Source organism: Phytohabitans houttuyneae (assembly GCF_011764425.1).
GTDB classification, from domain to species: Bacteria; Actinomycetota; Actinomycetes; order Mycobacteriales; family Micromonosporaceae; genus Phytohabitans; species Phytohabitans houttuyneae.
This window is the reverse complement of the sequence record NZ_BLPF01000002.1, coordinates 173,015-229,440: the sequence shown is the minus strand read 5'-3', so window position 1 is coordinate 229,440 and position 56,426 is coordinate 173,015. Positions and strand designations below refer to the sequence as shown.

At 70.7% G+C, this 56,426-nt stretch carries 52 protein-coding genes and 4 pseudogenes (1 of these 56 cut by a window edge); 26 read left to right on the top strand and 30 right to left on the bottom strand.

What is annotated here, in order from left to right; translation table 11 throughout:
- Positions 1–27: 27 nt before the first annotated feature.
- Positions 28–726: a CBS domain-containing protein gene (locus tag Phou_RS24605; RefSeq protein ID WP_173059368.1), complete on the bottom strand. Its 699-nt coding sequence runs from the start codon at positions 724–726 to the stop codon at positions 28–30.
- 499 nt (positions 727–1,225) lie between these two features.
- Between Phou_RS24605 and Phou_RS24600 the strand changes: the two genes are divergently transcribed.
- From Phou_RS24600 to Phou_RS24590, 3 genes are all read left to right on the top strand, one after another.
- Complete coding sequence (locus tag Phou_RS24600) at positions 1,226–1,420, top strand: hypothetical protein (RefSeq protein ID WP_246273851.1); 195 nt, start codon at positions 1,226–1,228, stop codon at positions 1,418–1,420.
- Between the two features lie 74 nt (positions 1,421–1,494).
- Entirely contained in the window at positions 1,495–2,988 is a 1,494-nt protein-coding gene (locus Phou_RS24595; RefSeq protein WP_173059365.1) for a bifunctional DedA family/phosphatase PAP2 family protein, read from the top strand.
- A 263-nt stretch (positions 2,989–3,251) separates the two neighbouring features.
- Positions 3,252–4,343 carry a fatty acid desaturase family protein gene (locus Phou_RS24590; protein WP_173059362.1) on the top strand — a complete coding sequence of 364 codons (1,092 nt, stop codon included), beginning with the start codon at positions 3,252–3,254 and terminating at the stop codon, positions 4,341–4,343.
- Here the strand turns inward: Phou_RS24590 and Phou_RS24585 are convergent.
- The 3 genes from Phou_RS24585 to Phou_RS24575 all read right to left on the bottom strand — a co-directional run bounded on the left by Phou_RS24585 (position 4,315) and on the right by Phou_RS24575 (position 7,479).
- A complete protein-coding gene (locus tag Phou_RS24585) occupies positions 4,315–5,919 on the bottom strand; it encodes an alpha/beta fold hydrolase (RefSeq protein WP_173059359.1) in 1,605 nt (534 codons plus the stop codon). The two genes, Phou_RS24590 and Phou_RS24585, sit on opposite strands and share 29 nt — an antisense overlap.
- 120 nt (positions 5,920–6,039) lie before the next feature.
- Positions 6,040–7,056: a permease gene (locus Phou_RS24580; RefSeq protein ID WP_173059356.1), complete on the bottom strand. Its 1,017-nt coding sequence runs from the start codon at positions 7,054–7,056 to the stop codon at positions 6,040–6,042.
- Positions 7,057–7,068: 12 nt separating this feature from the next.
- Positions 7,069–7,479 (bottom strand): ArsR/SmtB family transcription factor, encoded by a 411-nt coding sequence (locus tag Phou_RS24575; RefSeq protein ID WP_173059353.1) that lies wholly within the window; start codon positions 7,477–7,479, stop codon positions 7,069–7,071.
- A gap of 167 nt (positions 7,480–7,646) precedes the next feature.
- Here Phou_RS24575 and Phou_RS24570 point away from each other — a divergent pair, with 167 nt between their 5' ends.
- A complete protein-coding gene (locus Phou_RS24570; RefSeq protein WP_173059350.1) occupies positions 7,647–7,892 on the top strand; it encodes a hypothetical protein in 246 nt (81 codons plus the stop codon).
- A gap of 4 nt (positions 7,893–7,896) precedes the next feature.
- Here Phou_RS24570 and Phou_RS24565 read toward each other — a convergent pair whose 3' ends face one another.
- Genes Phou_RS24565 through Phou_RS24550 form a run of 4 tightly spaced genes read right to left on the bottom strand, consistent with a single transcriptional unit; the run spans position 7,897 to position 14,139 of the window.
- Complete coding sequence (locus tag Phou_RS24565; RefSeq protein ID WP_173059347.1) at positions 7,897–8,412, bottom strand: hypothetical protein; 516 nt, start codon at positions 8,410–8,412, stop codon at positions 7,897–7,899.
- An 11-nt stretch (positions 8,413–8,423) separates the two neighbouring features.
- The gene (locus Phou_RS24560) at positions 8,424–9,356 is read right to left on the bottom strand and encodes a hypothetical protein (RefSeq protein ID WP_173059344.1); all 933 of its coding nucleotides are present in this window, start codon (positions 9,354–9,356) and stop codon (positions 8,424–8,426) included.
- Between the two features lies 1 nt (position 9,357).
- Complete coding sequence (locus Phou_RS24555) at positions 9,358–9,789, bottom strand: hypothetical protein (RefSeq protein ID WP_173059341.1); 432 nt, start codon at positions 9,787–9,789, stop codon at positions 9,358–9,360.
- Positions 9,790–9,828: 39 nt separating this feature from the next.
- The gene (locus Phou_RS24550) at positions 9,829–14,139 is read right to left on the bottom strand and encodes a CHAT domain-containing tetratricopeptide repeat protein (protein ID WP_218579178.1); all 4,311 of its coding nucleotides are present in this window, start codon (positions 14,137–14,139) and stop codon (positions 9,829–9,831) included.
- A 271-nt stretch (positions 14,140–14,410) separates the two neighbouring features.
- Between Phou_RS24550 and Phou_RS24545 the strand changes: the two genes are divergently transcribed.
- Both Phou_RS24545 and Phou_RS24540 read left to right on the top strand, forming a co-directional pair.
- On the top strand, positions 14,411–15,868 hold the full coding sequence (locus tag Phou_RS24545; RefSeq protein ID WP_173059338.1) for a glycosyl hydrolase family 79 C-terminal domain-containing protein: 1,458 nt from the start codon (positions 14,411–14,413) through the stop codon (positions 15,866–15,868).
- A 27-nt stretch (positions 15,869–15,895) separates the two neighbouring features.
- Positions 15,896–17,293: a BNR-4 repeat-containing protein gene (locus Phou_RS24540; protein WP_218579177.1), complete on the top strand. Its 1,398-nt coding sequence runs from the start codon at positions 15,896–15,898 to the stop codon at positions 17,291–17,293.
- A 9-nt stretch (positions 17,294–17,302) separates the two neighbouring features.
- Here Phou_RS24540 and Phou_RS24535 read toward each other — a convergent pair whose 3' ends face one another.
- Complete coding sequence (locus Phou_RS24535) at positions 17,303–17,935, bottom strand: NPCBM/NEW2 domain-containing protein (protein WP_173059335.1); 633 nt, start codon at positions 17,933–17,935, stop codon at positions 17,303–17,305.
- 265 nt (positions 17,936–18,200) lie between these two features.
- Between Phou_RS24535 and Phou_RS24530 the strand changes: the two genes are divergently transcribed.
- From Phou_RS24530 to Phou_RS24520, 3 genes are all read left to right on the top strand, one after another.
- Positions 18,201–18,536 carry a hypothetical protein gene (locus tag Phou_RS24530; protein WP_173059332.1) on the top strand — a complete coding sequence of 112 codons (336 nt, stop codon included), beginning with the start codon at positions 18,201–18,203 and terminating at the stop codon, positions 18,534–18,536.
- A 71-nt stretch (positions 18,537–18,607) separates the two neighbouring features.
- The gene (locus Phou_RS24525; RefSeq protein WP_173059329.1) at positions 18,608–19,477 is read left to right on the top strand and encodes an AraC family transcriptional regulator; all 870 of its coding nucleotides are present in this window, start codon (positions 18,608–18,610) and stop codon (positions 19,475–19,477) included.
- Positions 19,478–19,986: 509 nt separating this feature from the next.
- Positions 19,987–20,967 (top strand): IS30 family transposase, encoded by a 981-nt coding sequence (locus Phou_RS24520; protein WP_443094375.1) that lies wholly within the window; start codon positions 19,987–19,989, stop codon positions 20,965–20,967.
- Positions 20,968–21,290: 323 nt separating this feature from the next.
- Here Phou_RS24520 and Phou_RS24515 read toward each other — a convergent pair whose 3' ends face one another.
- From Phou_RS24515 to Phou_RS24495, 5 genes and pseudogenes are all read right to left on the bottom strand, one after another.
- The gene (locus Phou_RS24515) at positions 21,291–22,013 is read right to left on the bottom strand and encodes an SDR family NAD(P)-dependent oxidoreductase (protein ID WP_218579176.1); all 723 of its coding nucleotides are present in this window, start codon (positions 22,011–22,013) and stop codon (positions 21,291–21,293) included.
- A gap of 101 nt (positions 22,014–22,114) precedes the next feature.
- On the bottom strand, positions 22,115–22,765 hold the full coding sequence (locus Phou_RS24510) for a hypothetical protein (protein WP_173059326.1): 651 nt from the start codon (positions 22,763–22,765) through the stop codon (positions 22,115–22,117).
- A gap of 12 nt (positions 22,766–22,777) precedes the next feature.
- A complete protein-coding gene (locus tag Phou_RS24505; RefSeq protein ID WP_173059323.1) occupies positions 22,778–23,392 on the bottom strand; it encodes a zinc metalloprotease in 615 nt (204 codons plus the stop codon).
- Positions 23,393–23,491: 99 nt separating this feature from the next.
- Complete coding sequence (locus Phou_RS24500; protein ID WP_246274066.1) at positions 23,492–24,262, bottom strand: hypothetical protein; 771 nt, start codon at positions 24,260–24,262, stop codon at positions 23,492–23,494.
- Between the two features lie 124 nt (positions 24,263–24,386).
- Positions 24,387–24,877: pseudogene (locus Phou_RS24495) on the bottom strand (glycoside hydrolase family 11 protein).
- Between the two features lie 338 nt (positions 24,878–25,215).
- Between Phou_RS24495 and Phou_RS24490 the strand changes: the two are divergent.
- Together Phou_RS24490 and Phou_RS52970 are read left to right on the top strand one after the other, a co-directional pair.
- Positions 25,216–25,785 (top strand): uS7 family ribosomal protein, encoded by a 570-nt coding sequence (locus Phou_RS24490; RefSeq protein ID WP_173059320.1) that lies wholly within the window; start codon positions 25,216–25,218, stop codon positions 25,783–25,785.
- 307 nt (positions 25,786–26,092) lie between these two features.
- Positions 26,093–26,509: a carbonic anhydrase gene (locus tag Phou_RS52970; protein WP_246273850.1), complete on the top strand. Its 417-nt coding sequence runs from the start codon at positions 26,093–26,095 to the stop codon at positions 26,507–26,509.
- Between the two features lie 375 nt (positions 26,510–26,884).
- On the opposite strand, the gene Phou_RS24480 is transcribed toward Phou_RS52970, so the two are convergent.
- The 4 genes and pseudogenes from Phou_RS24480 to Phou_RS52960 form a co-directional block, all read right to left on the bottom strand.
- A complete protein-coding gene (locus tag Phou_RS24480) occupies positions 26,885–27,301 on the bottom strand; it encodes a hypothetical protein (RefSeq protein WP_173059314.1) in 417 nt (138 codons plus the stop codon).
- A gap of 61 nt (positions 27,302–27,362) precedes the next feature.
- Positions 27,363–28,049 carry a UCP032817 domain-containing protein gene (locus Phou_RS24475; protein ID WP_173059311.1) on the bottom strand — a complete coding sequence of 229 codons (687 nt, stop codon included), beginning with the start codon at positions 28,047–28,049 and terminating at the stop codon, positions 27,363–27,365.
- A 380-nt stretch (positions 28,050–28,429) separates the two neighbouring features.
- Positions 28,430–28,834 carry a family 1 glycosylhydrolase gene (locus tag Phou_RS52965; RefSeq protein WP_246273849.1) on the bottom strand — a complete coding sequence of 135 codons (405 nt, stop codon included), beginning with the start codon at positions 28,832–28,834 and terminating at the stop codon, positions 28,430–28,432.
- A 146-nt stretch (positions 28,835–28,980) separates the two neighbouring features.
- Positions 28,981–29,310: pseudogene (locus Phou_RS52960) on the bottom strand (family 1 glycosylhydrolase); the annotation flags it as partial.
- A 334-nt stretch (positions 29,311–29,644) separates the two neighbouring features.
- Between Phou_RS52960 and Phou_RS24465 the strand changes: the two are divergent.
- The 3 genes from Phou_RS24465 (at position 29,645) to Phou_RS24455 (ending at position 31,460) form a co-directional block, all read left to right on the top strand.
- Complete coding sequence (locus Phou_RS24465; protein ID WP_173059308.1) at positions 29,645–30,013, top strand: YciI family protein; 369 nt, start codon at positions 29,645–29,647, stop codon at positions 30,011–30,013.
- 130 nt (positions 30,014–30,143) lie between these two features.
- Positions 30,144–30,641, top strand: coding sequence for a sigma-70 family RNA polymerase sigma factor (locus tag Phou_RS24460; protein ID WP_173059305.1), 498 nt, complete (start codon positions 30,144–30,146; stop codon positions 30,639–30,641).
- A 336-nt stretch (positions 30,642–30,977) separates the two neighbouring features.
- On the top strand, positions 30,978–31,460 hold the full coding sequence (locus Phou_RS24455; protein WP_173059302.1) for a hypothetical protein: 483 nt from the start codon (positions 30,978–30,980) through the stop codon (positions 31,458–31,460).
- A gap of 16 nt (positions 31,461–31,476) precedes the next feature.
- Here the strand turns inward: Phou_RS24455 and Phou_RS24450 are convergent, their stop codons facing one another.
- The gene (locus Phou_RS24450; protein ID WP_173059299.1) at positions 31,477–32,463 is read right to left on the bottom strand and encodes a phosphotransferase enzyme family protein; all 987 of its coding nucleotides are present in this window, start codon (positions 32,461–32,463) and stop codon (positions 31,477–31,479) included.
- 236 nt (positions 32,464–32,699) lie between these two features.
- Here Phou_RS24450 and Phou_RS24445 point away from each other — a divergent pair, with 236 nt between their 5' ends.
- Complete coding sequence (locus tag Phou_RS24445; protein WP_173059296.1) at positions 32,700–33,929, top strand: hypothetical protein; 1,230 nt, start codon at positions 32,700–32,702, stop codon at positions 33,927–33,929.
- On the opposite strand, the gene Phou_RS24440 is transcribed toward Phou_RS24445, so the two are convergent.
- The 4 genes from Phou_RS24440 to Phou_RS24425 all read right to left on the bottom strand — a co-directional run bounded on the left by Phou_RS24440 (position 33,926) and on the right by Phou_RS24425 (position 36,974).
- Positions 33,926–34,702, bottom strand: coding sequence for a class I SAM-dependent methyltransferase (locus Phou_RS24440; RefSeq protein WP_173059293.1), 777 nt, complete (start codon positions 34,700–34,702; stop codon positions 33,926–33,928). The two genes, Phou_RS24445 and Phou_RS24440, sit on opposite strands and share 4 nt — an antisense overlap.
- A gap of 12 nt (positions 34,703–34,714) precedes the next feature.
- Positions 34,715–35,470, bottom strand: coding sequence for a hypothetical protein (locus Phou_RS24435; protein WP_218579175.1), 756 nt, complete (start codon positions 35,468–35,470; stop codon positions 34,715–34,717).
- Between the two features lie 119 nt (positions 35,471–35,589).
- On the bottom strand, positions 35,590–36,129 hold the full coding sequence (locus Phou_RS52955) for a sulfotransferase family protein (RefSeq protein WP_246273848.1): 540 nt from the start codon (positions 36,127–36,129) through the stop codon (positions 35,590–35,592).
- A gap of 485 nt (positions 36,130–36,614) precedes the next feature.
- Positions 36,615–36,974, bottom strand: coding sequence for a nuclear transport factor 2 family protein (locus Phou_RS24425; RefSeq protein ID WP_246273847.1), 360 nt, complete (start codon positions 36,972–36,974; stop codon positions 36,615–36,617).
- A gap of 93 nt (positions 36,975–37,067) precedes the next feature.
- On the opposite strand from Phou_RS24425, the gene Phou_RS24420 reads away from it, so the two are divergent.
- Positions 37,068–38,072 carry an RNA polymerase subunit sigma-70 gene (locus Phou_RS24420; protein ID WP_173059287.1) on the top strand — a complete coding sequence of 335 codons (1,005 nt, stop codon included), beginning with the start codon at positions 37,068–37,070 and terminating at the stop codon, positions 38,070–38,072.
- 4 nt (positions 38,073–38,076) lie between these two features.
- Here the strand turns inward: Phou_RS24420 and Phou_RS24415 are convergent, their stop codons facing one another.
- Positions 38,077–38,784, bottom strand: coding sequence for a TetR/AcrR family transcriptional regulator (locus tag Phou_RS24415; protein ID WP_173059284.1), 708 nt, complete (start codon positions 38,782–38,784; stop codon positions 38,077–38,079).
- Between the two features lie 158 nt (positions 38,785–38,942).
- On the opposite strand from Phou_RS24415, the gene Phou_RS24410 reads away from it, so the two are divergent.
- Positions 38,943–39,947 carry an NAD(P)-dependent alcohol dehydrogenase gene (locus tag Phou_RS24410; protein WP_173059281.1) on the top strand — a complete coding sequence of 335 codons (1,005 nt, stop codon included), beginning with the start codon at positions 38,943–38,945 and terminating at the stop codon, positions 39,945–39,947.
- A gap of 114 nt (positions 39,948–40,061) precedes the next feature.
- On the opposite strand, the gene Phou_RS24405 is transcribed toward Phou_RS24410, so the two are convergent.
- Complete coding sequence (locus Phou_RS24405; RefSeq protein ID WP_173059278.1) at positions 40,062–40,484, bottom strand: hypothetical protein; 423 nt, start codon at positions 40,482–40,484, stop codon at positions 40,062–40,064.
- 23 nt (positions 40,485–40,507) lie between these two features.
- Between Phou_RS24405 and Phou_RS24400 the strand changes: the two genes are divergently transcribed.
- The gene (locus Phou_RS24400) at positions 40,508–40,966 is read left to right on the top strand and encodes a helix-turn-helix transcriptional regulator (RefSeq protein WP_173059275.1); all 459 of its coding nucleotides are present in this window, start codon (positions 40,508–40,510) and stop codon (positions 40,964–40,966) included.
- Here Phou_RS24400 and Phou_RS24395 read toward each other — a convergent pair.
- A complete protein-coding gene (locus Phou_RS24395) occupies positions 40,867–42,072 on the bottom strand; it encodes an FG-GAP-like repeat-containing protein (protein WP_173059272.1) in 1,206 nt (401 codons plus the stop codon). The genes Phou_RS24400 and Phou_RS24395 overlap by 100 nt on opposite strands.
- A gap of 288 nt (positions 42,073–42,360) precedes the next feature.
- Entirely contained in the window at positions 42,361–42,795 is a 435-nt protein-coding gene (locus Phou_RS24390) for a MarR family winged helix-turn-helix transcriptional regulator (RefSeq protein WP_173059268.1), read from the bottom strand.
- A 50-nt stretch (positions 42,796–42,845) separates the two neighbouring features.
- On the opposite strand from Phou_RS24390, the pseudogene Phou_RS52950 reads away from it, so the two are divergent.
- From Phou_RS52950 to Phou_RS24375, 4 genes and pseudogenes are all read left to right on the top strand, one after another.
- Positions 42,846–43,064: pseudogene (locus Phou_RS52950) on the top strand (hypothetical protein); the annotation flags it as partial.
- Positions 43,065–43,111: 47 nt separating this feature from the next.
- Complete coding sequence (locus Phou_RS52945; RefSeq protein ID WP_246274112.1) at positions 43,112–43,282, top strand: hypothetical protein; 171 nt, start codon at positions 43,112–43,114, stop codon at positions 43,280–43,282.
- A gap of 89 nt (positions 43,283–43,371) precedes the next feature.
- Positions 43,372–47,059 (top strand): annotated as a pseudogene (locus Phou_RS24380) (S8 family peptidase).
- A gap of 104 nt (positions 47,060–47,163) precedes the next feature.
- Entirely contained in the window at positions 47,164–48,153 is a 990-nt protein-coding gene (locus tag Phou_RS24375; RefSeq protein ID WP_173059262.1) for a helix-turn-helix transcriptional regulator, read from the top strand.
- Positions 48,154–48,166: 13 nt separating this feature from the next.
- On the opposite strand, the gene Phou_RS24370 is transcribed toward Phou_RS24375, so the two are convergent.
- Positions 48,167–49,267 (bottom strand): tetratricopeptide repeat protein, encoded by a 1,101-nt coding sequence (locus Phou_RS24370; protein ID WP_246274065.1) that lies wholly within the window; start codon positions 49,265–49,267, stop codon positions 48,167–48,169.
- Positions 49,264–50,703, bottom strand: a complete 1,440-nt coding sequence (locus Phou_RS52940) for an NB-ARC domain-containing protein (protein ID WP_246273846.1) — start codon at positions 50,701–50,703, stop codon at positions 49,264–49,266. The genes Phou_RS24370 and Phou_RS52940 overlap by 4 nt, the downstream gene beginning before the upstream one ends.
- Before the next feature lie 201 nt (positions 50,704–50,904).
- On the opposite strand from Phou_RS52940, the gene Phou_RS24365 reads away from it, so the two are divergent.
- The 3 genes from Phou_RS24365 to Phou_RS24360 are packed head-to-tail and all read left to right on the top strand — an operon-like array spanning position 50,905 to position 52,569.
- Positions 50,905–51,285, top strand: a complete 381-nt coding sequence (locus Phou_RS24365) for a SigE family RNA polymerase sigma factor (protein ID WP_308784492.1) — start codon at positions 50,905–50,907, stop codon at positions 51,283–51,285.
- Positions 51,286–51,287: 2 nt separating this feature from the next.
- Entirely contained in the window at positions 51,288–51,473 is a 186-nt protein-coding gene (locus Phou_RS55040; RefSeq protein ID WP_308784491.1) for a hypothetical protein, read from the top strand.
- Positions 51,460–52,569, top strand: coding sequence for a hypothetical protein (locus tag Phou_RS24360; protein WP_173059256.1), 1,110 nt, complete (start codon positions 51,460–51,462; stop codon positions 52,567–52,569). The genes Phou_RS55040 and Phou_RS24360 overlap by 14 nt, the downstream gene beginning before the upstream one ends.
- A gap of 118 nt (positions 52,570–52,687) precedes the next feature.
- Here Phou_RS24360 and Phou_RS24355 read toward each other — a convergent pair whose 3' ends face one another.
- Positions 52,688–55,309 (bottom strand): LuxR C-terminal-related transcriptional regulator, encoded by a 2,622-nt coding sequence (locus tag Phou_RS24355; protein ID WP_173059251.1) that lies wholly within the window; start codon positions 55,307–55,309, stop codon positions 52,688–52,690.
- 367 nt (positions 55,310–55,676) lie between these two features.
- Here Phou_RS24355 and Phou_RS24350 point away from each other — a divergent pair, with 367 nt between their 5' ends.
- Positions 55,677–56,426 carry the beginning of a VWD domain-containing protein gene (locus Phou_RS24350; protein ID WP_173059248.1) on the top strand. Its footprint extends 1,086 nt past the window's final position, so 750 of the gene's 1,836 nt are visible here — the first part of the coding sequence; its start codon is at positions 55,677–55,679; the stop codon falls past the right edge of the window.

The following is a 56,426-nucleotide window of genomic DNA, read 5'->3' as shown; positions in this document are numbered from 1 at the left end:
GCTTGCTCCTGCGGAGCCCGACCGAGGTCAGGTCGGGATGGCCGGATACGGCCAGTAGTCCCGCGGGTTGGCGGTGCCGGTGTCGTCGGTGTCGTACGTCAGTCTGTCGTCGACTCTCACCACGCCGGCGACCGCAGCCGTCAGGTTGACCACCAGGTCGGCGACTGTCTTGCGGTCCAGATTTCCGCGTAGGTCCACGACGCCGTCGTGCACGTTCACCGCGACCGTGGACGGCTCGAGGGACATGGTCCGGCCGAGTACGTCGTGGACGATGTCGCGCCTGAGTTCGTCGTCCGAGCGCAGGTGCACCTTCAACAGGTCGGAGCGGGCGATGATTCCAATGAGGACGCCGTCCCCGTCCACGACGGGTAGGTGCCTGACATGCCGGTGATCCATCTGGCGTGCTGCGGCGGCCAGCGAGGTGCCCGGTCCCGTGGTCACCGCGGGTGTGGTCATCAGCCGACGGGCAGGCTGACCTTTGTCGTCGTTCCTTGGCAGGTGGTGCCGGCTGGGGACCCGGCGGCCGGTGTTCTGGCCCGCGAATGCGGTCTTGTAGAGCAGATCGGCTTCGGACACGACACCTATGACTCGCCGGTCCTCGTCGACGACAGGCACCGCGCTGATCCGTCTTTCGGCGAGTAGGCCGACGATGCGGCGGTAGCTCGCGTCGGCGGTTACCGCCACGACGTCGGCAGTCATGACGTCCGCGACCGTCCAGATCCTCATGGCCGTCTCCTTCCAGACGGACCCTGTTCCGGGATACTCGCGCCCTGCCTGTGCCGAAAAGCGCGCTTCAGAGGGCGTCGGTCATCCGAAACCATCCCGGCGTTCCCCCGGTGCCAGTTCCATCTCTTCACCACCGGGTGCCTACGCTCATAGTGCCGCCGCCGAGAAGCCACCCCCTAGGGACCAATGACCTGTCCTGGCAGGCCCTGGTGAAGAGCGCAACGAACGGAGGGGGCGGCACCCGAACCAGCCAGACAAGCCAAGACACCGCGACCGCCTGGACGGAAGGCTCGTCGGTCCGGTCAGCACCGATCATGCAGGGCGACGGCGGACAGACCGCACGTCCTGGTGCCACGGGTAGAACGACTCTGCCTTATCCAACTGACACGGCGCAGGCTGGCAATGGACAGGGGCTGGTCGCGGTAGCCGGACATCGGCCGCCGGGATGGTCTGGGAGCGGAGGATACGCGCTGACTACCGCGGATGAGGAGGAACGGTCATGACCGCCATGCACGTCCGCAGAGCAGAGATCGTTTCGATCCTGCGATCCAGGGGGAAGCTCGCACGAGCCGACTGGTTCGAACGTGAACTGCCCGAGATCGTCGACGTCGGCAAGAACCGCAGCCTGCTCGCAACCCTTGAGATCGATCCAGACGGCTTGAGATGGGTCGACCGCGTTCCCCAGCACGCGTGACCGAAGCGAAACACGAGAGCGGGCGGCACGGGTCCTGCCTGGTGCGGTGCCCGGACGATGGAAGGGCAGCGGTGATGGGGCGCTGGCTCAGCGATGTGATGGCTGCCGTGCCGCCCGTGGTGGCCTACGCGGTGGTTGCGGTTCTGGCCACGGCGGAGTCGCTGTTTCTCGGGCTGGTGCTGCCCGGTGAGCTCGTCCTTGTCCTGGGTGGGTTGCTCGCGTTTCACGGCCGGGTCAGCCTCACCGTGATGTTGGTGCTGGCCGCCGCGGGGTCGGTCGGGGGATATCTGCTCGCGTACGCGATCGGCCGCCGTTACGGACCGGCGCTTCGGACCAGCCGGCTGGGACGCCGTATCGGGCCGACCCGATGGGCTGCGGTGGACAAGGCCCTGGTCAAGCGTGGCGCGCGGGCGATCCTGTTCGGCCGTCTGGTGGGGGTGTTGCGTGCGGTGATGCCGATGGCGGCCGGGATGGCACGGATGCGCTTTCGGACCTTCGCGACGTACGCCGCGGTCGGCGGTCTGATCTGGGGGCCCGGATCTGTACTGATCGGCTATTTCGCCGGGGGTTCGTACCAGAAGGTCGCCGCCGTCACAGGGCCGGCCGGGGTGGTTCTGGTTATCCTCCTCGTGTTGATCGGTGTGGTGACAGCGTCGGCGCGGTGGATCGCCACCCATCCGGAGCGTCTCCGGGCCGCGGTGGACCAGGTGGTCGATCGTCCATACGTTCTCGGCCTGCGCAGGCGTTACCGCCGGGAGCTGGCGTTCATCGCCCGGCGGTTCACTCCGGGCGGTGCGCTTGGCCTGTCACTGACCGTGGGCCTGGTCGTTATCGGGCTCGCGGGATGGGCCTTCGGCCGCATCCTCACGGACGTCCTGCACAAGGACGAGCTCGCCACTCCCGACAGCCCCGTCGCCGCCTGGCTGGCGGAACGTCGCACAGCCTGGCTGACCGGCTTCATGCGTGTTCTCACGGCGTTGGGCAGCGGCCAGGTCGCTGTCGTGCTTCTGGGCATCTCCGTTGTGGTGCTGGCCCGGAAGGGATACCGGTGGCCGACCGCCCTCATGGTGTTCGCCGTCGCGGGTGGCACAAATGTGCTGGTGAACTCGATCAAACTGTTGACGACACAGACCTGGCCGGACATCGCGAACGTGCTGACCGCGGCGCCGGCGTACGCCTTCCCGTCTGGGCACAGTGCGCAGGCAGCGGCCACCTACGGGGTAATCGCCTACCTGCTGGCCGGCCGACTCCGGCGCTGGGGGCATCGGGTCAGCGTGTGGGCGTTGGCGGTCCTGGTCATGATGCTCGTCGGTTTCTCACGCCTGTATCTGGGCGCGCACTGGCTCCCCGACGTCTTTGGTGGCTTTGCTCTGGGGGCGGCCTGGTCCGCCCTGGTGATCACGACCTTCGGCGTCCTGGTGCGCGGAGCCCGAACCCGTGAGAGCACGCCAGCGACGCACCCAGACACGGCGCCGCTGGCCGCGACCCACAGCTCGGGTGACGGTGACGGCGCCGGCTTCGGGACCAAAGCGGTTCAGGGCAAGGCCGGCACGTCGCCGTCCGGCTAGTGCCGGGTCGACGGCCGTCGCGAAGGGTTGTCCGCAGGCATCGTCCCGATGTCGACGCCGGACTGCCAGACCCATCGCGCGGTTGTGAACAAGGTCTAACGGCCCGCGGACTCCGGGACGACAGTCTCTGCCCCGGACGGACGGGCCAGGAGCATCCTGGCAATGCGTGCGCAGGTCCGAACCGGTGACGGATCTCCTGCCAAGAGTGCTGTCGCCCTGGACCCCGGCGATCCTCAGTCGAGTCCGCCAGCAGGGAGGACACCATGTCCAGGTCTGATACGACGGCCACGGCTTTCCACCGAGACCAGCAGCCGCATGCCCGGATTGTCAGCTCGGCGGGCGGCGGATCATATGGTCTGCTGCTGAAGCGGGTAAAGAATGCCGGCCTTCTCGAACGCCGTGGCGGCTACTACACCTGGCGCATCCTCATCACCGCTCTGATGCTGGCCGCTGGCTGGGCCGCCTTCGTGTGGGTGGGCGATTCGTGGTGGCAGATGGTAGTCGCCCTTTTCCTGGCCTTCGTCTTCACGCAGATCGGGTTCATCGGCCACGAGGCCGGGCACCAGCAGATCACCGCCAGCCGCAGAACCAACGACATCATCGGGTTGTTGCACGCTGACCTTGCCGCCGGGCTCAGCTACGGCTGGTGGGTGGACAAGCACAACCGCCACCACGCCCACCCAAACCAAGAGGGCAAGGACCCCGACATCGAGAGCGGCGCGCTGGCCTTCACCGCAACCGACTCGGGCAGTTGGGGACCCGTGGCGCGGGCGCTGTACCGCTACCAGGCGTACTTCTTCTTCCCCTTGCTGTTGCTGGAGGCGGTGAATCTGCACGTCGCCAGCATCCGTGCAGTGGCCGCAGGCCGCGTGGCCCGGCATCGCCGCTGGGAGATAGCCCTGCTGGCCGCACACTTCGTCGGGTACCTCGCGGTGGTTTTCCTGGTGCTGTCGCCGGTCAAGGCCGTGGCATTCATCGCTGTGCAGCAAGGGCTCTTCGGCCTCTACCTCGGCTGCTCCTTCGCACCAAACCACAAGGGCATGGCGATCCTGTCCGCGGACGACCACAGCGACTTCCTGCGTCGCCAAGTGCTTACCTCCCGCAACGTACGCGGCGGATGGCTGGTCGACTACCTCCTCGGCGGGCTCAACTACCAGATCGAGCACCACCTGTTCCCGAGCATGCCCCGACCCAACCTTCGCCGCGCCCAGCCGATCGTCCAGGAGTTCTGCCGGCAGCACGACTTGCCTTACTGCGAGACGGGCCTGATCGACTCGTACGCCCAGGCGTTGCGCCACCTCGACGCGGTCGGCCGCTCCGGCCGGGTCACGGCGACGATCCGTACGTCGCGGTGAGCACAGTGCCGCTCATCAGCTCGGTGTAGCGGGTGGCCTCTTCGAACTGCGGGTTGTGGCCGGAGCGTTCAAACCAGATGAGCTGCTTGCCGGGCGCCTGGAGCTTGTCGTACCAGTCGAGCGCGGGTAGCCGGCGGGCGGACAGCTCGTGCCGGCCTTCCAGGACGTAGACCGGCAGGTCGAGCCGGTCCGCGCCGGTGCGTAGGTCGACGTCCTGCAGCCGCGGGTAGAGGACGCTGAACATGTCGGCCAGGCCTCGCAACGAGTTCCAGCTGTCCAGCAGGCCGTACTCACCGTGGAAGAATCTGTTGGTCATGGTGTTGGGGCGGATCTCAGTTGCCGCCAGGTCGTACGGCTCCAAGTCTTCGTAGAGCAGTCCGATGGTGGCGTGGGCGGTCGCGTCGATCAGCGGGTCATCGTAGGGCGGCGGTCCCCAGGCACGCAGCCGGGCGGCGAGAGAGTCGTCACCGATCCGCTCGGCGTACGCCAGCGACTGCCGGTAGAGGATGCGGTCGGTCTCGGCAACGCTGACCATCTGCCCGGTGCCGACGTAGGCCCAGAAGAGCTCGGGGGCGCGCTGGGCCATCAACACGCCGAGGATGGTGCCCCACGAGTTGCCGACCATGTAGATCTTCTGCTCGTCGAACCTGGTCCGCAGCCAGCGGGTCAGCTCGATCCCGTCGGCCACCATCCGGTCCACCGTGAGCTCGGCGGTCGGGTCGAGGGAGGCGTAGGACATGCCGGTGCCGCGCTGCTCCCACACCGCCACGGTGAACGAGTCCTCCATGCGCTTGTTCCAGCGCACCAGGGCCAGGTCCGAGCCACCAGGCCCTCCGGATAGGTAGAGCAGCACGGGATTGTCGACGTCGCGGCCACGGATCGAAACCCACTGGTCGGTGCCGCCCAGCCGGATCCGTTCATGCGTCGCGACGCTGCCGGGGACGGGCTCGCCGTCGGAGCCGAGCACCGGCGCCACCTGGCCGGGGCGAGCGAGTTGGAACCCCGCCAGGGCCACACCGGCGGCGAGCAGCACCGTCAGTGACATCCGCAGCGCCAGGCCGGCCCGACCGGCGATCCGCCTGGCACGCGACCGCGGCGAGCGAGCCGGTGACGGCCGCCGCCGCCGGGCGTACGCGGCGCCCGCGATCGCTCCCAGCACCGCCGGTGGCACCGTCACGATCGCATAGAACAGGTGGCTGACGACAAACAGCAGAGCGCCGGCGGAGGTACCGAGGTGGACCGGTCCGAAGAGTGCGCCTTCGACGTCGGCGACGGTCGCGCGGGTCACCTCGAACCCGACCAGATGCGCCACCGGAGCAAGCGGCACCGCCCAGCGCGAACGCAGCAGCACACCGGCGGCCACGCCGGCCACCAGCAACCCCGCGAGCAGTACCAGTGCCTGCCCTCGGGTGACCGGCCCGCGCGGCATGCTCGCCGCGGACAGGACGCCCGACAGGACGCCCACCGCGACGGCACCGGTAAGGGGGCGGCCGTAGCCGGCCCACCAGAGCCGCCACCGCCCGGCAGGTACGGCCGGCGCGGCCAGCGGTGCACGGCTGGTCTGCGTGGCAGCCACAACGGCCACCTCCCTCGGTTGCCGATATCCGCAGGCTCGCCCGTGCGGACGTCCCCGGGCCAGGGCCCAATGAACCACTGGTCAGGGGCTACTGGCCCGATCAGCCGGCAACCTGCCGGCTCACAGCCAGATGGGGGCGAGCCAGCCGAGGAGGACGGCGCCGGTGGCCAGGAGCCCTACGACGAGGGTGACGACGCGGCCGCGGGCGACGAGGAACAGGCCGGTGATTGCGCCGATGCTGGTGCCCGCACCGGTAACCAGGAAGGCCAGTGCCGGACCGGCACCCATCCCACCCTCCACGAGTGCCGCGACCAGCGGGAGGGAGCCCTCGGTGTTGAGGTAGACCGGGACGCCGAGCAGCGCCGACAGCGGAACCGCCAGTACCGAGCCGCCGCCCAGGTAGTCGGTCAGCCACGCGGTGGGGACGGCCTCGATGACCAGGTATCCGGTCGCGGCGAATCCGAGAAAGTACAGGGTCAGCCGGCGGGCGGTGACGGTCAGCTCGCGGGCGAACGCGTCCAGCTTCCAACGGGTACGCGCCGGGGTGTTCCGGGCGAGGGTCGCGGTCGTGCCGCTTCCGGCCGCGTTCGCAGTGTCAACCTGGGACGCGCCGCAGGACGTCGCGTCGGAACCGCCAGTGGCGCCGCCCGCGGTTGCTGGCCGCTCGGTGCGCAGCCGGGCCTGGCCGGCCAGCCAGCCGGTGCGTTCGACGGTCGACGTGACCGCGCCGGCAAAAAGCCCGAGCAGGATCGCGGCGACGAAGTAGGTGGTCGCGAACGGTAACCCGAACAGGCCAACGGAGAGCGCGTACTCCTCGGGGCTCGTCAGCGGCGAGGCGACCAGAAACGCGACCACGGGCGCCCAGGGCACTCGCGAAGCCAGCGCACCGAGGACGACCGCCATGGTGCCGCACGAGCAGAACGGCGTCAGCGTCGCCAGCGCCACCGCGCCCAGCACCGCCACGGCGGTGCGCCGGCGCAGCGCCGCCGCCAGCCGCTCCGTATCGACGTAGGTGTTGAGCGCTGCGGCGGCCACGATGCTCAGCACCAGGAAGGGCCAAATGTGGGTTACCGAGGTCCACACGTCGACGAGGACCCGGCCGAGCACACCGGCCACCGTCCCCACCACGTTGTTCATGGCCAGCTCCTTTCATCCGGTCGCCCGGGTCCCACCGGTGTCTGGGCCACGGATCTCGACCGGGGTCGGGCCTGGGGTCTCGACGAGGCACCAGGCGAGGTCGATGAGCCCGACCACGCACGGGTCGCTGACGCGGTACCAGATGCGGTTGCCGTCTCGCCGCGCGGCGACGACACCCTTGTCCGAGAGCCGTTGCAGCTGGTTGGAGACCGCGGAGGGGCGCATGTTGACCGTGTCGGCCAGGTGGGTCACGGTCAGGTCGCCGGCGCGGACCAGGGCGTGTAGAAGCCGTAGCCTGGTGTCGTTGGCCAGCACCTTGAAAAGCTGCTCCAGCCGGCTGGCGTCAGCCGCTCCCATTTGCGACCGGTCGGGCAGGGCCGGCCGGACTACCGCGTCTGCCGCCCCCGTGGTGTTGATGCTCATAAATGCATCATTCCACTGTCTTGTGGAATAGTGTAATGAGAATGGTCACGGACCATCGTCCCGGAAACTTAAGTAGAACGGCCCTGCCGACAGCGCGCACGTTCGCTGGCGGGCATCCTGGTGGGCGTGGTCATGCTGCGCGCCGCGCCATTCGGCAAAGCCACGGTATGGTCGCCGATCGTGGCGAACGCCATCGGACTGGTCTGTACCTGCCAAGCGTCGGCGTCTATGTGGCCGCCTTCTCGGTGCCGTCTCTGGAGACCTGGATTGCGCTGGTGGCCCACACGCTTTGGACGTCGGCTGCGGCGTCAGGCCGGTCGGCGGCGAACGGCCCGATGGCGCGAAAGCCGGCCTCCACCAGGTCCGGGCCGGGCAACCATCCCGGCAAGATCGGCCACACACTGATCGGCTGAGGGACTACCGGCGTGTAGTGCTGTCCAGCCAGTAGTCCAGCCAGCCCGACGTGGACGTGACCACGCGCGACGGGCTTGGCGCGGCGGGCCAGATCTGCAGCAGGTACTCGTCGGCTATCTGGTCCGTGTCGGTCGGCTCCGGCTCCAGGTCCCCGATCTGGCGGCCGTGGTAGCGCAGGCGGTAGTTGCCCGGCCCGGCGGGCAGGTCTGGCAGGTCGAACTCCTCCTCGTGCGCCCACGTCGCCAGGTACAGCGACCGCGCCTCGGCGAGGAAGTCGATCTCCACGATGTCGTCGTAGGACTCGTCCGGCGCGGGCTCGGTCTCGGCGTAGGCCACGGTCAGCCGCACGGCGCCGGTATGCCGTTTGGTCAGCAGCAGCGCGCTTCCCGTCTCGACCCCGATCACGCCGACGCCACCCGCCCCGAGCGACTCCCACTCCGGGCCGTCGTCATGGTCGGCGTCGAACAGCTCGTACTGTCCGTAGTGGACATAGAGCGGCGCCGCAAAGACAGTTCGCAAACGTGCGCTCCTCAGGGCTCGGGCGTCAGCGGGGTGAAGGTCGGCGTCGTGCTGTCCGAGCCGCGCCACAGGTACGTGCTCAGTTCGGCCCCGGCGCCGCGCTCGGCCTCCGGGTTGGCCGGCAGTGGCCAGCGCAGCTGTTGGTAGAGGGCGGCCCGGTGCAGGTCGTACGCGGCCTCCACCAGCTCTCCGAACGCCTGCGCCCGGGCCGGCGTGGCGACCGTGACCGCGACGGTGGCGACGACGAGCCCGACCGGGACCGCCCACCAGGCCAAGGGTGCGAACGCGCAGAACAGCACTCCCCAGGTGGCCGCGCCGACGGCACTGTCGAGCGCGGACCGCGCGGCCCGCAGCTCGGTGCGGGTCGAGTCGGGCAGCAGCAGCCACAGGTGCGGCCAGACCGCGATCGTGTCGAGGCCGTACTTGTCCGCCGGGCGGCGCTCGGCCGCGCGCAGGATGTTTCCGATCGGCGTGGGCATGAAGTAGGCGGGAGCGGCGGGCCGGCGCCGCCGCCGGCGCTCCAGCCGGGCGTACGTGGCGAAGTCGTCGGCGGTGGGATCGGTCGAGTGCAGGCGGGCGTGCGCGCGCTGCCACGCGTCGGTCTCGGCGGCCGCCCGGCGGGCCAGCGTGTCGCACAGCCGCCGCCGCAGCGGGCGGCTCCAGGCCGGCCAGTAGCCTTCGAGCAGGCGCAGGACCGGGGTGGCGGTCCGCTCGACGAGGGCGCCCGACGCGGCCACCCCGAGCAGGGCGATCAGGATGGCGGCGACCTGGACCGGGCTGGTCTGCCCGGTGAACCACGCCTCGCCCGGCAGCCCGTCCAGCCCGCCGCGGTGGTGGGCCCAGGCGAGCAGGCCGCCGAGCCAGAAGACCAGCGCGGGTACCGCGACGGTGGCCCACCGGTCGGCGAGCTTGCCGCCGGCGGCCTCCCAGAAGGCGGTCAGCACGTCAGCCCCGTACCAGCGCGGCGCCGTGGTCCGGGCAGTTCGGGACCCGGGTGCCCACGTCGGGCCGGTACCAGACGTAGTCGCCGGCCGGGCAGACGTAGCGGTCCGCACCGATGGCGCCCGGGTCCCCGGCGGGCCGGCTGATGTCCCGCTGCGGGACCGACTGCTGGTACGGCGGCCGGTACAGCGGCCGGTCGGCGAGCACGCGGCCGAGGAACCACGCGGTGTCCTCGTGCCCCGCGAGCAGTGCCCGCAGCGCGGCGACGGTGGCCGCGGCGTCGGCGGGGCCGGTGAGCAGGTCCGCTATCCGGCGGTCGAACGTGCCGGCTTCGGCGGGGCCGACCAGGTCGCGCAGGTACGGGCGGATCGCCCGCGCCGCCTCCAGCACGCCTTCGTCGCCGGAGTCCGTCGTGCCGGGTTCGCTGTCTCGCATAGCCGTCCATTGTGGCGGAAGGGGGTTTGCCGGCGCCGGTCAGGCGCCGCTGTGTATGTGCGATCCCCAGATCGACGGGGCGTCCGGCCAGCGGCGGCGGAACCGGCGCGCGGCGGCGTGGGTGGCGCCGGCGGCGTCGTCCGCGCTGCCGGCAAGCGAGCCGTAGATGTCGGCTGCGGCGTCCAGGGCGTCCTGGTCGCCGACCGGCCACAGCGTGGCGATCACGTGCCGGTAGCCGGCCAGCTGGAACGCCGAGGCCAGGTGGATCGCCTCGTCGGTGAGCCGGCCGCCGGGGCGGGCGGTCGCGCAGGCCGACAGGAAAGCAAGGCCTGCGCGGTCCAGCCGCAGCCGGGCCACGTCGACCACGGTCAGCGGGCGCTGCTCGTGGTCGGCCAGGAGCAGCCCGCTGGCCGAGGGGTTGACGAGGTCGCTGGAGGCGTGGCAGGCGAAGTGTGCCCACTGCGCGGTGGGCAGTGCGGCGAGCACCGCGCCGCGGGTCGCCTCGGCACCGGTGAGTACCGAGACGCGGTCGGCGAACCGTTGCCGCAGCCAGGCGGTCTCGGCGTCCGCACCGGGCAGGTCGGCGGCGCCGGGCGTGTGCGGCATCGCCACCGCCAGCAGTCGGGCGGCAACGCCGGCATCGGGCTCGTCCACAGTGGATGGCGGGCCGCCGCGCCGGGCGTGGCTCAGCGCGCGGACCGTGGGAGTGTACGAGGAGACCACGCGGTCGAGCACTGTGGCCGGCACCGCGTCGAACCGGGTGCCATGGTGGCCGGCGGCGTGCAGCGGCAGGAAGGACAGCAGCCCGGACACGCACCACCACAGCCTTGGCCACGGCTCGCCGGGCGCGGGTGGTCCGGTGATCCCCAGCCGCTCGAGGACCGGGTCGGCGACGGTGTCCCACAGCCAGCCGAGCGTGCCGGCGAGGCGAGGCTCGGCGCGGTCGAAGACGGCATTGAGGAAGTCGATGACACGCTCGTACACCGTGTCCGGCGTGAGCCCGTCGAGGTGTACCGGCTCCAGCACGCCGCCACCGCTCAGGATCAGGGCGTGCGAGCCGAACTGTGAGACGTTGACGATCACGATGGGGCCGTCCGCCGCGGCCGCTGCCAGCTCGCTTGCCGCCGGCCGGCGCAGGAAGCCACCGAACCCGGGTGTCGCCCTGATCTCGGCGATCACCGCGTCGAACGCCTCGGCCGCCGCCCGCCGGCGGTCCACCGCGCCGGGCGTCCGCTGCTCCTCGCCGCTGTCCAACTCCTCGCGCAGGGCCGTGAAGCGCTCGGCCAGGGCGGGATGCCGCTCGCCGAGCGCGGTGACGTCGGTGCGGGTGTCGAGCGCCTGGCCGAGCAGGATCCCGCGCCCCTGCTCGAACAGTTCCACCGCACGCTCGGCCATCCCGGCGTGGACGCAGCACGCCGCCGCGTCCGCGCCGAACCCGTCGAACTCCTCCAGCAGGTGCTCCTGGTCGCTTCGGGCGAGGCTGCGCGGCGCCACCTGGCCGAGCAGCCCGGCGGCGGCTGAGAACCCGGCGACCGCCTCCGCCCACTGCCCACTTACGGCGGCCGCGCGACCCCACGCACCCCCGCCCGCGGCGCGCATGCGGGGCGAGGCGGCCGCGATCGCGTGCGCCTCACGGCCCGCCGACACCGCGGCGCCGACGTCGGCCGGATCGGCGGTGCGCTGGAACCGCTGCCGCAGTACCACGCTGAGGTTTGTCAGGAAGACGGCCCGGCTGGGATGGTCGGGCGCGGTGGCCGCGACCGCCTCGCGGCCCGCGGCGATCGCGGCGTCGAGGTCGGCCTGGTCGCCGGCGAGGGTGAACCGCGTGTGCAGGGCGCCGCTGTGGTTGGACAGGAACATCGACCGAAGCGGATGCCCCGGCGGGGTGGCGGCGACCGCGTCGTTGCCCGCCCGGATCGCCTCGTCGACGTCGCTGCGACTGCCGGTGCGCTCGGCCCGGGCCAGCAGCGCGCTGGCGAGGCCGATGAGCAGGTTGGCGCGGCCGGGGTAGGTCGGCGCGGTGGCGGCGACCGCCCGGCGGCTGGCGTCGACGGCCTCGTCGATGTCGGCCTCGCCGCCGGCGCGCTCGAACCGGGACCGCAGCGCGAGGCCGAGGTTGCCCAGCCGCTCGGCGCGATCGCCGTGGTCGGGCGGTGTCGCGGCGACCGCCTCCCGGCTGGCCTCGATCGCCTCGTCGAGGTCCGCCTGGCCGCCGAACCGGGAGAACCGCATGCCCAGGGAGGCGCCGAGGTTGGCCAGCACCAGGGCGCGGTAGGGGTGGCCGCCGGGCGCCGCCACCACCGCTTCCCGGCCGGCCTCGATGGCCGCGTCGATCGCGGTGCGGTCGCCGGTGTGCTCAAACCGGGACCGCAGGGCGTTGTCGAGGTTGGTCAGCAGGTAGGCGCGGTGCGGGTCGTCCGGCCGGATCCCGGCAGCGTTCTCCCGGGACAGCCGCACCGCCTCGTCCAGGTCGGCCGGGTCACCGCTCTGCCCGAAGCGGGTGTGCAGCGTGGCGGCGAGGTTCGACAGGATGTGGGTGCGGTCCGGACTGTCCGGTGGCGTCGCGGCCCACGCCCGCCGCACGAGGTCGACGGCTTCGTCCAGGGCGGCGGGATCGCCGGTCCGGTCGAAGCGCACCACCAGAATCCCGCCGAGGCTGGCCAGCCGCCGGGGATGTTCGGGGTGATCGGGCGCGGTGACGTCCACGGCCTCACGCCCGACGGCGGTGGCCTCGTCGATGTCGGCCGGGTCGCCGCTGTGCTCGGACCGCGACCGCAGGGCGCTGGCGAGGCCGGCCAGCGCGAAGTCGTGGTCGGCGTGCCCCGGCGGGGCGGCGGCCCGCGCGTCGCGGCCCGCCGCCACGGCCCGGTCCAGGTAGGCCCGGCTGCCGGTCCGTTCGCTCAACCCGATCAGCGCGATACACAGGTTGCCCAGCAGCCGGCCGCGGTCCGAGCCGGCGGGCGGGGTCGCGGCGACGGCCTCCTCGAGGACGGCGACCGCCTCCTCGATGTCGCCGCGTTCGCTGGTGCGTTCGTACCGGGCGTGCAGGGCGCTGCCGAGCTCGGACAGGCGCGGCGCGCGGTTGGCGCTCTCCGCCGGCGTGGCGTCGACCGCGGCGCGGGCGTGACGGATCGCCGCGTCGAGGTCGGCCGGGTCGCCGCCGAGCGCGAACCTGGCCGTCAGGCTCGTGCTGAGGATGGCCAGCGGGCTGGCCCGGCGCTCGCCTGCGGGTGGGGCGGCGGCCACCAGGTCCTGGCCCACGGCGATGGCCTCGTCCAGGTCGCGGGGGTCGCCGGTGCTCAGGTGGCGGGTCCAGAGGGCGTTGCCGAGGTTCCACAGCGCCACGGTGCGGTCGGGATCTTCGGCGGCCATGACGGCCGCCGCGTCGCGGCTGGCGGTGGCTGCCCCGTCGAGGTCCGCCCGCTCGCCGGTGCGCTCGAACCGGCGCCAGAGGACGAGGCCGAGGGTGTGCAGCCGTTCGCCGTAGCCGGGGTGGTCGGAGGGTGTCGCGGCGGCCGCCTCGCGGCTGGCCGCGGCCGCCTCGTCGAGGTCCGTCCACTCGTCCGTCCGCTCGCACCGGGTCAGCAGCGCGGCGCTCAGGTTGTGCAGCGTCGCCGCCCGGCCGGGGTCGCCGGCGGCGAAGACGCCGACCGCGTCGCGGCTGGCGGTGACCGCGTCGTCGAGGTCCGCCGGGTCGCCGGTGCGCTCGTGCCGGGCCCGCAGCGCCATGCCGAGGGTGCCCAGCACCGTCGCGCGGCTCGGGTGGCCGGGCGGGGCGCCGGCGACCGCCTCTCGCCCGAGGGTGACCGCCTCGTCGATGTCGGCCGGGCCGCCGCCTCGCCGGTACCGCTCCTGCAGCGCCAGGCCGAGGCTGGAGACCACCGTCGGGCGCAGGACGTGGCCGGACGGTGCCGCGTCGAGGGCCCGCCGCAGCAGGTCGACGACCGCCGTGACCGCCTCGGCGCCGTCACTGGGACCGAGGCCGGCCAGCAGGTGCATGGCGCGGACGGTCAGCGCCATGGGATCTTCCCGCCGGTCGGCGTCGAAGTGCGCGCGAACCTGCGACGGGATCGCCGCCGGGTCGGTCCGGTAGACCGGCGCGAAGTAGGCCAGCGACGCCGCCAGGGCCTCCTCGTCCTCGCCGGGGTCGAGGACCTGATAGCGGAACCAGAACAGCCAGCCGGCGGCGTGGGCGACTTCGGGATCGGCGTGCGGGTCCGGCACGCTGGCGAGGAGGTCGGTCACCTCCGCGAGGGCCGCCGGGTCGAGGACCGTGGCCGGATCGCCTCCGGCGTCGAACAGCTCCAGTCGCCGCTTGACCCGCCCGAGCAGGCGTCGCCGCTCTCGCATCGCACACTCCACCGTGGCCGGAATTCGGGCCACCGCGCGCCGGCGCGGCTACTCGCCAGCATCATGCCGCAGCCGCGTGGCGCGTACCAGTCGTTCACCCTTCAGGCGCCGATCGACCCGAGCATCGTCCACATATGTGGACGGCCTCCATAATGGGGGTTCCCTATCCGCATGTTAGGCACTATGTTGTCTGTCGATACGAGCTCGTGTTTACGCCGGCCATCCCACGAGTGGCCGGAGGTGCCCCACCACGGGACCCATGGAGACCACCATGCGTATTCTTCGAGCCGGCTGCGCCGCCGCCGCTGGCCTGGCGATCCTCGCCGGCCTGGGAGGCGCCGCCGCGGCACCGACGCCCGACTCCGCCGCGACCGTCGTCGTCGACACAAGCCAGCCCGGTGGCCGGCTGCCCAGCGACTTCGTCGGGCTTTCCTTCGAGGTCCGCGAGCTCGGCATCGGAAACATCGACGCCCGCCGCGGCAACCTGGCGCAGTTCTTCAGGACGCTCGGCCGCAGCAACGTCCGCTTCTCCGGCAACACTCTCGACCGCGACGCGATCTGGCTCGGTGACGGACAGCAGCTTCCGGATCCGTTGCCCGAGTGGGTCCAGCACATCATCACGCCGGCCGACATCGAGCGCCTCGACGATTTCCTCGCCGCCACCGGGTGGGACACCGCGGTCGGCATCAACCTCGGTCGCTGGGACGCGGAGCGCGCCGCCGACCAGGCCGCGGTGATGTCCCGCGTGCTCGGACGCCGCCTGCTGGCCGCCGAGTGCGGCAACGAGCCGGACCAATGGGTCAGCCGGGGCTACCGGCCCGCCGGATACGCCTACGCCGACTACCGGCGCGACTGGCAGATGTGCGCCGGCGCGGTCGGCCGCATGCCGCTCGCCGGCCCGGACGCCGCGTCGCCCACCTCCGCGTGGGCGGCAAACCTCGCCCGCGACGAGGGCGACCGACTAAAGATGATCATGATTCACCAGTACAGCATGGATCCGACCGGCACCATGGAACGCCTGCTGTCGCCGGCCACCAACGCGGGACAGGCCGGCGCGGCCACGCCCAACCTGACCGTCGCGAAGCAGCTGGGCAAGCCGATCCGCATCGACGAGACAAACTCGGCGTGGGGTGGCGGCATCGACGGCGTCAGCAACCGGCACGGATCCGCGCTGTGGGCGCTGGACTACGCGCTGCAGATGGGCCAGCTCGGCCTCGACGGGATCAACTTCCACGGCGGTCTCGGCGTGTGCAACCAGCCCATCTGGAACGGCAGGTGGCAGCTCTACACACCCATGTGCGCCAGCAGCAAGGCGGAGGAGCTCGCGCAGGTCTACCGGGCGATGCCGATCTTCTACGGCCTCTGGATGGCGCGGCAGATGGGTCCCGGCACGTTCCTGCCCGTCACCGTCACCACCGACCGCAACGTCAACGCGTACGCCGTGCGCGGAGACGACGGCCGCACCCGGATCGCCGTGATCCAGAAGGAGGAGACGACGACCGGCCCGGTCAGCGTCGCCATCTCCGTGGGCGGCCGCGACCGTACCGCGCGGGTCCTCACGATGACCGGCAGCGGCCTGACCGCGGATGACACCGCCGTGCAGGGCGCCCGCGTGGGCACCGACGGTCGCCTCGCGCCCGCTGCCGCCGACCGCCGTCCGGTGCGCGGCGGGACCGTCCACATCGAACTCGCCGCGGGTTCGGCCGCTCTGATCACGCTCGACCGGTGACATCCCCGCCCACACCGAGGAGGTTCGGTGCTTCAGCTCTCTGGTGCTCGCCGCGCGCGGCGCGCCATCACCCTCACCGCGGCCTGCGCCGCGACAGCGCTCATCATGGGGCCGGCACCCGCCGCCGGGCACACGGCCCACGCCCCGGTGGGTAAGACGTGGGTGGCGCCCACGAGCTTCACCACCGTTGCCACGAACGTCGCCGCCCGCAGCGACCGCCGGCCCACAAACGGCGGGGTGTACGACCGGACGGCCGGCAAGACTTTCATCTCCTGGGCGGGACAGTACGAGGACAACTACGTGCAGGCCTACGACCACCGCACCGGTACCTGGACGGCGCCGGTCAAGGTGGCCGACGGCGGCAATGACACGCACAACTACCCGACGTTGATCCAGGCCGACGACGGGCACCTGCTCGCCTTCCGCGGCATGCACAACCGGAAGCTGTGGCTTGCCCGCTCCCCCGCCCCACACTCGATCGAAGGCACGTGGACCGACACCCAGATCCCCGAGGGCCTCGGCGCCACCTACCCGATGGTCTTCAAGACGGCAGACGGGTCGATCTTCGTGTTCGTCCGCGAGACCGCCGGCGACCTCGACAAGCAGTACCCGACCGACTTCCGGCCGATGAAGTACGTGCGCTCGACCGACAACGGCCGCACCTGGCAGAGCTCGGAATCGCTGACCGGCGAGCGGTGGAACATCGCACCGCAGACGCGCGTGGACAACATGAACGAGGTCTACATCGGACAGCTGCGGCACGAGCCGGCCGGCCTCGGCCACCGCGAACGGGTGTCCATCGTGTACACCCTGGCCGGCGGCGGGCCCGAGGGCCACCTGCACGACCGGTACCACAAGAACATCTACCACGCCTACTTCTACCCGCACGACCTGCACTTCCGCTCCGCCACGGGCGAAGACCTGGGCGTCGAGATCGACGACGCCGACCAGGAGGCACATCTCAAGGTCGTCGACACCCCGCTGCAGATGCCCAACCCCCGCTCGCCCGACTACATCCAGCTCGTCGGCTCCACCTTCGGCGGCCACGCGCCGTTCGTGGTGTGGATGCAGCTGGACGCGCAGGCGGTGGTACACAGCTGGACCGCGGTACACACCCCGCTCGGCTGGCAGAAGCGCGAGGTCGCGACCGGCCTGCGGGTGCGCGACATGGAACGCGTCGATCCGCTGACCTGGCGGGTCTACACGACGTCCACCGCGCCGGATGTCACCGCCGTGTCGACCGCCCGGCTGTACGCCGGCCTGCTGTGGCAACCGGAGGCGACCATCGCCGTCCCGCGCCCCGTGCAGCGCATCGAGGTGATCCAGGACTACCGGGACCCGGCCCGGCTCATCCTCTCGGGCGCGAGCAGCGCCCGACCCGCTGACGTCGCCGACGGCGACATCTACGTGGCCGGAGCGAGCTGACCGGTCTGGCTACTCGGACAGTCGCATGTCCACGTAGGTGCCCACCCCGTATGAGCCGTCAACACATTTGCTGACGGTCAGCGCCAAGCGGTCACCGCCGCGTGTGTCGACTCTGATCGGCGCGCTGGCGGCCTGCCCGATGTGGCCGGTAAACAGCACTTCGCCATCGACCGAGACTTCGAACTTCAGTTCCTCCGACGTTGGAGAATCCTCGTCGACACCGGCAAAGCCGCTAAGCTCGGCATACTTTCCGCCAAGCCGATATATGCGAGTGGGTGTTTCGTTGCAATAGACCTTGGCGCTCATACTGTCGGCATCGGTGCTCCAAGCGCCGGTTACCGTCTCGACGGGAAGGGCGGTCAACGGGACTGATCGCGGCCGATTGGTGGGACCGTTGGTGCGTGGCTGCGGGCTGGCCTTGCCAGCGCTGGGCAGGATCGTCGGACCGCCGCCGCCGTCCGGAGACCGCGACGGTGCGCCGGTCGGTGACGACTCTGCGCTAACCGCGGGTTTTGCGGGCTGCCCTTCGGTCGTAGGCATCGGACGTGGGCTCGGCCCCACCGTCGTCGAATTACCCGTGCCCCCGGAGAGAAGTGCGGCCAATGCGAGGGCGGTCGCGACGATACCGGCGATCGCGGCCACGCCTTGCAACCACTGCCGCTCCAGGCCACGTCGTATTCGAGAGGTCCACTGACTACCGCGTGGTGTTTTGTTGGCCCCCTCATCGTGCATGGACCGAGTTTATCCAGGCGCCGCAAATACAATATGGCGCGACTAGCCCAGCGCCTTTTGTCCATGCGGCTTAACCCTTTAGGAAGCGGGCGCGCGGGCCGGTTGCGCTGTGTCGCACCACCGCCTCGCTCCGTGTCGACGGTTACCGCCGGCACGATCAGGGAACGGTACGTCGATGAGCAGCCACCTTGATCCCACGTTGCGCGGCGGCGTCTACCCCTCCGAAGAGGAGATCGACCCGGCCAGCTCCGACGTGGAGCCGGCCAGCGACGCAATCGGACGTGGCCCGGCGCCGACCCTCGCGCCGCGACCGCAGGTCGACACCGCGGGTCGCTCGATCGTGAGCCGGCACCAGGACGGCTCGGTGGAGGTGGTCACCGACTTCGACGGTGACGGCATCGCCGACGTGGTGCAGCTCGACCTGGACGGCGACGGAGTGCCGGACATCACCTACATCGACAGTGACCGCGACGGCCGTCTCGACACGGTGCTGCGTACCCCCGGCCACTGATCGGATCGGACCGTGGCGGTCGGGCGTTGCCGGGGTGGCTTCCGCCAGAGTTGAGGCCGATGGGAGGCCTCATGATCTCGGCACTCAACCGGCTTGTCGATCTGGTCGAGGAGCACCTCGGCGAGGAGTTCGACGTCACCGGCCTGGCCACGGCGCTCGGCACGACCGAGTACCACCTGCGCCGGATGTTCTCGACGCTGGCCGGCATGCCGCTGTCGGAGTACGCGCGCCGGCGCCGCATGACCGTCGCCGCCGCCGACGTCATCCGCGGCCAGGACGATCTGCTGAGCATCGCCGTGCGGCACGGCTACAGCTCGACCGAGGCGTTCGGACGTGCGTTCCGCGCGGTCCACGGCGCCGGTCCCAGCGACGTCCGCCGCGACGGAGGCCCCCTTCGCACACAACCGCAGCTCAGGTTCCGCCTGACCGTCGAAGGGAGCAACCCCATGGACACCCGCATCGTCGACCGCCCCGCGTTCCGGCTGGTCGGGCACGCAGCCCGGGTCCCGCTCATCCACCACGGCGTCAACCCGCACATCCAGCAGCACATCACCGCACTGCCACAGCAGGCCCATCAGCGGTTGAAAGCCCTCAGCGACACCGAACCGGCGGGCCTGCTGCAGATCAGCGACGACGTCGACCCCGACGCCACCGAGGGCAGCGAGCTGACCTACCTGCACGGCGTCGCCATCTCCCGGGACACCCCCACGCCGGACGACCTCGACGCCATCGAGGTGCCGGCCGGCAGGTGGGCGGTCTTCCGCACCGCCGGACCCCACCCGCAGGCCCTGCAGAAGACCTGGGCCGCGACCGCGACCGAGTGGTTTCCCGCCAACCCCTGGCGGCTGCGGCCAGGCCCCTCGATCGTCACCGTCCTCGAACGCGCGGACGACTTCAGCACCGCCACCTGCGAGCTCTGGCTACCCATCGAACCCGCGTAACGGCCCCGCTGGAGACCTTCGGCGTCAGGGGGTGGTAGCCCTTTCAGAAGATCTAATTCGAAACAGATCCGAGCTACCGCGACGTCCGTCGTGGTCCGGACCGTTGCTCCCGCGGCCTCACCCTCCGCGGTCGCCCACCTCAACCGCCGGGCGCGTTGAGATCGTGGTCATTTGCTGCCCCTACGGGGGCAGCCCGACTTTCGGAGTGGAGATTACTTGCCGTGCGACGGCTTCCGGTGTCCTCCCAGCTCACGGTCCGCGCCGCAGTAGCCTCTGATCTCCCTACGCGTGCTTCTGCAGATCATTCGAGGCGGGAACGCGCGAGTCCGTCCGCGGTTCGGCGCCGTCGTCGCGGTCGGTGACGGCCGATCAGGTGCCGGCCGTGCGCTTCGAGATCTTGGTGAGTTAGCCCGCCATTGGCGGTTTCAATCGGTGGTTGCGACACTCTTTGATGATCTTGGTGGGTGGTGTGGTGGCGGCGCGGTTGAGTTTTTGCTGAGCGTGAGCAGATTGCGTTGGGTCGGGCTGGTGGTGAGTCGATCGGGTCGATCGCGCGGCGGTTGGGGCGGCATCGTTCGACGGTGTCGCGGGAGGTTCGTGCGGATGAGCAGTACGGTCAGCGGTATCGAGCCAGCGTGGCTGATTACCGGTGTTATCTGCGGTCGCGGCGGCCGAAGCGGGCCAGGCTGGTCGGGTCGGGTCGGTTGCGGGAGGTGGTGCTGGGGTGGTTGCGGCGGCGTTGGTCACCGCAGCAGATCGCGGCCCGGTTACGGGTGGAGTTCCCGGACGAGCCGGAGATGTGGGTGTCGCACGAGACGATCTACCAGGCGATCTATCTGCAGGCGCGGGGGAACCTACGCGGGGAGTTGGCTCGGCAGGTGGCGTTACGGTCCGGGCGGGCCCGGCGTCGGGCTCGGCCGGTCGATGGTGGGCCGGTCCGCTCGCAGCGGCCCTGGCTGGGGTTGAATATCTCCGCCCGTCCGGCCGAGGCCGGTGATCGGGCGGTGCCCGGGCATTGGGAAGGTGATCTGCTCGAAGGCGGCCGCGGTGCCGGCGGTTCAGCGATCGCGACGCTGGTGGAGCGGCATACCCGGTTCGTGATCCTGGTCGGGTTACCCGACGGCAAGGTCTCCGAGCATGTCATCGCCCAGTTGGCCACCGCGATGAGCTGGCTACCCGAGCGGCTGCGGGCCTCACTGACCTGGGACCAAGGCACGGAGATGGCCCGCCACCTGCAATTCACGACGGCTACCGGCTGCCCGGTCTACTTCTGCGACCCCCGATCACCGTGGCAACGCGGCAGCAACGAGAACACCAACGGCCTACTACGCCAATACTTCCCCAAAGGCCGTACCGACTTCACCACCATCAGCCAAACCGACCTGGACACCGTCGCCGACGAACTCAACAGCCGCCCCCGCCAAACCTTGGCCTGGGCCACCCCCAGTGAGAAGATGGCCCAGCTCCTAGGCGTTGCAACCACCGGTTGACCCCGCCATTTCGACGCTAACTTGCCAAGATCTGCCGGAGCGGGCTCCTGCGTTGAGCTGGGCGACCACGGAGGGTGAGGCGGCTGCTCTATGGGACCTTTGTTGACACCGATCAAGGAACCAGTGTGGTCCAGACCGTTGTTCACCCCCTGCGCTCGCCCAAATCGCCCCGGGCGGTCAACTCCGGCCGATCTGCCTGCTTTCTTGATCGGCAACGGGCATCGGCAACCACCCCGCTCGGTTGTGGACGGAGCGCCCACCTGGCCCCAAAGCTCTTTCTGCGATGGCCACTGACGTTCCGGCGAACCACAGTGGACACCGCCCTAGTCGATGACGGCGCCCGCGGTGAGGTTGATCTCGGTCGCCGTCATCGTCGCGGCCCAGTCGGAGGCGGCGAAGACGGCGACGTTGCCGACCTGCTCGTAGCTCGGGCGCCGCGGGAGCAGCAGCCGGTCCGCTTCTGGGTCGGGCTCGCCGGGCTCCGGCGAGCCCGGCGACAGCAGCCACGCCACCCGCACGCCGCGTGGTCCGAGCTCGGCGGCGAGCTGCCGGCACAGGCCCGCCAGCGCGGCCCAGGCGACGTGGGAGCCGCCGAGGTTGGGGATGGCCTCGCGCCCTCCGCCCATGACCAGGATGACTCCGGTACCGCGTTGGACCATGTGGCGTGCGGCCGCGGTGGCGACGGTCAAGCTCGACGTGATGGCCTTGGCGACCGGCTGCATGACGTCGTCGACCGGCATGTCGAGCAGCGGCGTGCCCTGGACGTCGTCGTTGAAGGTGGCGTTGAAGCAGATGTCGATACCGCCGCTGCTGGCCACGGCGGCGGCGTGCCGTTCGACCGCGTCCCGGTCGAGGACGTCGAGGACGTCGACGTGTGCGACGCCGCCCGCCCCGCGGATGCTGGCGGCGACCTCCTCGAGGCTCGCCCGGGTGCGACCGGTCAGGTGCACGTCCGCGCCCTGGATCGCGAACGCCCGCGCTACAGCGGAACCGACGGAGCCGCTACCGCCGTGGACGATCGCGGTACGGTTCTCCAGCAGCATCATCCATAGACCTTTCGTCGCTTCACGCCGTCGACGCTCGGTCGCGCGCCGCGGCGGGACGCCGGCTTGGCGAGATGCTCCAGGTGTACCACGAAGATCCGGCCTCAAGAGCCGGCGGCCGTGATCCGCTCCGCGAACTGTTCCACAGTGGTCGGTGCGGACCAGGGCGGTGGTAGGTCGGCCGGTTCGGTCTGGATCGCGTACATGCGGTCGTCTTTCGGTCCTTGCAGCCACATGCCGTCCGTGTACGCCATAAAGAGCGGCGCGGTGGCGGGTATGCCGGCGGGGCGGGTCACCCGGACGTCGGCGTCCGGCTCCCAGCCGCTGCGATCCGCCAGTACCATAACGGCTTTTGCCTGGGGGTTGAGGGCGGCGAGGCGGTCCGCCGTCACCGCCACATCCTTGCCGACCGCGACGTGGATCACGGCTTGCGCGGGTGCCTCGCCGGAGAGCACGCGCTCCACCCGCACCTCGAAGGTCGCCCAGACGTCACCGTCGGCGCCGTCCGGACGCTCGACAGTGATGCCCTCGGTCACGTCGACGAGGGTCCCCGTCACGATGAGGTCGGCGCGTCGCACCGCGTCGGCCGGCGAGGCCAGCGGCGTGAACTCCACGTGCCAGTGCCGGCCCGCCTCGTTGACCAGCGCGCGGACGGAGCCGGCCGGGTCCGCGTCCGGCGTGGTGGGCTCCCCGCAGCTGACCACGCCGGTGAGTGCCAGCAGCGCCGCAAGGGCCCCCGCGAGAGTGCGTGGCATGCGCGCCGTCTCCTAGTAGTGCGCGTTGATCGTGGCGATGTCGGACGTGGAGAACCGCCGCTCCGACAGGATGTCGCCAACCGGGCCCTGCTTCATCACGCAGGTATCGCCGTTGTGGTCGACCAGACCGACGCTGTGCCCGATCTCGTGCAGGATGGTCTTCTCGTAGTTCGCCGCCCGCGGACCCCCCTGCGCGACGATCTCCGCGTAGTCAATCTTGATGTCGGCGGTGTCGCAGACGACGTTGCCGCCAACCCGGACCGGCACCTGGCACTGCATCTGCCCGCGTACGCCGGGGGCCAGAGCGGTCGTCTCGATGAACCAGACGTCGACGGTGCTGGCCCCGCGGGCACCCGTGCCGCAGTCGCCGCGGAAGGTCACCGACATGTCCGTCGGCGACGCCAGCCCCGACACCATCATCGAGGTCGCGATCTCGTCGGCGGTGACGAAACCACTGGTGAAGCAGTAGTCGTGGGTCGCGTTGTCGGCCGGCGTCCGCTCCATCGCGGCGTGCGCCGGACCGGGCGCGAACAGCGCGCCGAGAATCACCGCCGCGGCGGGCACGCCCAGCCGCCGCGCCAGCGGGCCGATGGTTCGGCGGGATCCACGCGCGGGATGCCGCGTCATCTGGGTCTCCTTCGGTCGAGGTGGGCCCAGTTTCACGGCGAGCTTTCACAGGTATCGCATCGATCCGTTCACGCACCCCTTCCGCCAGGCGTTCCTTGCTCAACCACGGCAGATGATCGTCGCGTCGTCGGTGGCGACGTCGGCGCGGGCCTCGGCCTCCCTGACCCGCCGGATGATCTCTTCGGGTCCCTCGGCCGCCAGCAGCCGCAGCAGTCCCGCCCAACCGGTGAGCGCGAAGGTGTCCACGAGCCGGCTCGCACCGTTGCTGAGCAGCGCCGCCACCGTCACCTCGTCCGCCGGGCAACTGCCGACGATCGCCTCGTCGACCGCACGCGGGTCATCCTTGGCCACCCAATAGCCGCCGGGGTGGTTGCGGTGGGCCCGCAACTCCCGCAGCAGCCGCCGGTACTCGTCGCTGCCCTCGGCAACGCTCTTCAGCCGGGTCTCGAAGTCGCGGGCGATGACCAGCTCGCGCGCATCGTGGGCCACAAGCGGCTCGCCGCCTCCCGCCCGGCCGACGACCGCCACCGCGTCACCGAGCACCAGGTGCTCGACGAGCCCGCCGGAGAATCGCAGGATCGCCACGGCTGCGTACGGGCTGATCGGGTCGGCGACGTCGCACGTGTCGCGGTGCTCGTCGGTGACCCGCACGATGCTCTCGGCCAGCACCTCGCGCAGGCTCCGGTCCTGGGACAGCGCTCCGAGCACGGCGCCGCCGAGGCGGGTCGCGTACCAGCTCACGCCGTGCCGGCAGACCCTGTCGGCGCCGGCGATGCCGCCAGCGCCGTCGACCAGGACCATTCCGGCCGGTACGGCACCGGCGAAGTCCTCGTTGGGCCGCCCCGGGTGTCCCGCGTCGGTCGCCATCATCACGCGCACGAACGATCATCGCACGCGACCCGGATCATGTCCGGAACTGCTCGGACACCAACCTCGCCACGCTCGCGTCGACGCGTTTTGCCGTACCGGTCCACAAAGGTCTCCAGCAGCACGCTCAATGTGGACGGCTGACCGTGATGTTCGAGGTACCGCTGCTCTGGTAGCCCCATGTGGCCATGATCTGGTAGTCGTGGGTGCCGAGGTCCATCCCGAGGCGGGCCCACGCGTCGAAGTGATTTCCCACGGTGATGGCGCCGCCCACCCGCTTTGCCTGCCGGACGCTCCAGTACTGGCGATACGTGTTGATGCCGGGCACCCCGTGCGCTGCGTCATGTATATGTCGTAGACACCGCCGTCGGTCACGAGCGTGCCCCGGAAGCCCGGACCGCCCGGAGGACGCCAACTGCCCCAGCTCTCGACGATCTTGTACTCGACAAGCGGGTTCTTCGTCCAGCCGTGCAGGGCCAGGTACGCGTTGCCGCTCGGGTTGAAGCTGCCCCAGTAGGCCACGATGCCGCGCCCGCCGGGGTTCCAGCCCTTGCCGGCGAAGAACTCGTAGGTGCCGTTCCACGCGACGCGGTAGTTGCCACCGGGTCCCAGATCCATGGCGACGGTTCCGGGTGAATCGGTCCAGAGGGTGTAGTAGTGGTTGTCGTGCCAGCCGGTCTGGTTCGAGGTGATCGCCGCCTGCGCGCTGCCCGGCATGACCACCGCGGAGGCGGCGGCGACCAGCGCCACGACACAGGCACTGCCAAACAGCCGCCGCAGACGGCGTCCACGGCTCTTCGAACGGACGGGGGCGTCGGACATACGTGCCTCCTCGATCGACCTGACCCTACAGCGAAGTTTATCGATGTCTTGCCCGTCGTGACCATGACGGACGTGTGCCGTTTCGATGAAGCATCGATGCGAGGCTCTCCGCACCCGATTCGTAGGAGGCAGGAGTGTCGTCTTCAAAGGCGCGGCCGTCGTTGTGGGGCCGCCTCACCCGAGCGTTCGCGGGGATCGCGCTGGCGACCGTCGCGGTCGTGACGAGCGGCGCGGCGCCGGCCAGCGCCGAGGCGTGGCCGGTAGTCGAGGGCTTTGAGTCCCGGCCGTTCGACCGCTGGTCGCCCTACATCAACGGCCAGGGAAACATCGAAGCCTCGCAAGCGTCAATCCTCGCGCACAGCGGCGTCGGATCCATTTTCATGTACTCCGCGACGGGAAGCTGGGTCTCGATCGAGCGCCGGATAACCCTGGACCGGTCCTCCGGGGCGCGCACCTGCGGCGCCAACATCTGGGCCTCGCCGCAGGCAAACTACGACACCAGCCTCAACCTCGAGGTCATCGACGCCGCGACCTGGACATACGTGTCCGTCAAGAACGTGCCGATCACCGGTGGCCGCTACCAGCAGGTTCAGTTTGCGAACTTCGCCCACACCGACAAACCCATCGTCGTGCGGATCGTCCTGAGCAAACACAACGTCAATCTGGATGACTTCCAGCTGTGGTGCTCGCGCCCCCTCAGCTGACCGCGCGGCCCAGGCCATCGGAGCGGGCCCCGCCGGCGGCGGCAGGGGCCCCGCGCCGGTGGATGGCGTGTCATCCTCCTTCTGTGGAACCGGGGCGATTGTTCTCCGATCCGACGGCCGCGCCGATCCCGTCGCAACAGACGTCGCGACACCTCGGCCGGCCGGACCCGGTCGAGGCGCTGGCCCGCCTGCTCGCGGGCAACCACCAGTTCACCTTGGGCAACTCGCCTCCCGCCGGCGCCCCAACGGCGGCGCGGACCCGCAGCCCTTCGCGGTCGTCGTCGGCTGTATCGACGCGCGCGTCCCGGTGGAAGCCGTGTTCGGGCAGGGCGTTGGCGCGATCTGCGTGGTCCGTTCCGCCGGGCACGTGCTCGACCGCGCCGTGATGGGTTCGATCGAGTTCACGGTGACCGATCTGCAGGTCTCGCTCGTGGTCGTGCTCGGCCACGACGACTGTCGCGCGGTGGCGGCCGCGAGCGCGGCGGTCCGCACCGGACACCGGCCGGCGGGCGCCCGCCAGTTCCTGATCGACCAGATCGCTCCGGCGATGCCGGCAGCCGGATCGGCCGACCACAGCCTGGAGAAAGTCACCCGCAGTCACATCCACCGGACGTTGGCCACTCTCCGCCACGCCAACTACCTGAAGCAGGCAATTGCGGCCCGCCGGATCGACGTCGTCGGTGGGATTTACCGGCTGGAAAGCGGACGAGTCGAGATGTTGTAGAAGGTGCTCTAATGGACGGCGAACACTTTCAATTTCAGGGGAGGCCCACATGCGTGCCGTGAAACGACTCGTCATCGTCGCAACCGCAGCGACGGCTGTGCTGCTGGCCTGGCAAGGTGCTGCGGCAGCGGCATCGATGGTCGAGTACGCGCTGCTCTGATCCGCCCGCTTCAGGCCCGGACCCGCGCTCGTGCTGTTGATCGTCGCCGCCCGGGGCGGATCGTTCTGCGCCGGCGGGTGAGGAGCGGCGGCCAGCTGCGGGTCCCGGGCGCCCGGGCGGCGACGATCAACCGGTTCCGGGACCCGGGCACGAGGATCGGCGCGAGCGTTGACAGGCGTCGCGGGTCCTTCGTCAGCGGCCGGGACGACGGACCATCAGCCGTAGGGAAGCCGGTGGGCAGCTGCCGAGAACGCCGGACCGGTCCGGACGCTGGCCGCCCGTGAGCTACCCCGGCAGACGTCGGCGGACTCGTGGTCGGTCGTCTGGAACACGCCGATCAACTCGTCCAGCCGGCTCGCGTCCGAATCGGGCACGCGAGCCAGATTTACGTTTGCGGCGGTGGCTTTCTCCACAACGTCCCGCCGCACCGAACCACAGCCGCAGCCGCAGCCGGAGCCGCAGCCGGAGCCGGAGCCGGAGCCGCCGAGCGTGTTGCCGAACGCCGACCCGGGCGGCCACGCCGCCGGCCGCGGATCCGTGCCGGAGGTGTCGCCCGCCGCGGACCCGGTGCTCATGCCGCTGGCCGCCGCGATGGTGCGTCGGCGAAGCCAGCGCACGCGGTCGTAGTCCACGTGCACCACCCGGCGAAGTCCCCGTCAACGCGGGTCGGCGGCCGCGCACACGCTGTCGGGGTCAGTTGCCGCCGCCGCCGTCGCCGCCGCCCACACCGGTGGACTCGATGGTGACGCCACCGCCGGCCAGGAAGGCTCCGCCGGCATAGCCGTAGCGGCCGTCGGCGAAGGGCAGGTCACCGCGGATGCCGCCGCCTTGGACCCGCTTGCCTGGTCCGCGAACGTGCTGCAGGCAGATCGTGCCGGGGACGTGGAAGCATTCACCGCGGCCCCCGCAGTCGGCCAGGTAGCGATTGCCGTCCGGGATGCGCAGCTCTTCGTCGACTCGAAACAGCAACGGCAGGGCTGGGGCGCCGCCCTCGTCCTTGCGGGCGTGGCCGAGCGTGGCCACCAGCAGAGCGGCGCGTTCGCGGCTATCCGCATCGGCGGTCATCGTGAACCTGGGCCGGTGGATCAGCGGGCGCCCGAACGCGGCGTCGCAGAAGGCGGCGTACTCGCGTGCCCGCATGGCCACCGCCTGCCACAGGTCGTCGACGACCAGCGAGGGCATGATCAGGCTCTCCCTCGGGTTGCGGGCCAGGAGCCGGAACCATTGCCGGGTCGCCACTTCGACAAGATGAATGTTGTCGCCGCTGAGATGGTGGTACCGATTTGTCAGGTGCTGCCGCCCGCTGGCCGGGAACTGCAGGTCACCGACGGCGGCGACTCGTTTAGCGGAGCGGCGTTCTTTGAGCCTGAACCAGATCATGTGGCTGCTTCCATCCGCCCGAAAATGCGAGCGCTCGGGCCTCGACTCGCCGAATTGGCGTCGTGGCCCCCTGAGCGTACGTCCGGCTGGCAAACACCGTAATCGAGCATTTAGACAAATCTTCGAAAACGCACTCGTGGCGATCACGGAATTGGGCGGTGTTGTGAAACGGCGTCGTGGGACATTGGAGCCGATGCCTCGGTGCGCCGTTTGGCAGGGGTTGCCATTCCGTGCGCCGGACCGGACCGCGCCCATCGGCCGGACCAACGTAGCCGGCGCCGAAAAGACGTGCTCCCGCCGGAGGCAGTGCCCACCCGCCCGGCACATCGCCGACAACGGACCCGGTCTGACCGAGCGAGGTCGCCGGCCGCCCGGCGCCATCACCCGCCCAGCTGGCCAGTCGCGGCGATCCGAGCGAAGACCTGGGCGCTTGGTTTGGGTACGCGGGTGAAGTCGTCCGCGACGGCGATAAGGCCGAACTTCGGGCGGTACCCCTCGCTCCACTCGAAGTTGTCGAACGCCGACCAGTGCAGGTAGCCGCGCACGTCGACGCCCTCCGCGCGGGCCTGTGCGAGCGCGGCCAGGTGGGTGTGCAGGTAGTCGACGCGTTCGGTGTCGTCCTCGGTGGCGATGCCGTTTTCGGTGACGTTGAGCGGCAGCCCGGTCCTGGCCGCGCGGTGCAACACCTGCCGGAGCCCGTCCGGGTGCACCGCCCAGCCCATCTGGTGCGGGCGAAGCCGTCCGGCGGTTCGGCGAAGAAGGTCGGTGAGGCGGGGTCGACCCACTGTTTGCGGTAGTACTGCACGCCGAGCCAGTCGCCGCGGTCGGCGCCGGTGAGGCCGTCGAGGTAGAGGTCGACGATCTCCCGCTCCATCAGGCGGTGGAAGGCGTGACAGGCGTCGTCGTTGCGGATCGGCGCCAGCAGCGGAAGGTTCACCGCCAGCCCAGTCCGCGAGTGGGGTGAGGCGGCGCGGACGGCGCGGACCGCGGCGTGGTGCGCGGCCAGCAGGGAACGTCCGGCCCGCTTCCACAACACCGGGTTGGTGATGCCGGGCGGATGATAGCCCTCCAGGTAGCCGTGCAGGGCGACCATCTGCGGCTCGTTGACCGTGCACACGTACGGCATGAGGTCGCCGAGCTCACCGGCCACATAGGAGCAGTAGCGTGCGAACACGTCGACCGCGTCGGGCGCGAGCCAGCCGCCGGCGGCGGCGAACCAGCGCGGCAGCGTGAAATGGTGCAGCGTGACGAACGCGGTCATGCCGGTACCGGCGAGCGCGCTCAGCACCCGCCGGTAGTGGCCGATCGCGGCCACGTCGGCCCACCAGGTCGAGGGCGGCAGCGCTCACGAAGACGAGGTACATCGACCATTGACCTGGGTCGTCGCCGGACCACGGAGCCAGACCGACGATGACGATCAGCAGGGTGTGGCACGCGGCGCCGATCGCAGCGCCCACGGCCACGAACCTCCAGAACAGGCGTCGCCTCGTCACCGGCATGCGTCGAGGATAGGTAGATCCAACGCGCGGCGGGTATGGGATTATCCGAGGCCAGCGGCGGTGTCATGATCACCGCCGGGACAAGGGGAGGCACGGATGGCGCGGTACCTGATCTCGTTCGATGACGGCGCGATGGACCACATCCCCGACGAAGACTGGCCCGCGGTGGGAAAGGCCTCACACGCGGTGGTCCAGGACGCCGTGGACGCCGGCGTGTTCGTCTTCGGCGCCGGACTCGAACGCCAGCGGGCCAGCATCGTGGCCACGGACGGGACGGCGACCGACGGCCCGTACCCAGAGACCAAGGCGGTCATCGGCGGGTTCGTGATCATCGACGTGGCCTCGCGCGAGGAAGCACTGACGTGGGCCGCCAGGATCGCCGACTCTTGCCGCTGCGCGCAAGAGGTTCGCGAGCTCATGCCCGATCCCGAGACAGACGCGATGCTTCGCCGGGCCGGCAGGTGATGCCGTAGCCCGGGAAACGGCCAGGCCGGCGACGTCGTTGGCTCTGCGCGTTCAGGAAGTCGCGCCACGCGGCAACCGGACACCCGCCCAGGTGCGTGTGCTTGGCGACCCTTTCTCTGGGGAGGCGCTGGTGCGTGACGTCGAAGGGTTCGACGAGTTCTACCGCGGCAGCCGGCAACGGCTGCTCGGCTACGTCTACGTGGTGACCGGCGACCTCGCCGAAGCGCAGGACGCGGCGCAGGAAGCGTACGTGCGGGCCTGGCAGCGGTGGGCGACGGTTGGCCGGTACCAGGACCCGGAGGCATGGGTACGCCTCGTGGCTACCCGCATCGCGGTGAGCCGGTGGCGGAGCCTGCGCAGCCGTGTCCGCGCCCACGTACGGCACGGGCCCAGCGATCCCGTGCCCGAGCCCGGCCCCGACACCGTCGACATCGTCACCGCGATGCGGCGGCTGCCGCAGGAGCAGCGGACCGCACTGACCCTCTACTACCTGCTCGGCCTGTCCGTCGCCGACGTAGCCCGGGAGACCGGCGCCCCGGCGGGGACCGTCAAGGCGCGGCTCGCCCGCGGCCGAGCCGCGTTGACCGGGTTGCTCACCGTCGACATGGAGGAGGCGCGCGATGCGTGACCCCGGCGAACTGCCCCGCCTGCTCGCCCGCGACCTCGCGGACGTGCGCTGGCCGCAGCCGACGCAGATCCGGGCGCGCGGCCGGCGACGCACGCTGCGTACCGTCGCGGTGGCTCCGCTCGCCCTCGTGCTCCTGCTCGCCTCGGTGTGGCTGGTGGTCCGACCGTCGCATCAGGACGCGGCGCCACCACCGGTAGGGTCCACGCCTACCGTGAGCCTTCCAGCGGGCTGGTTCGGGCCGGATGCGCTGGTGCAGCCGGCAGACGTCGGCGAGGGTACCACCTTGACAACGAGCATGCCATCGCCCCCGGCGAGGACCCGAGCTGGTCGTTCTCGATGGAACAATGTCCGGCGTACTCGGCCCTGGGGATCGCGGAGCCGCACCCGTACACCTGGCGGCGCATCAACATCGTCACCGAGCAGGCGAGCGGTGGAGGCGACCGCGATGTGTTCGCCAACCTCACCCGCTATCCCGCGACCGTCGGGCAGCAGGTGATGACCGACGCGCGGCGGGCCGTGGCGGCCTGCCCGGAGTACAGCTACGCGGGCGGCGAGGGATCCACGGATGAGCGTCCCGCGCGGACGGTGCACCGGCGCACCCTCCTGCAGGAGGGCTTCGCCGGCGACGACTCGCTGATGACCCGTCACACCTACCACACCGTCGACGCCCGCACCGGCGAGCGGCTGACCAACGTCCAGGAGGGGACGGCGCTCACCGTGGCTTTGCGGGTCGGCGACCGGGTCGAGGTGCTCGAGACGTACCACGACGATCCGGCGTGGTTGCGCGAGATCGCGGTACGAGCCGCCCGGCGACTCTGACACCGCGGCCTGGTCTTTACGTGTCGCCCGGTTCTGCTTTGCGGACGTCCGCGAGCAGCTTGGCGATCACGGCTTCGGTCACCCACGCGTTGCCGTTGCGGTCGGTGGCACCCAGCCAGTCACCGACGTCCCACATCGCCCGGCAGGCGGCCAGTACCGGGAAGCTGGCCACCTCGTCCTGGCTCAGCGGACGGACCTGCTGGTAGCCGGCCAGGACGGCTGCCCACCGTTCGCGCTCCTCCTGCGGCGAGTCGGGCCCGCGATAGGCGGAGACCAGGTCGTACGCGCGCAGCCCGAACCCGCAGTGGTCGAAGTCGAACGTGACGAACCGCCCCTCGCCGTCGATGTTGATGTTGCCTCGGTGCAGGTCAGCGTGGATGATGCCGTACGCGCCGCCGATCGCCCGGAGCCGCTGGATCTCGCCGGCCAGCTGCTCGCCGAGCTTGCCGAGTTCGACGAGGTCCGCCGCGGCTTGGTCCGAGCGGGCATAGGGTGCCAGGCTGGCCAGCGGCCGTTCGACGAGGATGCGTTCGTCGAGGTGGTAGCGGTCGTGGCGCGTTTGGAAGGCGTCCATCTCCAGGTGCATCCGGGCGATTCCGGAGCCGAGCTCGCGCCACTGCCTCGCGGTCAGCGTGCCGTCGTACAAGGGCGCGCCAGGCGCGTAGGTGAACAGGGCGAAGCATCGTTCGCCCTCGGGCGCGGTCAGCCGGCCGAGCCGGTCGCCGCCGGTCCGCTGGTACGGGCGGATGACGCCCAACCCGGCCGCGGCCAGGTGCTCGAGCAGGTCGAGCTCGAAGCGCAGGTCGGACTCCGAACGGATCCAGTACTTCTCCCGGTTGTAGACCCGCAGCACGCGGCGACCGCCCTCGACGTCGGTGACGAGGTAGGTGTCGTTGAAGCCGCGGTTCAGCAGGCTCACCTTGACGGGCGCCGCGACGGCGTACTCCCGTTCCACGAGCTGGGCGAGGTCCTCGGCGTGCAGGAGCGAGTGGGTCACGCGCATACCGAGTGAGCCTAAAAGGGGGACCAGATGGCCCGCCAGGGAATACCGCGACCGCCACCAAGCGGGGCGACAAGCGCACCCGTCCTACGCTGGGCGTCACGCCGCCCGGCTGGCGCGCCGGGACCGCGTAAAGTTGATCGACGTCTCGGAGGTTCGCGCTGCACGCCAACGACGCATTCCTGGCCCGCTACCACAACCCTGTCCGAGCTCGGCTGCGAGGACTGGTCAACAACCCGGTGGTACCCGGCCCGCTGCTACGACGGCTCGTCGACGAGTACCCGAGCGAAGTGCTGACCCACCTGACCTACCGTCCGGAGTGGACGGACGAGCAGTTCGACGCGCTGGTCGACCACCCCGACACCAACGTGCGGGCGGCGCTGGCCGAGTCGACCGTCCTGACGACCGAGCAACGGTTGAGGTTCCTCGACGACCCCGAGTTCAGGGTCCTGTACATGCTGCTGGAGGGCGCGGTGGAGCCGTTGCCTGAATGGGCCTACCGCCGGTTGATCGAGCGCGACGCCCGCCTGCGCGACGCGATCGCCCACAGCTACCGGCTGCCGCCGGAGCTGCGCGAGCGCCTGTCACTGGCGCCGCGAGAGGCCGACGAGCCGGCGGCGGATGTCGAGCAGTCGCCGCTGGACCGCGCGCAGGCCGAGGCGCTGGCCGGCAGTGACAACGAGTGGGACCGGTTCCACGCCGCCGCGGATCCCCGGCTGCCGGCCGACCTCGTCGCCGCGCTGGCCACCGACCCGTCGCCCAGGGTGCGGCTCCAAGTCTCGATGAGGCCGGAGCTCACCGAGGAGCAGCGAGCGGCGATCGACTACCGGGTGGAGCCGCAGGACCGGATACACCCGGCGCGCTGGGCGGCCGAAACGCGCGATCCCGAGCAGCAGCGCCGCTGCGTGTACTCGGCGCACATCGGCCTACGCCGCAGCGTCGCGTACAACCCGGCGCTGCCCGCGGACCTGATCGCGGTACTGGCCGAGGACGGCGACTACGCGGTACGGCTGCTGCTCTGCGAGAACCACGAGACGGTGTCGTCCCAGACCGTCCTGCGCGCCTACCTGGAGGGCCAGCACCTGACCCGGAGCCAGCTGTTGCACCACCCCGCTTTCGAACGCATCGGCCTGGCCCGCCTCGCCGACGACCCCGATCCCCAGGCACGCTGCCTGGTCGTCATGGACCCCGAGGCTCCACCGCACCTCGTCGAACGGCTCAGCCACGACCCCCACCCGTTCGTGCGCAGAGCCGTCGCGGGCGACCCCCGCCTGTCGCCCGACCGCGTACTCGCACTCCTCGAGGAGCCGGTGGCCGCCGAACGAGCCGCCGCGAGCCCGCACCTGCCGGTGTCCATTATGGAGCGCGTCGCCGTCGACGCCGCGACCCTGAAAGACGAACAGGTCGACGGCACACCGCGGGTGTACCTCGGCAACTGGAAGCCCGACCAGCTTCCCGACGACGACTAGAGCCGCCGCATGACGGCGAGGTACTGGTGCTGTTCGTGCAGCAGTTCGCTGGAGCCGGGCTGCGCGGTGGCCGGATCGAAGGTGCGCCCTGCGACGGTGATCGCGGTAAGGGCCAGACCAGTGCCGTCAAGCAGCAACGCGAGATCGGCGGGCGTGTAGCAACGCAGGGTCTGACTGATCTTGCGCGCGGGGTCGGCCGCGTCCCACCACGTGTCGGTAGCCACGCAGGCGACGGGGTCGAATGTTGTCCGCTCGTGCAACTCGTGCTCGTACCCTAAGTCTGGGTTGGGAAGTTTGTGTTCCTCGTCGCCGTCCCACCTGGCCCACACAAAGGGGTTGTAGACATCGATGAGCGCGACCCCGCCAGGCTTCAACCACTCACGACTGATCCGCACGAGGAGTCTGCGCTGGTCGGCGTCCGTGCCGACTCCGAAACCATCCCAGTAGCAGACGACGTCGAACGGCTGCGGCAGCCGTACCGCGTAGAAGTCTTCCTGCACTATGGACAGTCGACCGTGGGTGGCTTGCCGGGCGAAGTCGACAGCATGACGGGCACGGTCACTGACCTCCACCGCGGTCACCACATGCCCCGCGGCGGCCAGCGCCGCGGCAGTGGTGCCGTAACCGCAGCCGAGTTCCAGTACCCGCATGGACCCTGCCCCGGCGTGCTGCCGCAACAGTGAGACGCGGTCATGGTCCCGATCCGTGATCTTGGCTTCAGCGGCACCCCACCACTCACCCGTCGCCGAGTAGAAGGTCTTGACCCAATCCATCAGGGCGCCGCGCTATCGGGCGGTGGCCTGGCTGCCGGCTGGGTGGCCCGGCCAGGCTGGCACCTGCGCCGGTGGATCGGCGACCCCGGCGCGCAGCCGCTTGGCCCGTTGTTGGAGATCGGCCAGCACGACCTCCCAGCCCGGGGGTGGCGCACGGTCGGCGCGGTCGGCACCGGGGCGCGTCTCGTACGTGATCGAGATGTCGTCGCGGAAGCTGTCCCAGGCGCTGGCCAGCGCGGCCGTCTCGGCGCGCTTCTTGTCGCTGCCGAGAAACGTCGCCAAGGCCCCGGCGACTGCCGACGCCAGAGCGACGACGGCCGCCTGTTTGGCGTCGAGCAGTTCGCTCAACCCGCCGAAGCCGGCCGTGGCGGCCAGCACCACGCTCGTCGTTCCGATGGCGTAGTGGTAGCCGGTCCAGAGACGGTGCAGCCGCCGGTGCCTTCGCCACGCGCGGTCGGCCTCCCAGAACAGGCCGCCGCTGAGCCGGCCGAAGGCGTTCTCCTCCCAGCTCGGTACGTACGTCGTACGGTGCCGGTCCAGCAATGACCGCAGCGTCGACTTCGCAACCTCCGGGATCCGGACGATGTGCCCGGGCATCGGACCGGTTTCCACTCCCGGATTATCGCCGCACGGCCGGCCTGCGAGGAAGAGCGGGGTTCGGCGAGCATCTGGGCGGGTCGCTTGGTGCGGCAACGGCCGGCCCGCGGCCAGCACGCCGTGCACGATCGTCCTGACCCAGGAGACGTCGATCTGCGTCGTTGCCGCCACCTCGCCGTGGACGCTCGCCGACCGTCGGGAGTGGGCGCGGGGCTGACCGGTTGTCGATCAGGGCGTGCGGGTGCCGCTGGCGCCCGCACGCCCCACAGACAAGGCCAACCGGCGCCTCGTTACTCATATCCCATCGCCGGGATGACCTCGCCGAGTGCTTCCTCGATGAGGTCGCGGGTCTCGTCGTCGAACTGGTTGTTGCGGCCCGCCAGCCTGTGCCACTGAAACGTTGAGGAAGTGGCGAAGTCGTCGACACCGAGCCGTTCGAACAGGGCGCGGCGCTGCCCGGGCCAGTCGGCGGCGAGGTCTTCCGCCTTCACCTCGATGTACCGCCTGCCCGTCAGGTCGGCCGCGGCCTTCCAGGCGAGCCACCGGTGGTAGACCGGCTTGAGGTAGGCCAGCGCGCCATCCACGGTGGACGGTGCCCACGGCTGGGCCAGGTGAGATGCCAGCACGGAGACCGGGTGGCGCTTGATGTGAACGATGGTGGCCTCGGGCACGAGTTCCCAGAGGAAGTCCATGCACAGCAGGTTGAACGGTGTCTTCTCGCACCAGGTCGGCTTGCCCGCGTCGGCGGCCGCCCCGCCGAACATCGTGTCGACAAGGTCGCGCAGGATCCCGAGCAGTTCACGCCGATCGCTGAAGTACCGGGGCACCACCCGCGTGCGGCTCGGCGGCTCGAACGGCCCGCGGGGCGGTCGGCGTCTCCGAAGCCTTCCGCCGGCGCGGGTTCGTCGAATGTGTACGCGACCAGCCGCGGCCACAGCCGTTGCACCGCATCGCGGTAGCGCCCCTCGCCGACCAGCTCGGGAACGGTCTTGCCACGATCGTCGCGCCGGCCGGGCACCCGTACGGTGAGGAAGTCGCTGAGCCGGTGCAGGGCATCCTCACCGACGGTGGGGTCGTACCGATCGGTGAGCGCGTCGGCCACGTCCCGCAGGCCGCCCGGGTCGATCAGAAACTTCGTCTCCATGGGAATCCGATGGATCAGCGGATGTTCACCGATGATGTCCGCGATCCGCGACGTCCCCGAACGACCCGTACCCGCGACAAAGATCGGCGAGGGCGAAGGCATAGCGAGCAGTCAAACTTTCAAACCGGCACCCGCGCAAGCCATTTGTTCCCTCATCCAGACACGACCTGACTATCGCCGGGCCGCCTCGAACGGGGCGCGGTCGAACAGAAACCGACTGTAAGTGATCTTGTTGGCTTTGACGGTGACGCACTCGGCGCCTGGCGCGCTCGGCACCGGCACGGTCGTCGTGTCGTACATGACCAGCGCGGTCTGCTCGTCACCGAAGGCGGCGATCATGCTGACGTCGAGGAGGATCTGCACGAACGGGGCCATGAACGCCCGGTACGCCTCGGCGCCCTCGATGCGGCCGGCCGGCGCGTCACAGACGATGTCGTCGGCGATGTACGACATGGCGAGGTCCAGATCCTTGCTGGTCCACGCCTTGTGGTAGGCGAGCGCGATCTGCAGGGCGGTGCTGTTCTCGGTCACGATGTCTCCTTCTCATACGGCCTTCAGTTGTTAAGACACCACCGAAGGCCGCACCGGAACGCTCCGGCGGAAGAAGCGTGGCAAGATCTTTTCGTGGGCCAGACCGTGCTGGAACGCGCACAGGCCGGTGACCAGGACGCGTTCCGTGACCTCACCGAGCCGTACCGGCGCGAGCTGCAGCTGCACTGCTACCGCATTCTCGGCTCGCTGACCGACGCCGAAGACCTGCTGCAGGAGACGCTGATCGCGGCGTGGCGCGGGCTGGACCGGTTCGAGGGACGGGCCTCACTGCGTGGCTGGTTGTACCGGATCGCGACCAATCGCTGCCTCAACACGCTGCGCGACGCTGGCCGTCGGGTTCCGGTCGAGCCGGTGCCGCCGTTCACGCCGCCGGAGCCGAGCCGGCGCGGCGAGGTCACGTGGCTCCAGCCCTACCCGGACGCGCTGCTGGAGCAGCTGCCGGAGCCGGCACCGGGCCCCGACACGCGGTACGAGACCCGCGAGGCCGTGGAGCTCGCGTTCGTCGTCGCCCTTCAGCGGATGCCACCGCGCCAGGCCGCGACCCTCATCCTGCGCGATGTGCTGGGCTACCCGAGCGCCGAGGTCGCCACGATGCTCGGCACCACACAGACCGCCGTCAAGGGCGCGCTGCAACGGGCCCGGGCCGCGCTCGACGCGCACCGGACCGCCGGCCGGCCACCGGTGGCCAGGACCGGGGCGGGCGATGAGGCACAACTGGTTCGCCGCTTCGCCGAGGCGTTCACGGCCGGTGACATCGACCGGGTCGTCGCCTTACTGACCGATGACGCGTGGTTGAGCATGCCGCCGGCGCCGCACGAGTACCACGGCATCTCCGCGATCACCGACTTCCTCCGGGTCAGCATGGCGTATCCCGGTAACCGTCGGACGGTCCTGGTGCCGACCCGCGCCAACAACCAGCCGGCGTTCGGCGTCTACCACGCCGAGTCTGAGCGGGCGCTGGCCGGCCCTGGGGGCTTGATCGTGCTCACCGTGGCCGGCGACCGGATCCGGGCGGTCACCCGCTTTCACACCAACCACCTGATGCCACGCTTCGGACTGCCGCTAGCGCTGGAGTAGCTGGCTAGGTCGCGGTGTGCGGGCGGCGGCGTGCCGGCTTGCCGCCGCGGAGCCGCTCGAGGCCGTCGAGGATGAAGTCGAGTGCGAACGCGAACTCGACGTCGTCGTCGCACGGCCCGAGGACGCCAGTGTGGGTGACCGCGAGGGCCATCTCCACGGCGTAGGGATGGGTGGCGCCGAGCTCGCTGGCGAGCCTCGAGGCTGCCTCCGGCTCCAAGGCGCCGGAGTCGTCGAAAAGATCCTGGGTGAAGCCGAGCGCGCGGCTGCCGAGGATGTGCAGGGCGTGATGCGCCTGCGCGACGGAGAAGCCGCCTTCGCGCAGGACACCGATCACCGCGTTCACGTAGTTCAGCACAGCCAGTCCGGGCGTAGCCCGCGTCTGGATGGTGCGTGGTGCCCAGGGGTGGCGCAGCACCACGCCGCGTGCGGCCAGCACGATCCGGCGCAGCGACGCCTTCCAGTCGGGACCGTCGCCGTCGGTCGGGATCTGGCCGATCACCGCGTCGACCATGCCGTCGAGCAGGTCGTCCTTGTTGCGCACGTGCGTGTACAGGGACATCGCCTCGACATCCAGCTCCCGGGCGAGCCTTCGCATGCTGATCGACTCGATGCCGTCCCGGTCTGCGAGCTCGACCGCCGCCGCCACGACGCGCTCTCGAGTCAGCTGGGTGCGGCGTTCAGCATCCGTCTTACGCAGCCCGGTGATCTTCATGTCGCCAATCCTTGTCTACGGCGCCGGCGCGGTCGTCGAAGACCCTCTTGACACCTTACGGCGTACGGGTCATCCTTACGCCGTAAGGCATCTACCTTACGACGTAAGGTCCCTGCCTGAGGGAGGTCTACGAGGCGATGGCGACCAATCCGCCCATCATGCGGGCTGTTGTCCAGGACGGCTACGGCCCACCGGCGGTCGTGCTGCGGGTGGCCGAGATCCGGCGGCCGTCGCCCGGCGCCGACGAGGTCTTGATCCGGGTATGGGCAACCAGCGTGAACACCCCGGACTGGGCCACTGTGGCCGGCGTGCCGCATGTGCTTCGCCTGAGCTTTGGGCTGCGACGCCCGAAGCACCCGGTCCGGGGCAGCGACGTCGCCGGCATCGTGGAAGCCGCCGGCCGGGAGGTGACCGACCTGCGGCCCGGCGACGAGGTGTTCGGGTCGCTGTGGGGTGGCAGCGGAGCCCGGGCCGGCACGTTCGCGCAGTACACGGCCGCACCGGCCGCCCAGCTCGTCAAGAAGCCGGCCGCGGTCACCTTCGAGGAGGCCGCGGCGTCGGTGATGACCGGGCTCACCGCCCTGACCGCCATGCGCGACGTCGCCGGGGTGGGCCCTGGCGCCCGCGTGCTGATCAACGGCGCGTCTGGCGGCGTCGGGACCATGGCGGTACAGATCGCCAAGTCACTTGGCGCGGACGTCACCGGCGTCTGCGGTACCGGCAACGTCGAGCTGGTCCGGTCACTCGGTGCGGACCAGGTGATCGACTACACCGAGCAGGATTTCACGCAGAGCCAGCACCGGTTCGACGTGATCCTCGACAACGTGCTGAACCACCCACCGCGGATCACCGCGAGGCTGCTGACGCCCAACGGGCTCCTCATCCCGAACAGCCTCGGAAACACCGGGGGCTTGCTGGCCGGCCTGCCCCGGACTGCGCGAGCGGCCCTGATGGGAAGGTTCACCAGTACCCGTGTGAAGCTCGTGACCACCACCGTGAACCGCGACAACCTCACCGCGCTCCGCAGCCTCCTGGAATCCGGCCAGGTCAAAGCCGTCATCGACAAGACCTACCCGCTCGACCAGGCGGCGAACGCGGTCGCGCACATGCTGACCCACCACGCCAGGGGCAAGGTCGTCATCACCGGTACGACATCGGCGTAGCCGGTTCGCGATCTCGCCGCGACCTGAAACGGGCCGGTCGCCAATACCGTAGGTGCGATGGTGGGCGTGCTGGATCGGCGAGTCGACGGGTGCGTGCGGCACGTGTTCGACGGGTCAGGGTATGTGCTGGGCCGGTTCGAATGCCCGCCGCATGCCGCACGGTGGGCCACTGTCAACTGGATCGGCGCGCAGCCGCACGTGGTCGTCCCTGACACCGCGGTACGGCTGATTCCGGACGGCGACGTGCCGTACGTGTCCACGGTCAACCACGGCTTGGTTTACGACCGCGATGTGCACTTCCGCCGGCGGCTGGTCAGCACGGATGGTGATCGGTGCACGTTCGCGATCGTCTCCGACGACCTCGCCGCCGAGCTGGGCATCGAGCACCGACAACGCCGGATCAGACGCCCGCGCCTGCGCTACGGGTCGTGCGACGCCCGGGCGTACGCGGTACTGCACCAGGCACGTGCCGCGCTCGCCGACCCCGCGGTCGACCTGCTCGCGGTCGACGAGGCCGTACTGTCGGTGCTGCGGCACGTCGCCGACCGGGTGGCGGCCCCGTGGCGCCCCACACCACGGGGCCGCGACCGGCCACGGCACGAGCCCGGCGGCAGGCGGTCGAGCAGATCAAAGCCATGTTGGCCGCGGACCCCTCGAAGCCGTGGACGCTTGCCGAACTGGCCGCTGTCGTGCACTACTCGCCGTACCGCCTGGCCCGTATGTTCCGTGCCCACACCGGCTACCCGATCGCCGGATACCGGCGGCAGCTTGTGCTGCGGGCCTCGCTGCCGGACGCGGTCGCCCGCCACTCGGACCTGTCCAGCATCGCCGCCGCGTACGGTTTCAGCAGCCACAGCCACTACACCCGGATGTTCCGGCAGGTCTTCGGCTGCACACCGTCCCAGGCGCAGGCAGGCCTTCACGTGCTGACGACGTACACCACGTCCCCGATCGCCGCGGAGAGCAACAGCTCGGTCCGCCCGTCGCCATTGACATCACCGAGCCCGACCGCGTCGTAGCCCAACGTCTCACCCGCGTTCTGGCTGGCGTAGTCGAACAGCTTACGGCCGGTCCGTCCGGAGTAGACGATGACCCGGCCCGCCTGCGGCGCTGCCGCGCTGCTGGCGTACAGGCCCACCACGACGTCCGCGTGGCCGTCGCGGTCGACGTCACCAGCAGACCGGCCCGGACCTGCGCCGTCGCCCGGCTGCTCGCCCCGGAACAGGTGCAGCAGCCGGCCCGTCCGCCCGGAGAACACGTATGCCTGCCCAAGCGGCGTGCTGCAGTCACCGGCCGCGTCATCTGCGCAGAAGTCTCCGACGTACACGTCGTTTCGCCCGTCGCGGTCGACGTCGCCGGCGCTGGCCACGAAGAACCATCCGAACTCCGCAGACCGCTGGTTGCCCGCGAGCACATGCCGCAGCCGGCCGTGGTGCCCGTCGTACACGTAGGCGAGGCCACGGTCGCCCGGTCCGGCGTCCTTCGCCCCGATCACGTAGTCCGCACGCCGGTCGCCGGTCACATCGCCCACGGCACCGGTTCCCCAGCCAAGTCCGTCGCCGGCCGCTCTGCCGTCGTGTACGCGCAGCATCGCGCCGGTCCGCCCCGATACGACATACGCCCGACCCGCGTCCGCGCCGTTTGCGCCGTCGTGGCAGGGTGCACCGACAAGCATGTCGGCACGGCCGTCGCGGTCGACGTCACCGGCCGCGGCGACCGCCGCACCGAACTGGTCGCCCGGCGTCTCACCGTCGATCCGCAGAAGCATCGCCCCGTCCGCGCCGGAGTACACGTAGACCCGACCGGTACGGGGGACCGCCGTGCAGGCCAGCGCCGAGACGCCGGTGGCTCCTACCACGACATCCGCGACACCGTCCGCGTTCACATCACCGGCGTCCGCCATCGCGTACCCGTGCCGGTCCTCCGCCGCACCCTCGAACCGGTACAGCAGCGCCCCCGTCCGGCCGGAGACCACGTCGGTGTGCCCAGCCGCTGTTCCGGCCGCGTCCTGGTGGAACGGTGCGCCGATGATCGCCTCGCGGGCGCCGTCGCCATCGATGTCCGACAGCTCACTGACCGCGAACCCGAACCGCTCCCCCGCCCTGTCGCCGCGCCAGGTGTGCACGAACACAGGCTCCGGCGACGCCGCTGCCGCTGGGACAGCCACCACGCCGGTAGCTCCGACCGTCACACTCACCACAACCAGCCCGCCCATCAGGCGGCGGGCACACATCGTTGATGACATTCGTGCCGCCCCTCCCCGGCGGCTCCGTCGTCCGCCGATGCGGCCACGCTAGGAGCCGCCGCGAGACGCCGCTGTCACGGTCGTGCCCACTTCGCGACCGCCAACGGAACCTGAGCCCACCGCCTACGGAACCTGAGCCGATCGCCAGCGGAGCCTGAGCCGATCGCCTCAGGCGGGAGGCGCGCCGAGGGCCTTGCGGAGCAAGGCGGCCAGCTGGTCCCGCTCCGTGGCGTCGAGGTTGGCGATGGCCGAGCGGGCGAACTCGAACGACTCCTCGAACTCCGCGTAGAGGTCGCTGCCGCCCGCGGTGCGGATGATGAGGCGGGAGCGGCGGTCGTGCGGGCTCGTCTCGCGCCGGACCAGGTCGCGCGCCTCGAGCCGGGCGATGATCTGCGTGATGTTGGACGCGTCGCAGCCCAGCTCGTCGGCGAGCTCGCTCATCCCGCGCGGCCTGGCCAGGCGGCCGAGCACGCACGCCTGCGCCACGCTCAGCCCGTGGTTGATCGCGGCGGTCTCGTAGGCGCGGTCGTACGCGTCGACGAAATCGAACATGGCCCGCTCGGCGTCGGTCGACGCGGTGACGGGCCCGGGCGGGACCTGCATGCGAACACTCTACCAAAAACTTGATCCCATCAAGCTTCTGTGCCAGCATCATGCTTGATTCAATCAAGTATCTGTCGAGGAGTGGATTCGCGATGACAGCTGGAAGCGGGAGACGAGCCCGGGAGTGGCAGCTGGTACGCCGGCCGGAGGCACGCGCGTCTTCGGACGATTTCGCGCTGGTCGAGACCGAGGTGCCGGAGCCGGCACCGGGGCAGGTGGTGGTGCGCAACACCCACCTGTCCGTGGACCCCTACATGCGCGGCCGGCTGGACGACCGGCCGCCCGCGGCTTCCTGGTCACCGACCACTACGACCAGATGCCGGCCTTCCGCGCCGAGATGGCCGCCTGGATACGCGACGGCCGGATCAGCCAGCGGCACACCGTCGTGGAGGGCATCGAGCGGGTGCCGGAGGTCATGTTCGGACTGCTGCGGCCCGGCACCGCCACGGTCGGCAAGGCGATTGTCCGCATTCCCGAGGCGTCGTGAGCCGTGGCCCGGTGGCGGGTCTTCGTCATGGCGCAACCCCGCCAAGTGAAGCTCTTCACTGGGATCTCACGGCCAGGTAGACCGTTGGCATGTCGTCTCGCGTATCGCACTTCGCTTCCCGGTCCCGGAAGCAGCTCTCGATAGCGGCAGTGGTGCCGTTACTGGCGGCAGGGCTTGCCGTGCCGCAGTCCGCAGCGCTGGCCGCGCCGCGGGCGGCCACGCCTGCCGGGGCGGCGGCGACCGCCATCCACCGGGTCACCCTGGTCACCGGCGACGTCGTGACCGTACGGACCCTCGCCGGCGGCGAGCAGACCGCCGAGGTGGACCGGCCGGACAACGCGACCGGCGGGGTGCGCATCCAGAAGAACGGCGGGGACCTGTTCGTCCTGCCCGACGAGGCGCTGCCGCTGCTGAGCGGCGACAAGCTGGACCGGCGGTTGTTCAACGTCACCGATCTCATCGAGATGGGGTACGACGACGCGAAGGCGGCGGCCGTCCCCTCATCGCCAGGTACGTGCCCGGCCGCGCGCGTGCGGCCAGCCCGGTCGCCCCGCGGGGCAGCAAGCTGGTCCGGCCGCTGGCCAGCGTCGGGGGCGCCGCGTTGACGGCGGACAAGACGCAGGCCCACACCTTCTGGAACACCATCACCCGGCCGGGCAGCACCACGCTGCAGGGCGACGTGGCCAAGCTGTGGCTGGACGGCCGGGTGAAGGTGAGCCTCGCCGAAAGCGTGCCGCAGGTCGGCGCGCCGCAGGCCTGGGCGGCCGGGTACGACGGCCACGGCGTCAAGGTCGCGGTGCTCGACAGCGGCATCGACGCCACCCACCCGGACCTGGCCGACCAGATCGACGACAAGGTCAGCTTCGTGCCGGACCAGGACACCTCGGACGTGAACGGGCACGGCACCCACGTCGCCTCGACGATCGTGGGCACTGGCGCGGCCTCCGGCGGCAGCTACAAGGGAGTCGCGCCCGGTGCCGACCTCGTCGTCGGCAAGGTGCTCGGCGACGACGGCTCCGGCGCGGATTCCTGGGTACTGGCCGGCATGCAGTGGGCGGCCGAGTCGGGCGCCGACATCGTGAACATGAGCCTCGGCGACGACATTCTCACCGACGGCAGCGACCCGATGTCTGTCGCGGTGGACACCCTGTCCGCGCAGTACGGCACGCTCTTCGTCGTCGCCGCCGGCAACTCCGGCCCGCAGACCATCGGCGCGCCCGCCGCGGCGGCCAGCGCGTTGACCGTCGGCGCGGTGGACAAGCAGGACGTGCTCGCCTACTTCTCCAGCACCGGCCCGCTGGCCCGCAGCGGCGCGCTCAAGCCCGATCTCACCGCGCCGGGTGTGGCCATCACGGCGGCCCGTTCGCAGCAGATGACCGGCGACACCGGCATGTACCGCAGCATCGACGGCACCTCCATGGCGACCCCGCACGTGTCGGGCGCCGCCGCGATCCTGGCCCAGCGGCACCCCGACTGGTCCGGCCAGCAGCTCAAGGAGGCGCTGGTCAGCAGCGCGAAGGGCCTGGCCGACACGTACTCGCCCTACGAGGTGGGCACCGGCCGGCTCGACGTCGCGGCGGCCGTCCGCAACACGGTACGGGCCACCGGGTCAGCCTTCTTCGGCAACCACGACTGGCCGCACGAGCCGACCGACGCCCCGGTGACCAAGCCGGTGACCTTCACCAACTCCGGCGCCTCCGACGTGAGGCTCGACTTGGCGCTCACCGGCACCGGACCGTTCACTGTGGACGCCTCGACGGTGACCGTACCGGCGGGCGGGAGCGCCGACGTCCACGTCACCGGCGATCCGACCGGCGCCGCCACCGGCCAGTTCACCGGATATCTGGTCGGCACCGACGCCACCACCGGGACCGCGGTCACCCGTACCTCCCTCGGCATGCTCAAGGAGGACGAGCGGTACGACCTGAAAGTCAAGCTGATCGGCAGGGACGGCAAGCCGGCTCGCGCGACCGTGGTGGTGGACAAGGAGAACGAGTGGGACTCCTGGCTGTACACCGTGGACGGTGAGGCGACGCTGCGACTGCCGTCCGGCACGTACACGGTGGAGACCGCCCTGGACGTCCAGGGTGAGCGCTCGGACTCGCTCGGCCTCGCCGTGCTGGTCGATCCGGAGACAGTGCTCACCTCGTCGGCCGAGGTGGTGCTGGACGCACGCCGGGCACGACTGCTGGACACCACCGCGCCACAGCGCGCCGAGAGCCGGCAACGCAAGATCGACTTCCAGGTCGACTACGCCGGCGGCGACAGCTACCGGGCCGCCTACCTGGTGCCGGTGCGGTACGACGACATGTACATCTCGCCGACCGAGCGGCCGCGCCTCGGCTCGTTCACATTGGCGACCCGGTGGCGCGAGGGTGAGCCGTCGCTGAGCCTGAAGGCATTCGGCCTGCCGGAGGTGGAGGCCACGGCGCAGCCGGGCGGCACACTCACCGCGGGGTCGGACACGTTGGCCGCGGTCTACGCGGGCACCGGGGCGGCCGGCGAGTACGACGGTCTGGACGCCGCCGGCAAGGTCGCGGTGGTGACGCGCAGCGCCACCGTCGCTCCGGCGGAGCGCACGGCGGCCGCGGTGGCGGCCGGAGTGGCGCTGCTGCTGGTCGTCAACGACGGGGCCGGCGTGCTCAACGAGTACGTCGGCGAGTCGCCCATCCCGGTGGCCACGGTGCACCGCGACGCCGGAGCATCGTTGATCCGCCTGGCCAAGAGCGGCCGGCTGAAGCTGCACGCCACGCAGGTGCCGTACGCGACCTACGTCTACGACCTGACTCGTGTCTACTCTGGACACGTCCCGGATCGGCCACTCGCCTACCGGCCGAGCCAGCGGGACCTGGCTCGGATCGACGCGCGCTACTTCAGCGTTCGCGACACCGAGGGCGGCGGTTACCGGTACGACATGACGTTCACCCGTCGTACGGTTTCCCGGAGCGGGAGTGGTACCCCGGTACCCGTACCGAATGGGTCACGCCGGGCGTGGCCTGGCACGAGGTGCACAACCAGGGCGAATGGGTGGACACGGCCAACCGCAACACGTACGCCAAGCGCAGCACCACGCGCCTGGACTGGTTCGCACCCGCCATCCGGCCGGCGTTCAACCGGGCGTTCGCGGTGCAGAACAGCCGCTACCAGGACTACATGACCATCAACGTGCAGGCGTGGACTCCGTCGGGTGACGGGTTGGAGCACGGGGGCAACCTGGACTGGGGCTCGGTGCCGACCAACATGAAGCTGTTCCAGGGCGACACCCTGGTGCACGAGAACGAGTGGGCATCCGACATGCAGTGGGTTACCGTTCCGCCGGGCACCCTGCCGTACCGCCTGGTGCTGGACGCCTCACGCCCCGCCGAACAGTGGCGGCTGTCCACCCGTACGCACACGGAGTGGGACTTCGTCTCCGGCACCGCCGCGTCGGACGACTTCGAGCCCTTCGCGTTGCTGCAGATGGAGTATCGCCTCGCCACTGACCTGCGCGGTGACGTGAAGGCCGGCACCAGCCAGCAGATCCGCCTCAAGGCGATCCCGCAGGCGGGTGGTGGCCCCAGCACCGGCAACGTCACCTCGGTCACCCTCGACGTGTCATACGACGACGGCGCGACCTGGCAACGGGTGAGCCTGCGCAAGACGGCCGGCGGCTGGTGGGACGGCACGCTCAAGCTGGCCAAGAAGCCGGGCGGCTTCCTGTCGGTGCGGGCTGCCGGCGCCACCGACGCCGGGTTCGCCATCAAGCAGGAGGTCATCCGGGCCTACGGCATCCGGTAAAGATCTCGCCGCCCCCTCCCGTGGAGCACCAAAATCTGGCACGTTATGGATCAACACACGTACGTACCAGATGCCCTGGTCACCAGGGCGAGGGGCGGCTGCCGATGCTCGGCGCGCTGGGGCTCACGCCCGACGAGGAGACGGTGTACCGCGCGCTGCTCAGCCGCCCGGGCACCGCCGCGGCCGAGCTCGCCCAAGCGCTGGCGCAGTCCGGATCCGAGGTCTCGGCGGCGCTGTCGCGCCTCGTGGCGCACGGTCTGGTGGTCCGCGCGGGCAACGGTTTCACCGCGGCCCCACCCGCCGTGGCGCTCGGCGCCATGATCAGCGAGCGGCGTGACGCGCTGCGGACGGCCGAACTGGGGCTGGCCGCCTTCGCCGAGGAGCACCGGGCGGCGATGGTCGGCCGCTCCATCAGCGAACTGATCGAGGTCATCACCGGGATCGACGCCATCCGCCATCGTTTCCTCCAGCTCCAGCACGCCGCCCGGACGCAACTGCGCAACTTCGTGACCGCGCCGTTCATCGCCGTGCCGCCCGGCGAGAACACGGGCGAAGACGCCGCCATCGACCGGGGTGTGGAGGTCCGCGTCGTCATCGAACGGTCGGCCCTGGCCGAACCCCGGACCTTCCACGAGACGGTGGCGTCGTTGCACAACGGGGTGAAGGTGCGCGTCGTCAAAGAACTGCCGATGAAGCTGGTGCTTGCCGACGCCGACATCGGCCTGGTACCGCTGGCGGCCGAACCGTACGGCGAGCCCGGCGCGGTCCTGCTGCACCGCAGCGGACTGCTCGCCGCGCTGGACGCGCTGTTCGAAAGCACGTGGCAGCACGCGCACCCGCTCGACCTGTCGATCGCTGGCACCGACCCGGCGGCGGCCGACGACCTGACCGAGCGGCAGCCCGACGGCATCACCCCGCTGGACCGCAAGATCCTCGCGCTGCTGGTCGCCGGCCTGACCGACCAGGCGGTCGCCACACAGCTGAACCTGTCGCTGCGGACGCTGCAACGCCACCTGCGCCGCCTGATGGACCTCGCCGTCGTCGACAACCGGATGCAGCTCGGCTGGTACGCCGCCCACCAGGGCTGGGCCTGACCGCGCCACCGCGCTACTCGGTGGCCTGGGCCTCCATCTCGCGCCGCACGGCGGCGGCTTCCGGTGCGCCGATACCGTCGAACAGCGCCAACGCCTCCGCAAGCGCCGATCCGGACCGTTCGTGCTCGCCGACGCCGGCGAAGGCGGCCGCGAGGCTGCGCAGTGCCCGTCCCTCGTGCAGTCGTTTGTCGGCGGCGCGAAAGAGCGGTACCGCCTGCTCAAGAACGTCGACCGCGGCGCCGTGGCGGCCCTGCGCCAGGTGGAGGTCGCCGAAGCACAGCAACGCCCATGCCTCGCCGACCGGGTCGCCCATGTCCCGGTAGGCGGCACGCGCGCGGTCGAGCTCAGCGGTCGCGGCGGCGAACTCGCCGCGCTCGCGGTGGACGTCTGCCAGGCAGAGCAGGATCGCGGCCTCGCCCGCCGTCGACTGGTACCGGACGAAACTCTCCTGCGCCGCCTTGAAACATCGCATGGCCGTGTCGAGATCGCCGCGCTCCCGGTGCACGTCGCCGAGGTCGAGCAACGCCCACGCCTCGCCGAGCGGGTCGTCGACGTCGCGGAGCACCGGCAGGCAGCGGTCGAAGCACTCGATCGCCTCGTCGTACCGCCCGCTGTCGCCGTACACGTCGCCGAGCCACCGCAAGGTCTGCGCCTCGCCGTGGCGGTCGCCGAGCGACGCGAACAGCGGGAGCGCCTCCTGGAAGAACCGGATCGCGGACTCGAACTCGCCCCGGTTGCCGCAGATGTGCGCCAGCCACCGCAAGGTCTGCGCCTCGCCGTGGCGCTGGCCCAGATCCCGGAACAGCCCGAGTGCCTCGCGCATCCGGGTCTCCGCCAGCTCCGGCCGGCCCTGGTTGACCGCGACGGCGCCGAGGTGGTGCAGGACAACGGCCCGCCCGGGAACGTCGCCGAGCGCCTCGAAGCCCGCCAGCGACTGGTACAGCAGCGCCTCGGCCTCGTCGAACCGTCCCCGGTAGCGGGACAGGCGGCCGAGGTGCTGCTGGACGACCGCGGCGCCCCGTGCGTCGTCTGACCGGCGCGCCGCCTCCAACGCGATCTGTTGGACGTGGCCCCAATCGCGCAGCCGTGCCCGGATCTCGCAGTACGGCGTCATGGCCGCGGCCAGCCGCCAGGTCGCCTCGTCGAGGCCCTGGGCCGACGCCTGCTCGACGGCGGCGATGAGGCCGGCCCACTCGGTGTTGAACCAGCCCAGTGGCTCGTCGACCGCGGGCGCCCGCTCGTCGTAGCGCAGGACGGCGGCGCCCGCCTCGGCGCGTGCGAGGTACGCCTCGATGAGCCGGCGCACCGCCGCGGCCTGATCGGTCGCCGGCATTTCCTCGCGCAGCCGTTCCCGCGCGAAGACGCGGAGCAGGTCGTGGAAGCGATACCGAGGCTCGTCGTCGCCCCCGCCTCGACCAACTGCGCGTCGGCCAGCCCTTCCAGCAGGTCGGCAGCCTCCCGCGCGGTGCAGTCGAGCAGCGCGGCCAGCGTCCACGGCGCGAAGTCGGGTGCGTTGGACAAGCCGAGTGCCTGAAACGCCAGATGTTGCCTCGGCTCGAGGTCGTGGTAGCTCAGCGCGAAGCTCGCGCGTACCTCCAGGTCTCCGGCGCGCAGCTCGGCCAGCCGTTCCCCTTCGTCGCTGAGCCGGCGTACGAATCCGGACAGTGTCCAATGCGGCTTGGTCGCCAGCCGCGCGCCGGCGATCCGGACCGCGAGCGGCAGGCCGCCGCACAGGTCGACGATCCGGCTCGCGGCTTCGGGGTCCGCCGCGACGCGCTGCGCACCGACAACGGATGAGAACAGCGTGTGCGCCGCCTGATGGTCCATGACGTCGAGCACCAGCGGCTGCGCGCCCTCCAGCCCGGCCAGCGGCCGCCGGCTCGTCACCAGTACCGCGCTGCCCGGGCTGCTGGGCACCAGCGGACGGATCTGCACCTCGTCGGCGGCGTTGTCGAGCACGACGAGCACGCGCCGGCCGGCGAGCCGGGCGCGGTACATGCGGGCGCGCTCCTGGAGGTCCTCCGGGATCACCGGGCCGGGCACGCCGAGGTCGCGCAGGAATCCGGCGAGTGCGTCCTCCGGCGTGACCGCCTGTTCCTCGACGCCGCGCAGGTTGACATAGAGCTGTCCGCCGGGAAAGCGCCGCGCCACCTGGTGCGCGACCCGGATGGCCAACGCCGTCTTTCCGACGCCGGCCTTGCCGGCCACGGTCGCGATGGCGATACGGTCATCAGACCTGGATTCGAGCCGTTCGAGGAGCGTCGCGAGATATGCCTCGCGGTCGGCGAAGTCGCCGAGGTCGGGTGGCAGCTGGCTGAGCGGGGAACTGGCGACGGGCCGGTCGGGCGCCGCCGGCCGCTCGTCCGAGCCGCCTCCGATCTGGACCGCGGTGAGCCACCCCGACAGCAGCGACGCGGCGACGGCGAGGGTGAGCTGGATCGGGTGGGGACCACCGCTGGGAAGGGAGAGCCCGGTAGCGAGGCCGGCGAACACGCCGGCCGCGGCGAGCACACCGATGAGCACCGGCCGGGCCCGGCGCCGCCGCCTCATGTGTAAGCCTCCGGCGGGCGCCGCGCGACAGGTCGCCCACGTAGGGTCACCAGAGCATCCTATCGATTGCTTCCCCGCTTACCCGTCATCCCGAGCGGGGCACGCGGTGTACCGGCTGCCCGGTGCGGCGAAATAGTTGCCGCGGTGATGCAACCCCGCGGAGGGCCGCGTCCGTTCCACCTCGACGGAGGGAGCTGCCTGTTGCAGCAGGACGATCACGACGGGTTCCGCGAGTTCGTAGCCGCACGCATGGCGTCACTGCGCAACCTGGCGTACGTGACGTGCGGTGACTGGTACGCCGCCGAGGACGCCGTCGCCAACACCCTGGCCAAGCTCTACCCGCGCTGGGGCCGGCTCGAGCGACCTGACCTGTACGCGCAGACCATGGTGTTCCGCGCCGCCATCGACGAGACCCGCCGGCCGTGGTGGCGGCGGGAGCGACCGGCCGGCGACGTGCTGCCCGACGTTGCGCAGGCCGATCCGGCCGAGTCCACCGACGAACGCCTCAGGGTGCGGGGAGCCCTCATGACGGTGCCGCCCCGCCAGCGTGCCGTTCTCTTTCTGCGCTACTTCCAGGGCTGAGCGTGGACGAGACCGCCGAAATCCTCGGCTGCGGGTCGGGCACCGTGAAGAGCCAGACGCAGCACGGCCTGGCGAAGCTGCGGGCGCTCCTCGGCACGGACCGGATCGAGCTCGACGAACCCCCCGACCGCCGATCTGCCACCAACACGACAACCAGCACAGGAGAGTGGATCAATGCGGGTATATGACGTTGTCGACCTGGCGACGTCCGAGGCGCCGCCGTTGCGACACAGCGCCGATGACATCGTCCGGGCCGCGGTGCGCAGGCGACGCCGCCGGCGGGGGATCATGGCCTCCGGCGGTGCCGCCGCGCTGGCCGCCATCGCGGTCGGTGTCGCGGTCGCGGTGCCGCACCTCGCCCAGCCCGCCGCGTCGCCGCAGGTCGTCGGCGCACCGCCGAAGGCGGTACAGGCCGCTGGGCCGGGGCCACTGCAGGTGCCCGACGACCCGTTCACATTCACGTTCACGGGCTACGACGTGGGCCGGTTCCAGGTGAAGGCGCCGCTCGTCGCATCCACGGCCTACCAGATCGCTCCGGTGTACGAGGACAGCGACAACGGCCTGTCGGCCTACCTGGTGATCTACCGGCCGGGCGCCTTCAACCCCGACGGGCTGCGAAACGCCCGGCGGCTCACGGTCGGCGGACGCCCCGCCCTGCTGCAGGAACTCACCGACATCCGCTTCCACAAGGTGCTGGCCTGGCAGTACCTGGACGGCGCCTGGGCCACCCTCGAGACGTACTCCAGCAAAGTGGACGATCCCTCGCCGGCCGACCTGGAGAAGATCGCGCTCGGCCTGGCCCCTGCCGACCCGGCCCCGGTCAAACTGCCGTTCAAGATGAGCTACGTGCCGGCCGGGTTCAAACCGGTGGTGCTCGGCTCGCACGCCATGGCCGGCATGGACGGCGTCGCCGCCGCCGAGGACGGCGACTTCGGCGGTGCGATTTTCGCCAAGCCGGCACCCCGACCGACCGGCCTGACCAAGCCGTGGCCGCAGAGCGCCGGTCCCGGCCTGCGCGGCAGCTTCGAGATCTTCGTGGTACCCAACGCCAACTCCAACCAGCAGCTGAAAAGCGGGCAGCGCCCTCCGGCCTCCCCCAGGTGCTCGGCCACCCTCTGCAACGCCTGGACGCCGGACGGCAAGGTGAACATCCAGATCGCCACCGAGGGCGGCGCCCTCTCCAAGAGCGAGATGATCAAGGTACTCAACGGGATCACGCTCGCCTCGGTCGACAACGACACCACCTGGTTCGATGTCGCGACCGCCATCCCGGTCGCGCCATAACCAACCCGCCCGACCCGGTCGCCGCCCGCCCCCACAAGGGCCGGGCGGCGTCCTGGCAGCCGGCCGCTTCCCTACCTCCAGAGTCGCCACGTTGCCAGCGTCCGGCTCCGATATTCACTCAGAGAGGCTGGGGTCCGTCGTCGCTCAGGAGGTCGGCGAGGTCGGCGCGGCGGGTGATGCCGAGCTTGGCGCCGACGCGGTACAGGTGTCCCTCCACGGTGCGCACGGACAGGCCGAGCCGGCGGGCGATGTCGCGGTTGGTCAGGCCGCGGCTGGCCAACGTGATGATCTCCCGTTCCCGGGTGGTGATCGGCAGCGGGCGGGCGGCGCTGAGGATGGCGGGGGTGCGGGCGCCCTGACATCGGTGCGCCAGTAGGTGTGCCCGGCCACCGTCCATGCGTGCCAGGTCGGCCTTCTTGGCGCGGGCGTGCGCGGCGGCGGCCTGGGCGGCGGCGTCGGCGGCGGCCATCCAGTCACCGGTCTGTTCGAGCCGCGTCGACACCGCCCGCAAGGCGTGGCCGTCGTCGGCGGCGAGGGCGGCGGCGTGAGCGGCGGCGAGCTGGGCTCGGGGACCGTCGACCTCGGCAGCGAGCACGGCGAGCCGGCCCGCCGTGGTCCGGTCACCGAAGCGGACCGCGGTCTGCAGGGCCAACACCTCGCAGGCCGGCAGGTGCGCCGCCGCCGCGGCCGCCTCCCGGGTCAGCGCGATGGCCTGGCTGAGGGCGCCCTGGGCCGCCGCCACCCACGCCCGCGCGAGAATGACGTCCGTCTCCCGGTACCTGAAGCCCGTATGGTGGTTGGCGGCGAGGCGTTCAAGCGTCTGCGCCGCGGCGTCGGCGTTGCCGGCCATGGCCCACGCCTGGGTCAGCCAGAGCAGGCCGTCGAAGACTCGCCCGCCCGGGTCGATGGCGGTAAACCCGGTCAGCGCCTCCCGCATCCAGCGCACCGCGTCGCGCAGTCGTCCCCGGGCCAGCTCGGCGTGTCCGGTCAAGGCGGCGGCCATGAGCTGCGGCACGCCAGGAATGTCGGCCGCCTGCTGGCGGCAGCGGGCGGCGAGCGCCTCGGCCTGGGGCAGGTATCCGGCCAGTCGCAGCGCCATGAGCTCGGCTTCGGCGAGGTTGAACCACAGCACCGCGGTGTCGAAGGACACCCCGGCACGGAACCCGCGCGCGGCCACCGGCCCGACGTTGTCGGCGCGGCCGGTTACTCCCAGCGCGGCGACCAGCCCCCAGCTGGCCAGGAACTCGGCGTTCGGTTGCGGCCGGGGCGCGTCGAGCACCACGCCGGCGGCCCGCGCCGCCTCGCCGGGCCGTGCGAGCAAGCCTTCGAACACCGCGTGCAGCGCCCACAGGATCTCCCGAGCCGGCTGGTCGGATATCGCTGTCATGGCCTCGCCGAGCACCTGCTCCGCGTGGGTCGGATGGTTCAGGGTGAAGAAGAGGTTGCCGGCCCGTACCGCGGCGGCCCAGGCGCGCAGGGCGTCCGTGTCGGCCAGCCCGGACAGCAGCCGCAGCTCGACTTCCGCCTCGGCGCCCCGGCCCTGCATGCTGAGGCCTTGCGCGACGATCGCCTTGGCCGCGAATCCGCCGCCGTGCGCGAAAGCCACTCGTCCCAGGCGGATGGCGAGGGGCAGGTCGAGCAGCTGGGCCGCGCGGTTCGCCGCCCGCATCAGCAGTCCGGGTTCGACGGCGAAATCGGAGTCGACCATCAATGCGGCGCAGCGCAGCTCGTCGTCCGCGCCGCGGGGTCCGGTCTCCAGCAGTGCTCCCACGATCCGGCGGCGAAGCTGCCGGGCTCGGAACGCCCCGGTGCGGGCCCGGCGCGCCTCGCCGTACAACGGATGGGTCAGGCTCGCCGACAGCTGCCCTCGGTCGGTGTCCACTGTGATCAGTGCCGACGTCTCGGCTCCCTCCAGCGCCGCGGCGTCGACGAGCCGGCCCAGCACGTCCACCTCGAGGTCGCCGGCGAAGGCGAGGAGGTCGACCACGTCACGCACGGGCTCCGGCAGCCGGCCCATCCGCGCCTCGACAAGCTCCACCAGCTTCGCGGACAGTGCCGGCTCGCCCGCCCAGCGCCACAGTCCGTCCCGCTGCGCGAGCTGGCCGGCGGCCCGCTCGCCGGCGACGAGTTCGCGCAGGTACAACGGGTTGCCGCGGGACAGCCGCCACATCCGCGCCACCGCCGCGGTGTCGACCGGCCCACCCAGTGCGGCCTCAAGCAGTTCCGCGGTCTGGGGCTGGGACAGCGGCACGACCTCCAGCCGGTCCAGATGCGCGTCCTTCCACACCGCCGTCACCGCGTCCGGGACCGGCTCGCCGGTGCGAACGGTCACCACCACCGTCGCCGCCGTACCGGCCGCCAACTGGTGGACCAGCGTCGCCGACACCTCGTCGAGCAGATGCCCGTCGTCGACCACCACCAGCGCACCCGCCTGACCGGCACCGGCGAGCAGCGCGTCGGCCGCTTGGCCGAGCGCGCGCATCGGATCGGATCCCACCCACGGCAGCACCGCCGCGAACGCCCCCAGCGGCAACGTACGGGCGGACACCGAACCGGTAACCCAGCGGCCCGTCATCCCGCGACGCCGGGCACCCTCCAGGGCCTCGCGGGCCAGGCGTGTCTTTCCCACTCCGGCCGCCCCGGCCAGCACCACGCCGCGTAGACCATTCTCCCGGCCGAGGACGGCATCGATAACCTGCAACTCCTCTGATCGGCCGATCAGCGGCCAACCACCAACCACCTCGTAATTGTGGGACGCCGAACCGAACCACAGCAAGGACGCGTCGTCAATACCAGCGACTGCGGGCTACATCGTCAAATATGGATGTTTCAGGTGAAAGGCCTCGCACGAGAGGCCAGACCGGCGAAGTCGAGTAGCCAACTACTCGTGACGCACCAGATTTGATAGGTGACGATCGATGCCTGTCTGATCCGGTCGAGGCTGGAGGAAAGGGGCTGCGATGAGACCGTCACCGCGAAAACGCCGGACGAAACTTATGGCGGCAAGCGCGACGGTAATGACCCTACTACTGTCGTCAGGCGCGCAGGCCGGCTTGGCGGAAAGCGCACTCGCCGCACCGGCGAGTGTTCTGTCCTGGCAGGCAACAATGACCAACATCGTGAATCAGTCCCGACCTGGATGCTTCACCGCCACCTATCCCACCGTGACGTGGCAAGAGATCGCCTGCGTGGTCGCGCCGAGGACTCCGATGGCACCGAAACCCGGCCCGACACCGCTGACGGTGGGCCGCGAGTCCCACGTCGTGGCGGAGCGGCCGCGTACAGGCATCGGGTGCCCGCCGAACGGCTGCGGACCCATCACCCGAGCATCCGGCTCGTTCGAAAACGTCACCGAGGTGGTCGGTGTCAGCTCGCCCATCACGCGCGCCGGAGAGCCGGTGCGCAACGCCTACACACTCCAGCTCAACACCAACTACTTTCCCACCACGGCCGAATCGTGCCAGACACATCCGGGATGCCAGGGATGGCAACAGTTCGTGCTCGCCAACGACGGCGCGCAGGCGTATGTCTACATCCAGTACTGGTTGCGAAACTACAACGCCGAATGTCCTGACGGCTGGGACGAGCACTACCCGTTCCCCGGCGACGTAACGGCGATTTCCTGCTACCAGAACACCGCGGCTGTACCCGCCGCCAACATGCCGATCACCGCTATGGAAACCTTCGAGCTGATCGGCATCGAAAATGGAAACCCGATACTTGACTCGGCCATGTTCCGGTACGACACCCAGGGCACGCCGCCGGAGACCAAGCTGCTCAGGGTAACCGCCGGCAGCACGGTGAACCCCGGTCAGGAATGGAGGCAGGCCGAGTTCAACGTGTTCGGCTACGGAAAC

What these genes read in the sequence shown, in the direction of transcription:
- Phou_RS24605 (WP_173059368.1), bottom strand. Translation starts at nt 726, where the DNA reads ATGAGGATCTGGACGGTCGCGGACGTCATGACTGCCGACGTCGTGGCG.
- Phou_RS24600 (WP_246273851.1), top strand. Translation starts at nt 1,226, where the DNA reads ATGACCGCCATGCACGTCCGCAGAGCAGAGATCGTTTCGATCCTGCGA.
- Phou_RS24595 (WP_173059365.1), top strand. Translation starts at nt 1,495, where the DNA reads ATGGGGCGCTGGCTCAGCGATGTGATGGCTGCCGTGCCGCCCGTGGTG.
- Phou_RS24590 (WP_173059362.1), top strand. Translation starts at nt 3,252, where the DNA reads ATGTCCAGGTCTGATACGACGGCCACGGCTTTCCACCGAGACCAGCAG.
- Phou_RS24580 (WP_173059356.1), bottom strand. Translation starts at nt 7,056, where the DNA reads ATGAACAACGTGGTGGGGACGGTGGCCGGTGTGCTCGGCCGGGTCCTC.
- Phou_RS24575 (WP_173059353.1), bottom strand. Translation starts at nt 7,479, where the DNA reads ATGAGCATCAACACCACGGGGGCGGCAGACGCGGTAGTCCGGCCGGCC.
- Phou_RS24570 (WP_173059350.1), top strand. Translation starts at nt 7,647, where the DNA reads ATGGTCGCCGATCGTGGCGAACGCCATCGGACTGGTCTGTACCTGCCA.
- Phou_RS24555 (WP_173059341.1), bottom strand. Translation starts at nt 9,789, where the DNA reads ATGCGAGACAGCGAACCCGGCACGACGGACTCCGGCGACGAAGGCGTG.
- Phou_RS24550 (WP_218579178.1), bottom strand. Translation starts at nt 14,139, where the DNA reads ATGCGAGAGCGGCGACGCCTGCTCGGGCGGGTCAAGCGGCGACTGGAG.
- Phou_RS24545 (WP_173059338.1), top strand. Translation starts at nt 14,411, where the DNA reads ATGCGTATTCTTCGAGCCGGCTGCGCCGCCGCCGCTGGCCTGGCGATC.
- Phou_RS24530 (WP_173059332.1), top strand. Translation starts at nt 18,201, where the DNA reads ATGAGCAGCCACCTTGATCCCACGTTGCGCGGCGGCGTCTACCCCTCC.
- Phou_RS24525 (WP_173059329.1), top strand. Translation starts at nt 18,608, where the DNA reads ATGATCTCGGCACTCAACCGGCTTGTCGATCTGGTCGAGGAGCACCTC.
- Phou_RS24515 (WP_218579176.1), bottom strand. Translation starts at nt 22,013, where the DNA reads ATGATGCTGCTGGAGAACCGTACCGCGATCGTCCACGGCGGTAGCGGC.
- Phou_RS24510 (WP_173059326.1), bottom strand. Translation starts at nt 22,765, where the DNA reads ATGCCACGCACTCTCGCGGGGGCCCTTGCGGCGCTGCTGGCACTCACC.
- Phou_RS24505 (WP_173059323.1), bottom strand. Translation starts at nt 23,392, where the DNA reads ATGACGCGGCATCCCGCGCGTGGATCCCGCCGAACCATCGGCCCGCTG.
- Phou_RS24500 (WP_246274066.1), bottom strand. Translation starts at nt 24,262, where the DNA reads ATGATGGCGACCGACGCGGGACACCCGGGGCGGCCCAACGAGGACTTC.
- Phou_RS24475 (WP_173059311.1), bottom strand. Translation starts at nt 28,049, where the DNA reads ATGATCTGGTTCAGGCTCAAAGAACGCCGCTCCGCTAAACGAGTCGCC.
- Phou_RS24465 (WP_173059308.1), top strand. Translation starts at nt 29,645, where the DNA reads ATGGCGCGGTACCTGATCTCGTTCGATGACGGCGCGATGGACCACATC.
- Phou_RS24455 (WP_173059302.1), top strand. Translation starts at nt 30,978, where the DNA reads ATGGAACAATGTCCGGCGTACTCGGCCCTGGGGATCGCGGAGCCGCAC.
- Phou_RS24450 (WP_173059299.1), bottom strand. Translation starts at nt 32,463, where the DNA reads ATGCGCGTGACCCACTCGCTCCTGCACGCCGAGGACCTCGCCCAGCTC.
- Phou_RS24440 (WP_173059293.1), bottom strand. Translation starts at nt 34,702, where the DNA reads ATGGATTGGGTCAAGACCTTCTACTCGGCGACGGGTGAGTGGTGGGGT.
- Phou_RS24415 (WP_173059284.1), bottom strand. Translation starts at nt 38,784, where the DNA reads ATGAAGATCACCGGGCTGCGTAAGACGGATGCTGAACGCCGCACCCAG.
- Phou_RS24410 (WP_173059281.1), top strand. Translation starts at nt 38,943, where the DNA reads ATGCGGGCTGTTGTCCAGGACGGCTACGGCCCACCGGCGGTCGTGCTG.
- Phou_RS24390 (WP_173059268.1), bottom strand. Translation starts at nt 42,795, where the DNA reads ATGCAGGTCCCGCCCGGGCCCGTCACCGCGTCGACCGACGCCGAGCGG.
- Phou_RS52945 (WP_246274112.1), top strand. Translation starts at nt 43,112, where the DNA reads ATGCCGGCCTTCCGCGCCGAGATGGCCGCCTGGATACGCGACGGCCGG.
- Phou_RS24375 (WP_173059262.1), top strand. Translation starts at nt 47,164, where the DNA reads ATGCTCGGCGCGCTGGGGCTCACGCCCGACGAGGAGACGGTGTACCGC.
- Phou_RS24370 (WP_246274065.1), bottom strand. Translation starts at nt 49,267, where the DNA reads ATGACGCCGTACTGCGAGATCCGGGCACGGCTGCGCGATTGGGGCCAC.
- Phou_RS52940 (WP_246273846.1), bottom strand. Translation starts at nt 50,703, where the DNA reads ATGAGGCGGCGGCGCCGGGCCCGGCCGGTGCTCATCGGTGTGCTCGCC.
- Phou_RS24360 (WP_173059256.1), top strand. Translation starts at nt 51,460, where the DNA reads ATGCGGGTATATGACGTTGTCGACCTGGCGACGTCCGAGGCGCCGCCG.